General features: G+C 71.7%; 49 protein-coding genes (1 of these 49 running past the window's edge). 18 read left to right on the plus strand and 31 right to left on the minus strand.

The window, feature by feature from the left end; genetic code table 11:
* On the plus strand, positions 1-93 hold a 93-nt coding region (locus FFS25_RS02285; RefSeq protein WP_137801783.1), incomplete at its 5' end, for a nucleotide-binding YajQ family protein.
* 87 nt (positions 94-180) lie between these two features.
* Here FFS25_RS02285 and htpX read toward each other — a convergent pair.
* Both htpX and FFS25_RS13915 read right to left on the minus strand, forming a co-directional pair.
* A complete protein-coding gene (gene htpX, locus FFS25_RS02290; RefSeq protein WP_137801784.1) occupies positions 181-1,059 on the minus strand; it encodes a zinc metalloprotease HtpX in 879 nt (292 codons plus the stop codon).
* Positions 1,060-1,200: 141 nt separating this feature from the next.
* On the minus strand, positions 1,201-3,594 hold the full coding sequence (locus FFS25_RS13915) for a sigma-70 family RNA polymerase sigma factor (protein WP_137801785.1): 2,394 nt from the start codon (positions 3,592-3,594) through the stop codon (positions 1,201-1,203).
* A 325-nt stretch (positions 3,595-3,919) separates the two neighbouring features.
* Between FFS25_RS13915 and FFS25_RS02300 the strand changes: the two genes are divergently transcribed.
* Both FFS25_RS02300 and FFS25_RS02305 read left to right on the plus strand, forming a co-directional pair.
* Positions 3,920-4,459: a Fur family transcriptional regulator gene (locus tag FFS25_RS02300; protein ID WP_081609574.1), complete on the plus strand. Its 540-nt coding sequence runs from the start codon at positions 3,920-3,922 to the stop codon at positions 4,457-4,459.
* A gap of 82 nt (positions 4,460-4,541) precedes the next feature.
* Positions 4,542-6,062 (plus strand): catalase, encoded by a 1,521-nt coding sequence (locus tag FFS25_RS02305; RefSeq protein ID WP_024289891.1) that lies wholly within the window; start codon positions 4,542-4,544, stop codon positions 6,060-6,062.
* 155 nt (positions 6,063-6,217) lie between these two features.
* Here FFS25_RS02305 and FFS25_RS02310 read toward each other — a convergent pair whose 3' ends face one another.
* Positions 6,218-7,723, minus strand: coding sequence for an SseB family protein (locus FFS25_RS02310; protein WP_006213728.1), 1,506 nt, complete (start codon positions 7,721-7,723; stop codon positions 6,218-6,220).
* A gap of 63 nt (positions 7,724-7,786) precedes the next feature.
* Here FFS25_RS02310 and FFS25_RS02315 point away from each other — a divergent pair, with 63 nt between their 5' ends.
* Both FFS25_RS02315 and rarD read left to right on the plus strand, forming a co-directional pair.
* On the plus strand, positions 7,787-9,211 hold the full coding sequence (locus FFS25_RS02315; protein ID WP_137801786.1) for a DUF6882 domain-containing protein: 1,425 nt from the start codon (positions 7,787-7,789) through the stop codon (positions 9,209-9,211).
* Positions 9,208-10,203 (plus strand): EamA family transporter RarD, encoded by a 996-nt coding sequence (rarD, locus tag FFS25_RS02320; RefSeq protein ID WP_137801787.1) that lies wholly within the window; start codon positions 9,208-9,210, stop codon positions 10,201-10,203. Before FFS25_RS02315 ends, rarD begins: the two co-directional genes overlap by 4 nt.
* Before the next feature lie 143 nt (positions 10,204-10,346).
* Here the strand turns inward: rarD and FFS25_RS02325 are convergent, their stop codons facing one another.
* The 5 genes from FFS25_RS02325 to FFS25_RS02345 all read right to left on the minus strand — a co-directional run bounded on the left by FFS25_RS02325 (position 10,347) and on the right by FFS25_RS02345 (position 15,388).
* Positions 10,347-10,457: a methionine/alanine import family NSS transporter small subunit gene (locus FFS25_RS02325; protein ID WP_081609431.1), complete on the minus strand. Its 111-nt coding sequence runs from the start codon at positions 10,455-10,457 to the stop codon at positions 10,347-10,349.
* Positions 10,454-12,148 carry a sodium-dependent transporter gene (locus FFS25_RS02330; RefSeq protein ID WP_137801788.1) on the minus strand — a complete coding sequence of 565 codons (1,695 nt, stop codon included), beginning with the start codon at positions 12,146-12,148 and terminating at the stop codon, positions 10,454-10,456. Before FFS25_RS02330 ends, FFS25_RS02325 begins: the two co-directional genes overlap by 4 nt.
* 113 nt (positions 12,149-12,261) lie before the next feature.
* Positions 12,262-13,317: a polyprenyl synthetase family protein gene (locus FFS25_RS02335; RefSeq protein WP_137801789.1), complete on the minus strand. Its 1,056-nt coding sequence runs from the start codon at positions 13,315-13,317 to the stop codon at positions 12,262-12,264.
* Positions 13,318-13,328: 11 nt separating this feature from the next.
* The gene (locus FFS25_RS02340; RefSeq protein ID WP_137801790.1) at positions 13,329-14,660 is read right to left on the minus strand and encodes a geranylgeranyl reductase family protein; all 1,332 of its coding nucleotides are present in this window, start codon (positions 14,658-14,660) and stop codon (positions 13,329-13,331) included.
* Complete coding sequence (locus FFS25_RS02345) at positions 14,657-15,388, minus strand: demethylmenaquinone methyltransferase (RefSeq protein WP_137801791.1); 732 nt, start codon at positions 15,386-15,388, stop codon at positions 14,657-14,659. The genes FFS25_RS02340 and FFS25_RS02345 overlap by 4 nt, the downstream gene beginning before the upstream one ends.
* 74 nt (positions 15,389-15,462) lie before the next feature.
* Between FFS25_RS02345 and FFS25_RS02350 the strand changes: the two genes are divergently transcribed.
* Positions 15,463-16,851, plus strand: a complete 1,389-nt coding sequence (locus FFS25_RS02350; protein WP_137801792.1) for an isochorismate synthase — start codon at positions 15,463-15,465, stop codon at positions 16,849-16,851.
* Positions 16,852-17,067: 216 nt separating this feature from the next.
* Positions 17,068-18,516 carry an MFS transporter gene (locus FFS25_RS02355; protein ID WP_249933733.1) on the plus strand — a complete coding sequence of 483 codons (1,449 nt, stop codon included), beginning with the start codon at positions 17,068-17,070 and terminating at the stop codon, positions 18,514-18,516.
* Positions 18,517-18,560: 44 nt separating this feature from the next.
* On the opposite strand, the gene menD is transcribed toward FFS25_RS02355, so the two are convergent.
* The 3 genes from menD to FFS25_RS02370 all read right to left on the minus strand — a co-directional run bounded on the left by menD (position 18,561) and on the right by FFS25_RS02370 (position 23,844).
* On the minus strand, positions 18,561-20,378 hold the full coding sequence (gene menD, locus FFS25_RS02360; RefSeq protein WP_137801794.1) for a 2-succinyl-5-enolpyruvyl-6-hydroxy-3-cyclohexene-1-carboxylic-acid synthase: 1,818 nt from the start codon (positions 20,376-20,378) through the stop codon (positions 18,561-18,563).
* A 40-nt stretch (positions 20,379-20,418) separates the two neighbouring features.
* Positions 20,419-22,593, minus strand: a complete 2,175-nt coding sequence (locus FFS25_RS02365; protein WP_137801795.1) for a PhoX family protein — start codon at positions 22,591-22,593, stop codon at positions 20,419-20,421.
* 201 nt (positions 22,594-22,794) lie between these two features.
* Positions 22,795-23,844 carry an o-succinylbenzoate synthase gene (locus FFS25_RS02370; protein WP_171004070.1) on the minus strand — a complete coding sequence of 350 codons (1,050 nt, stop codon included), beginning with the start codon at positions 23,842-23,844 and terminating at the stop codon, positions 22,795-22,797.
* Positions 23,845-23,995: 151 nt separating this feature from the next.
* Here FFS25_RS02370 and FFS25_RS02375 point away from each other — a divergent pair, with 151 nt between their 5' ends.
* Complete coding sequence (locus tag FFS25_RS02375) at positions 23,996-25,087, plus strand: phosphatase PAP2 family protein (protein WP_137801796.1); 1,092 nt, start codon at positions 23,996-23,998, stop codon at positions 25,085-25,087.
* On the opposite strand, the gene FFS25_RS02380 is transcribed toward FFS25_RS02375, so the two are convergent.
* On the minus strand, positions 25,065-25,904 hold the full coding sequence (locus FFS25_RS02380) for an MBL fold metallo-hydrolase (protein ID WP_006213741.1): 840 nt from the start codon (positions 25,902-25,904) through the stop codon (positions 25,065-25,067). The genes FFS25_RS02375 and FFS25_RS02380 overlap by 23 nt on opposite strands.
* 47 nt (positions 25,905-25,951) lie before the next feature.
* On the opposite strand from FFS25_RS02380, the gene gluQRS reads away from it, so the two are divergent.
* Together gluQRS and putP are read left to right on the plus strand one after the other, a co-directional pair.
* Positions 25,952-26,878 carry a tRNA glutamyl-Q(34) synthetase GluQRS gene (gene gluQRS, locus FFS25_RS02385; RefSeq protein ID WP_058871847.1) on the plus strand — a complete coding sequence of 309 codons (927 nt, stop codon included), beginning with the start codon at positions 25,952-25,954 and terminating at the stop codon, positions 26,876-26,878.
* Positions 26,879-27,211: 333 nt separating this feature from the next.
* Entirely contained in the window at positions 27,212-28,912 is a 1,701-nt protein-coding gene (putP, locus tag FFS25_RS02390; protein WP_006213745.1) for a sodium/proline symporter PutP, read from the plus strand.
* A 112-nt stretch (positions 28,913-29,024) separates the two neighbouring features.
* Here putP and hrpB read toward each other — a convergent pair whose 3' ends face one another.
* Positions 29,025-31,718 (minus strand): ATP-dependent helicase HrpB, encoded by a 2,694-nt coding sequence (gene hrpB / locus FFS25_RS02395; protein ID WP_137801797.1) that lies wholly within the window; start codon positions 31,716-31,718, stop codon positions 29,025-29,027.
* Positions 31,719-31,818: 100 nt separating this feature from the next.
* On the opposite strand from hrpB, the gene FFS25_RS02400 reads away from it, so the two are divergent.
* The 3 genes from FFS25_RS02400 (at position 31,819) to FFS25_RS02410 (ending at position 35,005) form a co-directional block, all read left to right on the plus strand.
* On the plus strand, positions 31,819-32,784 hold the full coding sequence (locus FFS25_RS02400; protein ID WP_006213747.1) for a 1,4-dihydroxy-2-naphthoyl-CoA synthase: 966 nt from the start codon (positions 31,819-31,821) through the stop codon (positions 32,782-32,784).
* 5 nt (positions 32,785-32,789) lie between these two features.
* Positions 32,790-34,049 carry an AMP-binding protein gene (locus FFS25_RS02405; RefSeq protein ID WP_058871849.1) on the plus strand — a complete coding sequence of 420 codons (1,260 nt, stop codon included), beginning with the start codon at positions 32,790-32,792 and terminating at the stop codon, positions 34,047-34,049.
* Positions 34,050-34,123: 74 nt separating this feature from the next.
* Positions 34,124-35,005, plus strand: coding sequence for a 1,4-dihydroxy-2-naphthoate polyprenyltransferase (locus FFS25_RS02410; protein ID WP_006213750.1), 882 nt, complete (start codon positions 34,124-34,126; stop codon positions 35,003-35,005).
* Between the two features lie 25 nt (positions 35,006-35,030).
* Here the strand turns inward: FFS25_RS02410 and FFS25_RS02415 are convergent, their stop codons facing one another.
* Both FFS25_RS02415 and FFS25_RS02420 read right to left on the minus strand, forming a co-directional pair.
* Positions 35,031-35,324, minus strand: coding sequence for a DUF4229 domain-containing protein (locus FFS25_RS02415; protein WP_024289871.1), 294 nt, complete (start codon positions 35,322-35,324; stop codon positions 35,031-35,033).
* 52 nt (positions 35,325-35,376) lie between these two features.
* Positions 35,377-35,871 (minus strand): RrF2 family transcriptional regulator, encoded by a 495-nt coding sequence (locus FFS25_RS02420; protein ID WP_006213752.1) that lies wholly within the window; start codon positions 35,869-35,871, stop codon positions 35,377-35,379.
* Between the two features lie 175 nt (positions 35,872-36,046).
* On the opposite strand from FFS25_RS02420, the gene FFS25_RS02425 reads away from it, so the two are divergent.
* A complete protein-coding gene (locus FFS25_RS02425; protein WP_058871851.1) occupies positions 36,047-37,027 on the plus strand; it encodes a sulfite exporter TauE/SafE family protein in 981 nt (326 codons plus the stop codon).
* A 70-nt stretch (positions 37,028-37,097) separates the two neighbouring features.
* The gene (locus FFS25_RS02430) at positions 37,098-37,535 is read left to right on the plus strand and encodes a PLD nuclease N-terminal domain-containing protein (RefSeq protein ID WP_024289869.1); all 438 of its coding nucleotides are present in this window, start codon (positions 37,098-37,100) and stop codon (positions 37,533-37,535) included.
* Between the two features lie 25 nt (positions 37,536-37,560).
* Here the strand turns inward: FFS25_RS02430 and FFS25_RS02435 are convergent, their stop codons facing one another.
* From FFS25_RS02435 to FFS25_RS02490, 12 genes are all read right to left on the minus strand, one after another.
* A complete protein-coding gene (locus FFS25_RS02435; protein WP_058871852.1) occupies positions 37,561-38,214 on the minus strand; it encodes a maleylpyruvate isomerase N-terminal domain-containing protein in 654 nt (217 codons plus the stop codon).
* A 141-nt stretch (positions 38,215-38,355) separates the two neighbouring features.
* Positions 38,356-39,468, minus strand: a complete 1,113-nt coding sequence (ccsB, locus tag FFS25_RS02440) for a c-type cytochrome biogenesis protein CcsB (protein WP_058871853.1) — start codon at positions 39,466-39,468, stop codon at positions 38,356-38,358.
* A complete protein-coding gene (resB, locus tag FFS25_RS02445) occupies positions 39,465-41,171 on the minus strand; it encodes a cytochrome c biogenesis protein ResB (RefSeq protein WP_249933734.1) in 1,707 nt (568 codons plus the stop codon). The genes ccsB and resB overlap by 4 nt, the downstream gene beginning before the upstream one ends.
* 112 nt (positions 41,172-41,283) lie before the next feature.
* Positions 41,284-42,042: a cytochrome c biogenesis CcdA family protein gene (locus FFS25_RS02450; RefSeq protein WP_058871900.1), complete on the minus strand. Its 759-nt coding sequence runs from the start codon at positions 42,040-42,042 to the stop codon at positions 41,284-41,286.
* A 10-nt stretch (positions 42,043-42,052) separates the two neighbouring features.
* On the minus strand, positions 42,053-42,715 hold the full coding sequence (locus FFS25_RS02455; protein ID WP_137801799.1) for a TlpA family protein disulfide reductase: 663 nt from the start codon (positions 42,713-42,715) through the stop codon (positions 42,053-42,055).
* Between the two features lie 79 nt (positions 42,716-42,794).
* Positions 42,795-43,469 (minus strand): histidine phosphatase family protein, encoded by a 675-nt coding sequence (locus FFS25_RS02460; protein ID WP_171004071.1) that lies wholly within the window; start codon positions 43,467-43,469, stop codon positions 42,795-42,797.
* 47 nt (positions 43,470-43,516) lie between these two features.
* Positions 43,517-43,804, minus strand: coding sequence for a glutaredoxin family protein (locus FFS25_RS02465; RefSeq protein WP_024289862.1), 288 nt, complete (start codon positions 43,802-43,804; stop codon positions 43,517-43,519).
* 144 nt (positions 43,805-43,948) lie between these two features.
* Positions 43,949-44,047, minus strand: coding sequence for a 30S ribosomal protein bS22 (locus FFS25_RS02470; RefSeq protein WP_009882927.1), 99 nt, complete (start codon positions 44,045-44,047; stop codon positions 43,949-43,951).
* Positions 44,048-44,250: 203 nt separating this feature from the next.
* Entirely contained in the window at positions 44,251-45,261 is a 1,011-nt protein-coding gene (locus tag FFS25_RS02475) for a FadR/GntR family transcriptional regulator (RefSeq protein ID WP_249933735.1), read from the minus strand.
* Positions 45,262-45,289: 28 nt separating this feature from the next.
* Positions 45,290-46,636, minus strand: a complete 1,347-nt coding sequence (gene gdhA / locus FFS25_RS02480; RefSeq protein WP_058871856.1) for an NADP-specific glutamate dehydrogenase — start codon at positions 46,634-46,636, stop codon at positions 45,290-45,292.
* Between the two features lie 136 nt (positions 46,637-46,772).
* Complete coding sequence (locus FFS25_RS13510; protein ID WP_212742703.1) at positions 46,773-47,423, minus strand: ArsR/SmtB family transcription factor; 651 nt, start codon at positions 47,421-47,423, stop codon at positions 46,773-46,775.
* A gap of 51 nt (positions 47,424-47,474) precedes the next feature.
* Positions 47,475-48,665, minus strand: coding sequence for an acetoin utilization protein AcuC (locus tag FFS25_RS02490; protein WP_171004072.1), 1,191 nt, complete (start codon positions 48,663-48,665; stop codon positions 47,475-47,477).
* Positions 48,666-48,803: 138 nt separating this feature from the next.
* Between FFS25_RS02490 and FFS25_RS02495 the strand changes: the two genes are divergently transcribed.
* From FFS25_RS02495 to FFS25_RS02505, 3 genes are read left to right on the plus strand one after another with little or no spacing between them, the layout of a single operon-like run.
* Positions 48,804-50,231, plus strand: coding sequence for a TrkH family potassium uptake protein (locus FFS25_RS02495; RefSeq protein WP_137801800.1), 1,428 nt, complete (start codon positions 48,804-48,806; stop codon positions 50,229-50,231).
* A gap of 28 nt (positions 50,232-50,259) precedes the next feature.
* Positions 50,260-50,904 carry a potassium channel family protein gene (locus FFS25_RS02500; RefSeq protein ID WP_006213769.1) on the plus strand — a complete coding sequence of 215 codons (645 nt, stop codon included), beginning with the start codon at positions 50,260-50,262 and terminating at the stop codon, positions 50,902-50,904.
* 39 nt (positions 50,905-50,943) lie between these two features.
* The gene (locus FFS25_RS02505) at positions 50,944-52,032 is read left to right on the plus strand and encodes an alpha/beta hydrolase (RefSeq protein WP_137801801.1); all 1,089 of its coding nucleotides are present in this window, start codon (positions 50,944-50,946) and stop codon (positions 52,030-52,032) included.
* 72 nt (positions 52,033-52,104) lie between these two features.
* On the opposite strand, the gene proC is transcribed toward FFS25_RS02505, so the two are convergent.
* From proC to topA, 4 genes are all read right to left on the minus strand, one after another.
* The gene (proC, locus tag FFS25_RS02510; protein ID WP_137801802.1) at positions 52,105-52,977 is read right to left on the minus strand and encodes a pyrroline-5-carboxylate reductase; all 873 of its coding nucleotides are present in this window, start codon (positions 52,975-52,977) and stop codon (positions 52,105-52,107) included.
* A 52-nt stretch (positions 52,978-53,029) separates the two neighbouring features.
* Positions 53,030-53,893, minus strand: coding sequence for a sugar phosphate isomerase/epimerase family protein (locus tag FFS25_RS02515; RefSeq protein ID WP_137801803.1), 864 nt, complete (start codon positions 53,891-53,893; stop codon positions 53,030-53,032).
* Positions 53,890-54,876, minus strand: a complete 987-nt coding sequence (locus FFS25_RS02520; RefSeq protein ID WP_137801804.1) for a Ppx/GppA family phosphatase — start codon at positions 54,874-54,876, stop codon at positions 53,890-53,892. The genes FFS25_RS02515 and FFS25_RS02520 overlap by 4 nt, the downstream gene beginning before the upstream one ends.
* 64 nt (positions 54,877-54,940) lie before the next feature.
* Positions 54,941-57,671, minus strand: the 3' portion of a protein-coding gene (topA, locus tag FFS25_RS02525) for a type I DNA topoisomerase (protein ID WP_137801805.1). It continues 77 nt past the right edge of the window; the window shows 2,731 of its 2,808 coding nt (coding positions 78-2,808); its start codon lies off the right edge, out of view; the stop codon is at positions 54,941-54,943.

The raw sequence follows: 57,671 nt of genomic DNA on the forward strand, positions 1-57,671 counted from the left end.
TCGTCCAAGTCCCGCGACGACCTCCAGGAGACCATCGCGCTGCTCAAGGGCAAGGACCTGGACGTCGACCTGCAGTTCATCAACTTCCGCTGACAGTCCCCCGCCGCCGCCCCCTGTCGGACGACGAAGGGGCGCCGTCGCAGCATCTCGGCTGCGACGGCGCCCCTTCGTCGTGTCGTTTCAGCCCTCGTGGAGCATGGCCTGCAGGCGCTCGATGCGCTGGGCCGTGGGCGGGTGCGTGCTGAACATCCGGGAGAGTCCGCCGCCGCGGAACGGGTTCGCGATCATCATGGACGACGTGTTGACGACCCTCTGGTCATCGGCCGACAGCGGCCTGGCGTTGACGCCGTTCTCGATCTTGTTCAGCGCATTGGCCAGGGCCAGCGGATCCCCCGTCAGCCGGGCGCCGTCCTCGTCGGCGTCGAACTCGCGGGTGCGCGAGATCGCCATCTGGATGACCGAGGCGGCCACCGGTGCCAGGAAGGCGACGGCCAGGGCCGCCAGCGGGTTGCCCCTCTCGTCGCCCCCGCGCCCGCCGAAGATCGCGGTGAACTGCAGGAACTGCGCGATCGAGGTGATGATGCCCGCGATCGCCGCAGCCACGGACGAGGTGAGGATGTCCCGGTTGTAGACGTGCTGAAGCTCGTGGCCCAGCACGCCCCGCAGCTCGCGCTCGCTGAGCAGCTGCAGGATCCCCTCCGTGACGCACACCGCGGAGTTCTTGGGGTCGCGGCCGGTGGCGAAGGCATTGGGACTCGAGGTGGGTGAGACGTAGAGCCGGGGCATGGGCTGTCCGGCGCGGTCGGAGAGCTCGCGCACCGTGGCGTACAGCCAGGGCGCTTGCTGCTCGCTGACCTCGACGGCGTGCATGGAGCGCAGCGCGAGCTTGTCGCTGTTCCAGTAGCTGTAGGCCGTGGAAGCCAGCCCGATCAGCGCGAAGAGGAGGATGAAGATCGAGCTGCCCGTGCTCAGCGAGATGCCGTACCCGATCAGCACGAGCAGGCCCCACATCCCCCCGAGCAGCGCTGCGGTCTTCAGCCCGTTGAAGTGTCGGTGCATGCCGGATCCGTTCCTCTCGTTCAATGGGGCCGTCTGGTCGCGCCGGAGACCCAGAAGCGGCGCTCCGCCGTCTTCCCAGGCAGCCCCGGGTGCGCGCGAGCCCTCATCAGAGAGGAACCGGCAGCCTCAGACGGGTGTTCCCTATTCGGCCGTGTCTGCAGACAGTTCCCAGTATCCGCTCGTCCAGGGCCACAGGGTCTGCCACAGCTGCGGCCACTGCTCACGAGGCACCCACACCCAGGTGACGCCCTCCACCTCGGCCGGAGGCTGGTTCGGATCGGTGCTGCCGCTGCCCGGAGTCGTGCCGCCCGTGTCCGTGGCCGGATCGGTCGAGTCGTCGGTGGTCTGAGGGCTCTCCCCGTCCCCCGGCTCGGGGGGCTCCGTGGTCTGCTCGGTGGTGGGCTCCGGTGCGGGCTCGTCGGTGGTAGCGGGCTGCGAAGCCGGATCGGTCGTGCCGCTCGAACCGGGATCGCCGCTGGAGCTGCCGCTGCCCGGAGTCGTGCCGCCCGCGTCCGTGGCCTGATCGGTCGAGTCGTCGGTGGTCGGAGGGCTCTCCTCGTCCCCCGACTCGGTGGGATCCGGGGTCTGCTCGGTGGTGGGCTCCGGCTCAGGGGTCGGCTCGGGGGTGGGCTCGGGCTGCGGAGCCGGATCGGTCGTGCCGCTCGAACCGGGATCGCCGCTGGAGCTGCCGCTGCCGGAGGCCTCGCCGCTGCTCGAGGCGCCGGGGGCGCCTTCGCCCCCCGTGCCGCCCGACGCCCCGCCATCGCTGCCGGAGGCACCGCTGCCGGAGCCGCCGCCGCTCGCGGGCCGATCGGCTCCGTCGTCAGCGCCGCCGACAGCGGCGTCGCCGGCGGCGCCGGAGTCCGCCCCGTTTCCTGCCCGACTGTCCTCGGCCGAGGCCTCGCTGCCGGAGTCCGCGCCGTTGCCAGCCCTCTGGTCATCGGCCTGGTCGGCCGGGCCGAAGGCCGCGAGCCGGTCGGCGCTGTCCGACGCATCGGCCGGATCCGCCGAGGAGGTTCCGCCGCCGGGCGCCGAGTCAGCGCCGGCAGCGTCCCCGAACAGGGAGCCGCCCGAGTCCGCGCCGTCATCACCGCCACGGCCGTCGCCGTCACCCTCGCCGTCGCCGCTCTGCTCGTCGCTGCTGTCGACCTCGCCCTCGCCCGCGGGGAAGGGCAGTCCCCCGATGGCGCTGGCGCCGCCGTCGTCATGGCGGACGAGCGTGGACACGCCCAGGCCGACGAGCGAAACCGCAGCCGCCGCAGCGACCACGCCGACCGCGACCTTCAACCCGGTGCCGCCGGCCACGGCCGCACCCATGCCGAGCTTGCCGCCCGCGCTCGCCGAGCCGGCCCCACCGGCGAAGCCGCCGCCCGCTGAGCCTGCGGCTGTCGCGGAGCCTGCGGCGACTGCGCCGTCGGCGGGTGCCGGAGTCAGCGCTGAAGGGTCTGCGGGGGCCTGGCCGGAACCGCCCGATACCTCCGCAGATCCCCCGGCGGAGCTCGCGCCAGCCCCTGCGGCGGGCGCACTGCCCGTGCCGGAGGCGAGGATCGCGGTGAGCACCTTGGACTCGGTGCCCCACAGCGGCAGCGCCGCCAGCACCGGGAGGATCCAGACGCGCATGCCCACGCCGACGTCCTCGAGCTGGAGGTACTCGGCGGTGCAGCGCGGGCAGGCGTCGAGGTGCTGCTGCAGCTTGGCGCGGCGCCGGGAGGCCAGGGTCCCTGCGGCGAACGCGCCCAGCTCGCCGGCGTACTCCGGGCAGGCCTCGGTGGCCTCGGCCGAGACCTGCGCCTGCAGGTAGGCGCTCTGCAGCCCCTCCCGGGCCCGCTTGGCCAGGGCGGAGACGGCGTTGGGGCTGATCTGCAGCTCCTCGGCCACCGCCGCGGGCTTCATGCCCTCGACCTCGGTGTGCCACAGCACGGCCTGCCAGCGCTCGGGCAGCGAGCCGTAGGCCGTGGCCACCCCGGCGGCCTCGCACTGTCGCACGACGACGTCGTCGAACTCCTCGGGTCGATCCAGCTCGGCCTCGTCCTCCGAGGGGCGCACGCGGCCGGCCGCCATGCCGTGGTCGACCGCCAGACGGCCGATGGTGGTGACCAGGTAGCTGCGCATGTACTTGCGGGGGCCGCCGCCGCGGCGCAGGACGCTGAGGATGCGGGCGAAGGCCTCGGAGACCAGGTCCTCGGCGTCATGCACATTGCGGGTGTGCATGCGCGCGACGTTCAGCGCGGTCGAGCGGTGCCGCTCGTAGAGCGCGGCGTACGAGCTCTCGTCGCCGGCGCGAGCCGAATCCAGCAGCGCCTCATCGGCGATCGCCTCGTCCTCGGGGGCCGCGGACTCCTCCTGCGGGGACTCGAGGTCTGCGGGGGCGATCGGTGCGGCGGCCGCACCGGCATCATCGGCAGCAGACCACGGCGTCTGCGGGCCCGGGCCGGCCTCCGCCCCGTCCTGAGGGCGCGGCTCGTGCCCGGAGGCGGGCTCGTGGCTCGTCGCCTCCGGCTCGCTGTCCGCAGGATTCTCGTGATGGGGGTTCATGGGGCGCATTCGGTGCTCGGGCGTGGGAGGCGGCTTCTTCAGCCCTGTTCGTCAAACGGATGCATCCGCCAGGAGGCGCAGTCCGCCCCCGTGTGCGGGCGCTCGCGTCAAGGCCGCCGAACCGCAGCAGACCCTCCCTGAGGGGACGCGGCGATCTGCACCTGAGGATAGGCAAGGCCGACGCGCGGGGCCAGTCGGATGACGGCGCCGCAAGAGACATATGCGTTCGCATCCCCGCAGATCAGCGTCGTCGCCTCCCCGAGACGAGTGATGCAGGACATGCCGTTCTTGTGAGTTTCTCAGAATTATCGCTACACTCGGGACCATGAGGACATCAGCACTCGAGACGGAGACCCACGGGTACCCGCCGCACGAGGGCCGCGTCGTGACCAGCGAGGACTGGAGCGCACAGCTGCGAGCCCAGGGGCGCCGGGTCACCCGTCAGCGCCTGGCCGTCCTGGCCGCAGTCCAGGACCACCCCCACAGCTCGGCCGAGCAGATCGCCGAGCTCGTGCGGGAGCAGCTGCCCAGCATCAGCACTCAGTCGGTGTACGTCGTGCTGACGGACCTGACGAGCCTGGAGATGCTGCGCAAGTTCGAGCCCCCGGGCAGACCCGCCCTCTACGAGACCCGCACCGGCGACAACCACCATCACGCCTACTGCGTGCGCTGCGGGCAGGTGGAGGACGTCGACTGCGCGGTCGGCGCCGCGCCGTGCCTGAGCCCCTCGGATGACCTCGGCATGCAGCTGCTCTCCGCCGACGTCCTCTACCGCGGCATCTGCCGCAGCTGTCGTGCGGCCGAGGCCGCCGCAGCAGCGGAAGCCGCCCCACAGACCCCCGGAGCGGTCGCTGCTGCTGGCTGACCCGGGCCGTCGCAGGGGCGGCGCGTCAAGCGCGGCGCCCGGATCGACGACCATCGCAAGATCACCTCACAGGAGGAACACCGTGGCCGAGAAGAACATCTACGAAGACGGACTGCGCCCCACCGGCGAGTTCACGACCGATCAGCTGGGCAAGCCCGTCCAGTCGGACGCCCACTCGCTGACGAGCGGCGGCCCCGACGGCGTCATCGCCCTGCACGACACCTACGTCGTGGAGAAGCTGGCGGCCTTCGACCGCGAGCGCGTCCCCGAGCGCGTGGTGCACGCCAAGGGCGGCGGCGCCTTCGGCGAGCTCGAGATCACCGAGGACGTCTCGGAGTACACCCGTGCGGCGGTCTTCCAGAAGGGCACCAAGACGCCCATGCTGGCCCGCTTCTCCACGGTCGCCGGCGAGCAGGGCTCGCCCGATACCTGGCGCGATCCCCGCGGCTTCGCGCTGAAGTTCTACACCACCGAGGGCAACCTCGACATCGTGGGCAACAACACCCCGATCTTCTTCATCCGCGACGGCATCAAGTTCCCGGACTTCATCCACTCGCAGAAGCGCCTCCCCGGCTCGGGCCTGCGCGACAACACCATGCAGTGGGACTTCTGGACCCAGTCCCCGGAGTCGGCCCACCAGGTCACCTACCTCATGGGCTCGCGCGGCATCCCCAAGAACTGGCGCCACATGAACGGCTACGGCTCGCACACCTACCAGTGGGTCAATGAGGCCGGCGAGCGCTTCTGGGTGAAGTACCACTTCATCTCCGAGCAGGGCGTCGAGGGGCTCACCGGCGAGGAGGCCGCGCACATCGCCGGCCAGGACGCCGACGCCCACCGCCGCGACCTCTACGACTCCATCGAGAAGGGCGACTTCCCGGCCTGGTCGGTCGAGGTGCAGATCATGCCCTACGAGGACGGCAAGACCTACAAGGTCAACCCGTTCGACGTCACCAAGACGATCTCGCACAAGGACTACCCGCGGAAGAAGATCGGCCGGTTCGTGCTGAACCAGAACCCGCTGAACTACTTCGCCCAGATCGAGCAGGCGGCCTTCTCCCCGGGCAACACCGTGCCCGGCCACGAGATCTCCCCGGACAAGATGCTCATGACCCGCGTGTTCTCCTACCCGGACACGCACCGTCACCGCATCGGGGCGAACTTCGCGGAGCTGCCGGTGAACTACCCGCACTACGCCGAGAACAACTCGTACTCGCACGACGGCCCCATGCGCTACACCTTCAAGGCCCCGACCCAGCCGGTCTACGCGCCCAACACCGTCGGCGGCCCCGTCGCCGGCCAGGGCGTCAAGCCGGCCGACGAGATGCGCTGGGAGACGGACGGCGAGATGGTGCGCGCCGCCGCGACCCTGCGCGCCGAGGACGACGACTTCTCGCAGCCCGGCAAGCTGTACTCGGAGGTCATGGACGCCGAGGAGCAGCAGATCCTGGTGGACAACATCGCCGGGCACGTGGGCGACGTCCAGGACGAGACGATCAAGGAGCGCGCCTTCCAGTACTGGGAGAACGTGCACCCCGAGCTGGGCAAGCGCGTGCGCGAGGCGGAGGCCGCCAACCGCGGCGCCGACGCCAAGTACGTGTGATCCGCTGATCCGCCCCCGGCCGCTGCGCGGCCGACGAGCGACAGGCCCCCTCGACCATCCGGTCGAGGGGGCCTGCTTCCATCCCGCTGCCCTGCGGCCACGAGCTCCAGCGCAGCAGGACGGATTCCGCGCGGAAGCGCCGCCCGGGCGCGCCCTCAGCGGATGTCAGGCGAGAACGGCTGGCTGCCCGGTATGGCGCCCGGGTCCTCCGACTCGGCTTCGAAGTCCTCGTCGTCCGCCTCCGCCGCGCGGCGCTGCTGGTCCTCGGACTCCTCGAGCGAGGCCAGCAGGCGGAAGATCTCGTCCATCTCGAACACGGCCATGGGCGCCCTGGCGTTGAGCCGGATGCGCCGCGCCCCCGAGTCCAGAGCCATGCGCAGGACATCGCGTCCGGAGGCCGCACGGGACTCGAGGCTGCGGTCCAGGGCCGCGACCTCGGCCACGGAGGTGAAGACGTAGAGCGTGTCCGCGGTGCCGTCGTCGTTCGAGGCGAAGACCGGCGGCGGGACGGAGCCGTCCTGCGGGGGCTCGGTGGCCACGAGCAGCCTGGACTCCCGCCCGACCATGCCGCCGAGGATCTGCGGGATGCTGCCGGAGACCAGACCGCCCTTGACGACGTCGTTGTGCGGCGAGGACAGGGCCCACTGGATCTGCCGACGCGGGATGCGGCAGGAGGCCTTCCCCGGATCGACCACCAGGTGGTCGTACTGCTCGTCCTGCATCAGGATCTGCAGCGGCACGAGCGTCGGCTGGCGCAGCAGCGTGGGCTCGCCGGCCTCCTGGCCCGAGAACCGCCGGAAGGCCTCCCGGGCCTCCTCCTCCGAGGTGAACACTGCCAGGCCCACCGCGCCGTCCTGATCGCGCAGGCTCTGGAGCCGGATCGTCGACTCGGGACCGGGCTGGGCTCCCTCCGCATCGGGCACCAGGTCGGAGCCGCTGGCATCGAGCACCACGGTCCCCTGCATGGCCTGGCGGAGGACCTCGATCATCGCCTCCTCCGAAGGGGCGGCGGCGAAGCCGAGCACGGCTTCGCGCAGCAGCGGATTGACGGTGGACCCGTCCACCGCGGAGGCGACGTCCTCCGGGGCCAGCACGGGGATGCTCACGTCCGCCTGCGCGGCCATCTCGGCCAGCCACGACGGGACCCGGTCCTCCGTGCGCGGGAAGCGCTCGAGGTGCGCGAGGGCGTCCTCGAGCCCGTACGGGCCCTCCTCCCCGAGGACCTCCGGGCGCTCGTCGTAGACGTGGTGGGCCGTGAAGCGGTGCTCGGGCTCCGGCCAGCCCTCGGCGATCACGATCACGCTGGTCGCGAACCAGGTGCCGCGTCCGGGACGGTAGCTCAGCGACTGCAGCCGCTCGATGCTGCGCAGCACGGGGCTCGCCGCATTGAGGGGGCCCACGGTGCCGGGCAGGACCCGGCCATCGCGCTCCTCCGAGATCCGCAGCCACACGCGGCCGTCCTGCGGCTTCAGATCGAGGATCATCCGCTGCCAGCCGGGCCGGGCGTTCACGACGCTGAGCACCCACTGCCCGATCGTGCGCAGCTGCTGCTGCAGCAGCTCGGCGGTCTGGGCGTCGGTGCGCTGCTCGGCGCCGTGGCTGCCCGGACGGCGACGGCCGGAGGGCTCGGGAACGGGGGCGGGGGCGGGATCCTGCGTCATGGCTCAACCCTATCCAGGTCCTGCCACCGCCCGGGCGCGCTCTGCCTTGCTAGCCTGGGGCCCATGACGACAACACTGCAGCAGCTGATCGACGATTCGGTCTTCATCTCGACCGAGCACCAGGCCCGCCTGGCCGAACTGAGCCAGGGCGTCGAGTGGGACGTCGACTTCTCGGCAGCCTCGTTCACCCTGCAGTCCGACCCGCCGGTCACGCTGCGCCCCCACCTGCTGGGCACAGACTCCACCAGCCGCGGCTCGTGGATCTGGGCCTGGCAGGAGCTCGGGCACTTCCCTCCGGAGGTCGTCGCCGCCTCGGTGCAGGCCCGCCAGACCGGCTCGCGCAGCGATGTCGAGGAGCTGATCGCCGATGAGATCCCCCGCGAGGACGGGCTGGCTCGTCGCCTCGCCCTGGCTGCGAAGTCCGTCACGGGGATCTGGGCCCACTACCCCGCCGGCGTGGGCGGCCAGGTCACCGCGTGGCTGCTGCTCGAGGGCCCCGAGCTCGAGCTGCCCGCGCTGGACGTCGAGACGATGATGCGCGTGATCGCCGAGGCGCTGCAGACCGGCACCGCCGAGGACCACTGCCGCGCAGTGGACTCCTACATCCGCCTGCGCGGCGCCCACATCGACTGGGACGGCGAGACCACCTGCGTCATCACGACCCGCTCCGGCGCCCAGCGGCTGTGGTTCGAGGACCGGAAGATCGACGCCGCCGAGTCCGCCGATCCCCTGGTCGGGGAGCAGGAGCTCAGCGTCCTCGAGGAGGAGGCCGTCTCCCGCCGCGAGGCCCTGCGCGCCGATCGCGACGATGCGCTGCGTCTGGCCGCTGCGGAGGCCGAGCGCGATCGCGCCGCCCGCCAGGCCGACGAGCAGGCTCGCCGGGAGGCCACCGCAGCCCAGGAGCGCGCCGAGCAGGAGCCGGCGGCTCCCGCCGCCGATGCCGAGCAGACCCCGCTTCCCGACCAGCTCTCCCGCGAGGAGCTCGAGGCCCCCGTGCCGGCCTCCGAGCAGCCCGAGATCCAGGACGACGAGCCCGCCTACGAGATCTCCCACGATGAGCCGGAGCAGCCGCGCGACGACGAGCCGACCGTCACCTACGGCGGTGCTGCCGCCGACGACGACCTCCCCTACGACCAGGATCCGCGCCGCGACGTGGCTCCCGGCGAGGTCACGACCTCCACGGTGCCCGTGGCCGAGACCCCGGACGTGGCGGAGACCTCGGACGAGGACTCCCACGACGACGAGCGCTCTTCCGAGGAGGCTGCGGCGGCCCCTGCCGAGCAGGACCGCACGGAGGCTCGGGAGGCCGAGACCGTCGAGCGCATCGATGCCGAGGACCTGCGCCGCCAGGACTCCGAGCGCACCGTCGCCCCGGTCGAGGACCCGCAGGACGCAGCCGTCGACGACGAGGCCGCCGAGCAGACCCGCCCGGCCGAGGACGACCAGCCGCGCAAGAGGGGCTTCCTGAGCCGCTTCTTCGGACGGTGAGTCTGACGCCGGACCCGGCCCCGACCTCCGGTCCGGCCCCGGAGGTCGTCGACGTCCGCCATGTGCGCAGCCCCCGCGCGGGGCTGGCACAGGGCATCGCCGCCTACACCTTCTGGGGCGTGCTCCCGCTGTACTTCGTGGCGCTGGCGCCTGCCGGCCCCTGGGAGATCGTCTCCATGCGCATCGGGTTCGCGCTGGTGCTGTGCATGATCATGCTCGGGGTCTTCCGGCAGTTCGGCCGCTTCGCGGCGGCGCTGTCCCAGCCGCGAGTGCTCGGCCTCCTCGCGCTGGCCGCCGTGCTCGTGGGGATGAACTGGACGCTCTACACGATCGCCACGACCTCCGGGCACACGCTCGAGGCTTCGCTGGGGTACTTCATCAATCCTCTGGTCTCGATCCTGCTGGGCGTCCTGGTGCTGCGTGAGCGGCTGCGGCCCCTCCAGTGGGGCGCCCTGATCCTGGGGGCGACCGCTGTGCTGGTCATGTCGGTCTTCTACGGCCAGGTCCCCTGGATGTCGCTCGGGCTGGCCTTCACCTTCGGCTTCTACGGGCTCGTGAAGTCCATGGTCGGCAGCAGCTGGCCCGCCCTGGTGACCCTGTCGGTCGAGACGCTCGTCCTGCTGATCCCGTCCTCGATCATCGTGGGGCTGCTGATCAGCCGTGATGCGCTGGTCTTCGGCACCGCGGGCCCGGCCAACACGGCCCTCATGATCGGCACGGGCGTGATCACCGTGGGCCCGCTGCTGCTGTTCGGGCTCGCGGCCTCCAACCTCCCGCTGTCCACAGTGGGCATGCTGCAGTACATCGCCCCGATCCTGCAGTTCATCGTGGCGGTGGCCATCCTGCACGAGGCCATGCCGCCGGAGCGCTGGGCCGGGTTCTTCGTCGTCTGGGCCGCCGTCGTGCTGATGATCGCCGACGCGGTCCTCGCCGGGCGTCGCCGCCGCCGCGACCGCGCAGCCGAGCCCGTCGAGGCTCGCCCCCTCGGCTGAGCCGGCCACCGCGCGGAGCACGGCCCCGGGACAGAGACGACGAGTCGCCCCGAGCAAGAGGCCCCTGCCTCCGGCTGCCCGTCAGGCAGCGGAGGCAGGGGCCTCTGCGGTTCACCGGAGCCCGCACGGGGCGGTTGCCGGTCTCAGTCGTCCTGCTCCTCCGGGGAGTTGCGCAGGTGCAGCAGCGAGGCGAGCAGGCCGCCCCAGACCGTCACCATGGCGACGATCATCATGACCACGGCGGTGGTGCTCATCGGACGTTCTCCTCGTTCTCAGCGGGAATCTCGGTGCGGGCGCCGGGCTCGGAGCCCTGTGCCCAGGGGCTGCGGGGGCCGTCCTGCAGCGGTGAGTGCCCGGAGGTCCCGAGCAGACGCCGATCCAGCACGGAGTCCAGGATGGCCGGGGCCGGGGACTGCTGGGAGGCGCGCGAGCGCTCGGACCAGGGGATGCGGGTCATCAGCCAGGACAGCACCGGCAGCGCCAGCGCCATGCCCCAGCCGAACACGCCCACATACCAGCTCGGGTATCCCCCGTAGCCCTCGGACAGGGTCACGGACAGCTGGCCGATCAGGGAGTAGCCCAGCACGACGACGCCCAGGCCGCCGACCAGCAGCATCCAGGTGCGCCCGAGCTTGAAGGTGGACACCGAGTTGAGGTGATCGCGCAGCACCGGCAATGCCGTCAGCCCGGAAGTGAGCAGCACGACCGCCACCAGGGCCACGAGCATGATGCCGTAGTTGTTCACGAAGGCGTCGGCGACGTCCAGCAGGCTCAGGCCCGTGGTCGTGGGGAGCAGCGCAAGGGAGACGATCGCCAGCGGGACGGTGACCACCAGGACCGCCGGCACGCGGGTCAGGCCCAGCTTGTCCCGGAAGCCCGCGATGATGACCTCCACGATCGAGATCAGCGAGGTGAACCCGGCGAAGGTCAGGGCCCCGAAGAACAGGACGCCGATCAGGGTGCCGGCGGGCGCCTCCGAGATGATCGTGGGGAAGGCGATGAAGGCCAGGCCGATGCCGTTGGTCGCGACATCGCCGACGGCGACTCCGGACGCGCTGGCCATGAAGCCCAGGGCGGCGAAGACGCCGATGCCCGCGAGGATCTCGAAGCTCGAGTTCGCGAAGCCGACCACCAGCGCGGAGCTGGTGAGATCGGTCTTGGGCTTGAGGTAGGAGGCGTAGGTGACCATGATCCCGAAGCCCACGGACAGCGAGAAGAAGATCTGGCCGTAGGCGGCCATCCACACCGACGGATTGGACAGCGCCGACCAGTCCGGGGTGAACAGGGCGTCCAGGCCCGTGCCCGCCCCGTCCAGGGTCAGCGAGATGACCACCATGACGACGAACATGACGATCAGCAGCGGCAGGAAGATCACGTTGAAGCGGCCGATGCCCTTCTGCACGCCCAGCGACATCACGACGATCAGCACGCCCCACACGAGGATCATGCCGATGAGCACCTGGGGCACGAAGTCGAAGCTCGGGGCGACGGTCTCGGCGACCTGGAGGTACTGGCCCATCAGGAAGCCCTCGGGGTCATCGCCCCAGGCCTTGGTGAAGGAGAAGATCGTGTAGGACCCGGCCCAGGCCAGGATCGCGGCGTAGTACACGGCGATGACGCAGCAGATGGCCAGCTGCCACCAGCCCAGGACCTCCGCCTTGGGGTGCAGGCGGCGGAAGGCCAGCGGGGCGGAGGCGCGGAAGCGGTGTCCCACGGCGTAGTCCAGCATGAGCAGCGGCAGGCCGGCCGAGAGCAGCGCGACCAGGTACGGGATCATGAAGGCGCCGCCGCCGTTGTCGTAGGCGATGTACGGGAAGCGCCAGATGTTGCCCAGGCCGATGGCGGAGCCCATGGCGGCCAGGATGAAGACGGTGCGGCTGGAGAAGGCTTCGCGCTCGTGCGAGGAGCGGACCTCCGTGGTCGCGGAAGCGTTGGGTGAGGACACGTTCCACCTCGAGAAATCAGGGCTCGACGGCGCGTGTGCGTCCCGCCGCCTCGGTCATCGAGGTCATGCCCCGGGAATCGGGATCATTTCAGCGGTGCATTTATACCGCATTCTCAGGAACGGCGGTGAACCATGTCACGCCCGAAGGCCTCCAGCGCCGAGCGAGCGGCCGAGGCGGGCAGCGGCTCCAGGGCCCGCAGGGCGTCGTCGACCCACTCCTGCGCGACGGCCCACGACCGCTCGACGGCCTCGTGCGCGCAGATCGCCTCGACGGCGGCGGCCAGGGCGTCGTCGCTGGTCAGATCGGCGTCCACGAGCTCGAGGACGCGCGCCGCGGAGGCATCGCCGTCCTCTGCCATGCGCCGCAGCATGAGCACCGGCAGGGTGAGCACGCCCTCGCGCAGGTCCGTGCCGGTGGTCTTGCCGGTGACCTCCGAGGGCGAGGTGATGTCGATGATGTCATCGGCCAGCTGGAAGGCCACGCCGATGCGCTCGCCATAAGTCTCCATGGCGGCGCGCACGTGCTCGTCCGCACCGGAGAGGCCTGCGCCGTAGATCCCGCACGCGGCGATCAGCGAGCCGGTCTTGCCCGCCAGCACCTCGAGGTAGTGCTCGAGGGCATCCGTGCCCTCCGGGACGCCGGAGGTCTCCTTGAGCTGGCCCTCGACCAGTCGGGCAAAGGCGTTGGCCTGAACCTTGAAGGAGTCCCCGGGCAGCTCGGCCACCAGGGACGAGGCGCGGGCGAAGATGAGATCGCCGGTCAGGATCGCGACCGAGTTGCCCCACACCGTGTGCGCGGCCTCGACTCCGCGGCGGACGGGGGCGGAGTCCATGACGTCGTCGTGGTACAGCGAGGCCAGGTGGGTCAGCTCGACGACCACGGCGGCGTCGACGACGTCGTCGTTGATGCCCCCGCCCACCTGGGCGCTGAGCAGCGTCAGCAGCGGGCGCACCCGCTTGCCGCCTGCCTGCAGCAGGTGCGAGGACGTCACCTGGATCAGCGGATCCGTGCTGCGCACGCACTCGGCCAGTCGGTCCTCGATCGCCGAGAGGCCTTCGATCAGCTGCGGTCCCAGCACCTCGTCCTGAGCGACGGCGGCGAAGCTCGGGGGCAGGATGCCCGACAGCGAGTCGTCGGGGCGCGCGGGGGCCTGGGAGGAGTCAGTCACGATCGGACACTCTACTTCGTCGGGGACGGCTTCTGGAGGCGCTCGTCCGGGATCCCGGACGAGCGCCTCCGGTTGGAGGTGGCCGGGGTGAGGGCGTCCAGCAGCGCGATGGCCCGGTCCTCCCAGGTGTGCGCCGGGCGGTCGCTGAGCTCGGTCATGACCTGCACCACGAAGCGCATCAGCGCGGGCAAGGACATGCCGGTGGCGACGGCGGCCTTCATGATCCGCGGCCGCCCGATCAGCTGCGCCAGCGCGCGCCCCTGGGTGAAGTGGGCTCCCCATTCGTCCTGCAGCAGCTGCGGATAGCGCGCCAGGACCACGTCGCGCTGAGCCGGGCCGTTGGCCCCGGCGGCCTCGTGGATCTGCTCGGCGGCCAGGCGCGCCGACTGCATGGCATTCGAGATGCCCTCGCCGTTGAACGCCGAGACCAGCCCCGCGGAGTCGCCGAGCAGCATCATCCCGGGCACCCAGTGCGGCGTGCGGGAGAAGGCCATGGGCAGCGCAGCCGAGAGGATGCGGCCGCGCTGATGCTCGGGATCGAACGTCCACTGGCTGGGCATGGAGGCCGCCCAGTCCTGCAGCACGCGTCGGTAGTCCGTGCCGCGGAAGGCCTTGGAGGTGCTGAGCATGCCCAGGCCCACGTTGGCGGTGCCGTCGCCGGCGCCGAAGACCCAGCCGTAGCCGGGCAGCAGGGAGCCCGAGGGGTCCGTGCCGTCGCGCAGCTCGAGCCAGCCCTCCATCCACTCGATGTCCGTGCGCGGGGACTCGTAGTAGCCGCGCACGGCCACGCCCATCAGCCGGTCCGGATCGCGGTGCAGGCCCGAGCTGACGGCCGTGCGCGAGGAGACGCCGTCGGCGGCCAGGACCAGATCGCCGAGATGGCGCTCGGTCTCGCCGGTGCGCCGACCGTCCGCACCGAGCACCGAGGCGTCGGCGCCGATCACGCGGCCGTCGTCGTCGCGGACCACGGAGGCCACGGAGCGGTGCTCGATCAGCCGGGCACCGGCCGCCTCGGCGTGGCGGGCCAGGTGCTGGTCGAAGCCCGAGCGGGGCCGCACCAGCCCGTAGGACGGGAAGTCGGTCAGCTCGGGCCAGGGGACCTCGATCGCGCGGTCGCGGGCGCACAGCCTCAGCCCGCGATTGGCGCGATAGCCGTCCTGCGCGCCGTGCGGCAGGTCCATGAGCTGCATCTCGTGCACGGCGCGCGGAGTGAGGCCATCGCCGCAGACCTTCTCACGCGGATGCGCCGTCTTCTCCAGGACCACGACCTCATGGCCGTGGGCGGCGAGCCAGTAGGCGGCGGTGGATCCCGCAGGACCGCCGCCGGCGATCACGACCTTCACGCCAGATCGATGGTGGGCGCGCCGTAGGTGTGCTCGAGCGACTTCACCGCGTGATGCAGGGCCACGATGCCGCCGGTGAGATTGCGGTAGCGCACCTCCTGCCACCCGACCTCGCTCAGGTGCTCGGAAAGCGTCTCCTGGTCCGGCCAGTCGCGGATGGACTCGGCCAGGTACTCGTAGGCCTCCGGGTTGGAGCTCACCTTCTGCGCGATGCCCGGGATCGCGCGGACCAGGTACTCGCTGTAGAGCGTGCGGAAGGGCTTGAAGACCGGCGTGGAGAACTCGCAGATCACCAGGCGCCCGCCCGGCTTGGTCACGCGCAGCATCTCGAACAGAGCCTGGCGGTGCTCGGCGATGTTGCGCAGGCCGAACGAGATCGTCACGGCATCGAAGGCCTCGTCGGCGAACGGCAGGTGCGTGGCGTCCGCCTGGATGAAGTCGATGTCCGGGCGACGATCGCGCCCGACGCGCAGCATGCCCTCGGAGAGGTCCACGGCGACGACCTCCGCGCCGGCATCCACGAACGGCTCCGAGGAGGTCCCCGTGCCGGCGGCGACGTCGAGCACGCGCTCGCCGGGGACCGCGCCCACAGCGCTGGTGACAGCACGGCGCCAGCCCCTGGTCTGGCCCAGGGCGAGGATGTCGTTGGCGAGGTCGTACCGCGGGGCCACCTGATCGAACATGGAGGCGACGGCGTCGGTGCGCTTGGACAGGTCTGCACGATTCACAGGCTCCATTGTGGCACCGCCGCCCGACAGCCCGAACCGACATGCCCCGCGGCCGCGGCCTACACTGAGCGGCTATGCCCGTCAGCCACTGCTCACCCGCCCCGTCGGCCCCGCGCCGCAGCCTCACCATGCCCCTCGAGCAGCTGCGCGACGCACTGCCCACGGTCCTGCACGAAGACGCGGATCTGCGCGCCATGCTGCCCGCAGGACCCGAGGCCTGCTGGACGATCGGCGGCCTGGGGCTGATCGGCTTCGGCCGGGCGGCCTCGTTCGCGATCACCGGCGAGGACCGGTTCACGGGCGCCCGGGCATGGTGGGACGACGTCGTGGACGGGCTGCGGATCGAGGATCCGCTGCAGCGCTCGGCCACCGGGCCCGTGGCCTTCGGCGCATTCGCCTTCGCGCGCTCCTCCCAGCGCCGCTCCGGGCTGGTGGTCCCCGAGCTGGTGCTGGGCCGCGACGGCGACGGCGCCTGGGCGACCCTGGTCTCGTCCTCCCCCGATCCCCTGGGGCCCGACGACATCGCGGAGGCCGTCCGCCGCCTGATCCAGCTCCCGGACGGGCCCGCCCCCGAGACCGCGGCGCCGCGCGCCCTCGAGGATCCTTCCGCCCAGGCAGCGTGGCTGGACGGGGTGGCCTCCGGGATCGAGGAGATCCGCTCCGGGAGCCTCGAGAAGATCGTGCTGGCACGGCGCGTCCCGGTGCGCGCGGCCGAGGGCTCGCAGCTGGACATGCCGAGGGCGCTGAGCCGCCTGGCCGCCGACTACGACCGCTGCTGGACCTACACCGTGGACGTCCTTGGCCGGCCGAGCCCGGACGGCGGTCGGACCTTCGGAGCCACGCCCGAGCGGCTGGTGCGCGTGCTCGACGGCGCCGTGCACGCCCGGGTGCTGGCCGGCACCGTCGCGCGGACCTCGTCAGGTCCCGCGAGCGCCGCCGAGCGGGCCTGGGCTCACGAGCGGCTCATGGAGGACGCCAAGCAGCGCTCGGAGCACGAGTTCGCGATCGCCTCGTTCCTGGAGGGGATCGCCGCCTACACGGACGCGGTGCGCTCCTCGACCGAGCCGTACCTGCTCGAGCTGCCCAACGTGTGGCACCTGGCCTCGGACGTGACCTGCGATCTGCGCCGCGGCCCCGACGGCACCGTGGCCTCCGCCCTCGAGCTGGTGGAGGCCGTGCACCCCACTGCCGCCGTGTGCGGCACGCCGACCGCCGCCGCGGCCGCTTCCATCGCCCGGCTCGAGGGGATGGATCGAGGCCTCTACGCGGGCCCCGTCGGCTGGGTCGATGCCCGGCACAACGGCGACTTCGGCATCGCCCTGCGCGGCGGGATCCTGGAGGACGCAGCGACCGCCGGCGTCTATGCCGGCTGCGGCATCGTGGGCGCCTCCGACCCCGCGGAGGAGCTCGCCGAGACGCGCGCCAAGCTGCGTCCCGTGCTGGGGGCCCTGGGGGCCGAGTGAGGCCCATGTGCCGGATCATTCCAGCGATTCGACATGATCAGGGCTTATTAATATCCCAGACATCCTTAAGAGTACCTGGTGATATCCCAGGGATTCCCCTCATATGAACTGGATCACACCCCTGCGAGCATCGTGGCACTCGAAGAGGTCCGCCTCCTCGAGCGCGCTCGGCGAATCTGCCGCCGCGCCCAGACACGACGGAGAGATCAGGGACCCATGTCCACGACCCAGACCCTCGCGACGGAGAACCGCTCGCTCGAGATGAAGACGGCCATCTGGGTGGCCGCCATCACCTCGACCGCGCTGATCTTCGACGGCTATGACCTCGTGGTGTACGGCACCGTGATGCCGACCCTCATGAACGACCCCTCGCAGATCGGCCCGCTGGATCCGTCCCTCGCCGGAACCGTCGGATCGCTCGCTCTGATCGGCGTGCTGCTCGGATCGTTCGCCTCCGGACTCATCGGAGACATCCTCGGCCGCAAGCGCATGCTCATGATCGGCATCGCCTGGTTCTCCAGCGGCATGGCCATCACCGCCCTGACCGGGACCGTCTTCACCTTCGGCCTGCTGCGCTTCCTCACCGGCCTGGGGCTGGGCCTGGTCATCGCCACGGCCGGTCCGATCATGGCCGAGTTCGCCCCCAAGGACCGCCGGGGCGTCTTCAACGCCATCGTCTACTCGGGCGTCCCGGCCGGCGGCATGTTCGCCTCGCTGTGCGGCATCTTCCTGGGCGAGGCCATCGGCTGGCGCGGTCTGTTCCTCATCGGCGCCACGCCGATCCTCTTCCTCTTCCCCCTGGCTGCCCTGAAGCTGCCGGAGTCCCCGCGCTGGCTGCTGGCCCGCGGGCACGAGCAGCGCGCGATCGAGGTCGCCAACCGCACCGGCGTGCCGCTGCAGGATGAGCTGATGGTCTCCCGCGCCGCCTCCGCCCCGGCCCGCACCGGCTACTCGACGCTGCTGACCAAGGAGTTCGGCATCGCGACCCTGCTGATGGCCCTTATGTCCTTCGCCGGCCTGTTCCTGACCTACGGCATGAACACCTGGCTGCCCCGCATCATGGAGTCCTACGGCTACGGCGAGCTCAAGCTCTGGTTCCCGTTCGTGCTCAACGGCGCCGCGGTGATCGGCGGCATGATCGCCGCGACCGCCTCCGACCGCCTGGGCAAGCCGCAGAACGTCATCGCCACGACCTTCGCCCTGGCCGCGATCACGCTGGTGCTCGTGACCTTCCACTTCCCGCTGCCGTTGCTGCTCCTCTTCATCGCGGTGGCCGGCGTGGGCATCCTGGGCACCCAGGTGCTGGTCTACGGCTTCCAGGCCAACTACTACACCTCGAACGCCCGTGCCGCAGGCGTGGCCATGTGTGCCACGATCGGACGCGCCGGCGGCGTGTTCGGCCCCATGGTCATCGGCTGGCTCGTGGCTGCCGGCCTGGGCGCCTCGCAGCAGTTCTACGTATTCGCGGCGGTCGCGCTGCTCGGCGCCATCGTCACGGTGCTGGTGCCGCGCAAGCACAACACCTACCTGATCGAGCGCCGCCTGCTGATCGACGGCGACGCGAAGCCGGAGGAGGTCCAGGCCGCTCGCGAGGCGGCCGCCGAGTCCCCGCTCGTCGTGGACGGCGCCTCCGTCCCGGCCCAGGGACCCCGCACCGGAGCCTGAGCAACCGCGCGGCCGGCAGGCGCTTCAGCAGTCCTCCCAGGAGCTCATCCGCGCACGGCGCGGGTGAGCTCCTGGCTCATCTGCCGAAGACCGACGCGCTGGGCACGCACCACGACCGCGCTCACCCCCGGAGCCGGGTCGCGCAGCTGCTCCTCCAGTTCCTGGACGGTGCCCGCCTGATGCACCGGAATCCCGTAGCCGGCGCAGACCTCGGCCACCCGTGCGCTGGGCGGCGTGCCGAAGAAGCGCTCGACGATCTGCCCGTAGGCCCGGTGCTCCCCCAGCGCGCCGTGCTCGAGCGTGGCGAAGATGCCCCCGCCGCCGTCGTCGAGCACGACGATCTGCAGCTGCGGGGCCCGTTCGCCGCGCAGGCTCAGCAGCGAACCGGCATCGTGCAGCAGGGTGAGATCGCCGAGCAGGACCCGGACCGGACGCCCGGAGGACAGCGCAGCCCCGGCAGCCGTGGCGACCAGTCCGTCGATCCCGGCCAGTCCCCGGTTCGCCAGGACCTCCACGCCCTCGTCGGCGCGGGGATCAGGCTGGCCCAGCAGGTCCAGATCCCGGATCGGATTCGACGAGCCCATCACCAGCAGTCGGCCGTCGGCGCGGCAGGCCTCCCAGACGGCCCGTGCGGTCAGCGGACCGGGGACCCCGTCGCTCACGGAAGCCGCCCGCTGCAGGACCTCGAGCGCACGACGCTGGCCCTCGGCCCCGGCTCTGCTCCAGGCCTCGGTCCACTCCCGCGGAGCCCGCCCGAGGAATGCGGCCGCCTCAGCCGCCGTCGTGAGCTCGCGCTCAGACCTGCGGCCGTCGTCGAACCACGGGACCGGCCGGGGCCGCCATGCCGCGACCTCCACCCCGCGACGCTGCAGCAGCGCGGCCACCGGGCGCGAGAGCGTGGGGCGCCCGACCAGCAGGACGCGCTCGATGCCCTCCCCGAGCGCGGTGTCCAGCAGGGCACGGTAGGGGCCGATCGCCGTGGAGCCGCGACGGGCCTGAGAGGACGGCTCGGCCAGCAGCGGAGTCCCGAGCGCCTCGGCCAGCTGAGCGGCGCCCGCTCCTGCACCATCGCCGGCGACCAGCACGCTGTGCCGCAGGCCGTCCGGCTCCTCCGGGAGCCTGATCTCGGCAGGATCCAGCGGCGGGATCTCCACGGACAGGCGCAGTCGATCGGCGAGCTCTTCTGCCTGATCCGCAGCGCCGGCGGGGTCATCGGCGGCGTCGTCCGCACGCGGCTGCCCCGGGGCCGCCGCGGTCGTGCCGGGACCTTCATCGTCCGCAGCATCCTCGGTCGGCGGCTGCGGCTGCAGCGGATCGCGCAGCGCGACGTTCAGGTGCACGGGCCCCGCCGGAGCCTCGTGCCCTTCCGATCGGAGCGCGGCGAGCACGGGGGCAAGGGCCTCCAGCACCAGCCCGCGCAGCGCCTGCGGATCGTGCGCCGAGTCCTCGAGCACCACATCGAGCTCGACGCGCACGAAGCCCGCGAAGATCCCGGGCTGCACTGTGGTCTGGTTCGCCCCGGTGCCGCGCAGCTCCGGCGGTCGGTCGGCGGTGATCGCCACGAGCGGGACCCCTGCATGATGGGCCTCCATGACCGCCGGCAGCAGGTTCCCGGCGGCGGTGCCCGATGTCGTCACGACGGCCGCGGGACGCCCCGTGGCCCGAGCCGCGCCCAGGGCGTGGAAGGCCGCCGAGCGCTCGTCGAGGCGCACGTGCACCGACAGGTCGCGTCCGTCGCGACGGGCGGCCTCGTAGGCGAACGGGGCCGAGCGGGAGCCGGGGCACACGAACAGCTCGCGCAGCCCGGCGTCGGTGAGCCCGTCCAGGACGGCGGCGGCGGTCAGCAGGGCGTCGGAGGTCATCCGCTCACCCTACTGACCGCCGGCTGCCGTCGGAGGGGCCTCAGTCCGTGTAGGACCGTCGAGCGCGACGCGCCTTGTCGCGGATGGCCTTGGTCGAACGGCCCTTGTAGCCCTCCATCTCCAGACCGCGCGCCGACTTGCGCTCACGGGCGAGCTCCTTGCCGCGGCCGAACTGCCCGCGGCCCTTGCCGGTCGAGTAGACCTGCACGACCGAGGGGCGGGGCAGAGAGAACTTGCCGTCGCCCTGGCGGGTCTTGAGCACGTAGTCCGGGAAGTACGAGCGCGGATCCTCGAAGGTGCCGTCCTCGCCCGGGTGCTGGACGGCCACGTAGGCCATCTGCTCCTTGTCGTGGATGACCGGGCCGCAGGTCTCGGCGTCCTGCGGGACGGAGAGGAACTGCTCGACCAGACCGCGCTCGCGCCCCTCGAGGCCCACCCGGAACAGCCCGTCGTTGTAGCCGATCGTGCCGGGAGCCCCGTCGGTCGAGATCCAGAGGTGGCCCTCGGCGTCGAAGGCGACGTTGTCCGGGCAGGAGATCGGCGAGACCCGATCCGCCGGGAAGCCCGCGAAGTAGGTCGACGAGTTGGCGGCCGGGTCGCCGCAGACCAGCAGGATCGACCAGTGGAAGGTCGTGCCGCCGGAGTTCGCCGCGTCCTCGGTGAGCTCGATGATGTGCCCGTCGCGGTTGCTGCTGCGCGGGTTGGCCTCGTCCGCCGCCGCCTTGCCCGGGGTGCCCCGCTCGGTGTTGTTCGTGCAGGCCACATAGACCTTGCCGGTGTGCGGGTTGGGCTCGACGTCCTCGGGGCGGTCCATCTTGGTGGCGCCGACCTTGTCGCCCGCCAGGCGGGTGTGCACGAGCACGTCCTCGACGGACATGCCCTGAACCTTCGACTCGCCGCCGACGACCAGGGGCAGCCACTGTCCCTTGCCGTCGAACGCGCCGTCGGAGGGCAGGCGCCCGGAGCCGTCGATCTCCTTCTCGGAGTCGCCGGTGAACTTGGCGACGTAGAGATCGCCCTCGGACAGCAGCGTCATGTTGTGGCGGCGGTCGCCCTGCTTGTGCTTCTTGGCCGAGACGAACTTGTACAGGTAGTCGAAGCGCTGGTCATCGCCCGAGTAGGCGACCACGGTGCCGTCCGCGGCCACGTAGACGTTGGCGCCCTCGTGCTTGAAGCGGCCCATGGAGGTGTGCTTGACCGGGGTCGACGACGGATCCTGCGGGTCGATCTCCACGACCCAGCCGAAGCGATTGATCTCGTTCTCGTAGCCCTCGTTGTTGCCGTCCCAGCGGGGGTCCACGAGATCCCAGCGGCGCGAGGTTGGCTTGGTGCCGATGCCGTAGCGGGTGGCCTCCGGGGAGGCCTTGGCGGTGAGGACGTTGTTGATGTTCTCCTCGCCGGACAGGACCGTGCCCCACGGGGTCACGCCGCCCGAGCAGTTGTTCTGGGTGCCCAGCACGAGCCTGCCGGTGGGATCGGCCACGGTCTTGAGCATGTCCGAGCCGGCGGCGGGGCCGTCGACGGAGAAGGGGGTGTCGGCGGTGATGCGCCGGTTGCGCCGACCGCCCACCACATAGGTCCAGGGCTGGCCGGGGGCCGAGCGCTCGATCTCCACGACCGCCATGCCGTGGGCTGCGATCCCGACGGCGGCCGTGCGCTCGAGATCGTTCTCGAGCTGATCGGCCGGGAACATGGTGTTCTCGTTCGTGTACTCGTGGTTGCACACGAGCACGCCGGTGCGGCCGCCGCGGTCCGGGATGATGTCGAGGTAGTCGTTGTTGAAGCCGAACTGCGCCTTCTGCGACTCGTAGGTCTGGTTCTGCGGGTCGAAGGCCGGGGAGTCGGCGAACAGCGGGTCGCCCCAGCGGATGATCGGCGACCAGTCGAAGCCCTCCGGGACGTTGAGGTCGTCGACCGCGGCATCCACGGGATCGATCGGCGTGAAGTCCATCCTGCCGCCGCGCTCGCCCCAGTAGGCGAAGGTCGCCTCGGCGCGGGTCCCGGTGGCCACGACGCCCACGGAGACCGCGGCGGCCGCACCCAGGCCCAGGGCCGAGCGGCGCGAGAGCGCCGTGGAGGCGACCTCGTGGAAGGTGGCGTTGTCGGACTGGTTGCAGTCCGGCTTGGCGCAGGCGGAGTCGCACTTCAGGGCGCACGTCAGCGGCGAGCGCTTGCCGTTCGTGTGGCCGAGCATGGGCAGGAGCTGGTGGCGCATGGGTTCCCTCTCATCGGCCCGTCGGACGAGCGGCGGGCGTCGGTTCCTTCGTCGCAGACCACCTAACCCGTCGTGCGTGAGGGCCTGTTGGTCGCCGGGAGAACGCGCAGTGAACAGGACGACGACGGCAGAAAAAGGACAGGAAGCCATGCCGTATCCCCGATGAATCCGCATGTCGAGGGAACCTCGAGGGGGCTCCGATCAGACGCGATGCTGCGCTTCGGTCCGCTCGAGCAGGCCGTGCACCCGGCGAGCGCGGTCTCGCCACCACTGCTCGCGCTGCGGCGAGGCCCGGTGCCGGGCCAGCAGCTCCGGATCGGCGGCGACGGGGCCCACCGGCAGGACGCCGCCGCTCGGCAGCAGCGGGCTGCCCGTCACGTCCTCGGCCAGCAGCGCTGCCGTGCCGAGCCCGCACGCGTACGGCAGCTCGGGCAGCGCTGCGGCCAGGGCGAGACCCGCGCTGAGGCCCACGCTCGTCTCGAGGGCGGAGCTCACCACGGCCGGCAGCCCGGCCTGCTCGACGACCGCGAGCGCCCGTCGCGCCCCGCCCAGCGGGGCGGCCTTGATGACGATCAGATCGGCGGCCTCGGCTCGGGCCACCGCGAGCGGATCCTCGGCCTTGCGCACGGACTCGTCCGCGGCGATCGGCAGGGGCTCCCCGCGGCCGCGCAGCTCGCTGCGCACGCGGGCCAGGCCCTCGATCCCGGGGCTGGGCTGCTCGGCGTACTCGAGCCCGTGGCGGGCCAGCCGGATCAGCGCCTCGACCGCCTCCTCGGGGCCCCACCCGGCGTTGGCATCCACGCGCAGCGCGGCCTCCGGCAGGACCGCGCGCACGGCGGCCACGCGGGCGTCGTCGTCGGCCAGCGACTGGCCGTGCTCGGCCACCTTGACCTTCACCGCGGCGATGCCTTCCCCGTAGCGGGCCAGCACGCGGGGGACCTCCGCGGCGGGCACCGCGGGGACGGTGGCATTGACCGAGACGGTCGTGCGCCGCGGCCGCGGCAGCCCGAGCCAGCCGACCTCGAGGGCGCAGCGCCACCAGGCCAGAGCCTCGGCATCGTCGTACTCGGGGAAGGCGGCGAACTCGGCCCAGCCCTGCGGGCCGCGCACCAGCATGGATTCGCGGCGCTGCAGACCGCGGAAGCGCGAGGTCATCGGCAGGTCCACGACCGCGGCGTCCTCGAGCACCTCCTCGAGGGAAGGCAGCGGCTGCGGCAGGGGGCTGAAGGCCAGGGGCTCGGTCCGGGACATGGATCCAGCCTAGGGCCGGGCAGCGCCGGGGCTGCGCCCGAGTCCTCGGGAACCCGAGGCTCGGTCCCAGGATCCGCGAAGGCTCCGATGCCACACTGGGGCCCTTCCGAAGCCTGGACGATCAGGCAGTGTCGATCAGGGGACCACGAGCGTGACCTACATTCCGGCTGAGACCGATCCGCAGCGAGGACAGCGGGGCGACCGCCACTCCGCGGCGCAGGATCGGCACCCGCAGGGCGAGCATCTCGGGGTCGAGCACCACCAGATGAGGCCCGACACGGCGCAGGAGACCCGGCTCGTCGCCGGGGTCCCTGCGCCGACGGCTCCACTGCAGCGGCAGCAGGTCTGGGCCCCGCAGCGCATCGACGATCGCCCCGACTACCCGGGCCAGGCCGCCTACCAGTACGGCGGCGAGCACCGCCCGCAGCCGCGGCGCGATCTCACGGTCGGCTCCGCAGTGGGCCAGCTGGTGCGCGCAGGCGTGCTCTTCGCCCTGGCCGGGCTGATCGCCTGGACCGCGCTGCGCACGGTGAACGGGCAGTGGGTGGATGAGGTCGCCCTGCGCCAGGCCTCTGCGGTCAACGAACGCCTCCCCTCCTCGGTGACCGGCCTGCTCGCCTCGGCCACCCTCATCACCTGCGCGGCCTCCGCTGCGATCTCACTGATCCTGGCCGCCTCGAACCGCCGCTGGATCCCGCTGGTGATCGCCGTGCTCACCGCGGTGCCGGCCCTGGCCTCCGTCCAGCTGCTCAAGCACAGCCTGCTGGACAAGACCGCCTACGGGATCCAGGAGTCGGCCCAGAACTCCCTGCCCTCCGGGCACACCGCCGCAGCAGCGGCAGCCGTGGCGGTCGTCGTCATGGTCGCTCCCGCGCGCCAGCGCAAGGCGTGGGCGCTGCTGGGCGCTGCGGCAGTCACGGCGGCCGGGGTGGGGACGGTGATCAACGGCTGGCACCGGCCCGCCGATGCCGCCGTGTCCGTGCTGCTGGTCGCCGGCTGGTTCGTGCTCGGATCCCTGGTGCTGCGCGCGCTGATCCCGGCCGAGCCCTGGGTCCCGCAGCGCGGCCTCACGCTGCTGGTCCTGTTCGTGCTGGGGGCCGGGCTCACGATCCTGGCCTTGACGGCTCAGCAGACGATCCCGGCACCGGGCCTGGCACTGGCCTTCGGCGCCCTGGGCGTGCTGAGCGCCTCCCTGCTCTCGGCCCAGCAGATGGTGCGGGCTATGCGCCCGCGCCGGCGATGACGGCCAGCCGGTCCAGCAGGATCCTGGAGGCCGCCGCCCCGTAGGGCAGCTGGTACAGCGCGGCGGTCACCGGACCGGCGGCGTCCTGCACCGGGGCCGCAGGCGCATCCAGGCGCTCGATCGCCGCGGCCATGTTCTCGGCCATGTCCCGCACCGCGCCGCGCGATACCGGGGAGCCGTGGCCCGGCACGACCACCGAGTAGCGCTCCAGATCCGCGATCTGCTCCAGGGCCCGCACCCATTCGTGCGGATAGGCGTCCTCGAAGGCCGGATCCGCGCCCTGCTCCACCACGTCGCCGGCGAACAGGACCTCGTCCACGCCCGCGAAGATGTCGTTGTCCGTGTGCGCCCGTCCCACCGAGAACACGACCACGTGCCGACCGCCCAGGTCGATCCGGCTCAGCGCGGGGCGCAGACCGGTGCCGGGCAGGTGCCGCTGCGGCACCACGATCCGCGTCCCCAGACCCTTGCCCTCCCCCATCTCCGGCTCCAGGACTCCCACGAAGGAGCGCTGGAAGTCGCCGTGGGTGCCGATGGCCGCGGCGGCGTCTCGGTGCGACCAGAACTCGGTGACTCCGGCCCGCTCGAAGACCGCGTTGCCCATGTAGTGGTCGTAGTGGGCGTGGGTGTTCAGCACCACGAGCGGCAGCTGGGTCACCGTGCGCACGGCCTCGAGGATCTCGCGTCCCTGCCGCGGCCCGGCGCCGGTGTCGATCACGAGCGCGCGCGAGGACCCCACGACCAGGCCCGAGTTCAGGCGCCAGTTCTCCGTGGTGATGACATGGATGTCGTCGCCGACTTCGCTGAGGGAGCTCACCCGTCCAGCGTACGGTGCCGCACCGCGCGTGGCCTACGGTGGTGGCCATGCTGAGCCGCGGATCCGGGCGCTACGCGCCCTCCCCCTCCGGGGACCTCCACCTGGGCAACCTGCGCACCGCCGTGCTGGCCTGGGCGATCGCCCGCGCCGACGGCCGCGGGTTCGCGCTGCGCCTCGAGGACCTCGACCGCGTCAAGGAGGGCGCGGCCGAGCGCCAGCTCGAGGACCTGGCCGCGATCGGGCTGGACTGGCAGGAGCCCGTGCTCGTGCAGTCGCAGCGGATCCCGGCCCACCTCCAGGCCGTCGACAGGCTGCGCGAGCGCGATCTGGTCTACGAGTGCTTCTGCACGCGCCGCGAGATCCGCGAGGAGATCGAGGCCTCAGGCGGCGCGCCGCACGGGGCGCCGGGGGCCTATCCGGGCACCTGCCGCGATCTGACGCCCGCCCAGCGCGATGCCCGCCGCGCCGAGCGCCCGGCCGCGCTGCGACTGCGCGCCCAGACGGATTCCGCGACCGTCCGCGACCGCCTGCTGGGCGAGCACACCGCTGCCGTCGACGACTTCGTTCTCGTGCGCAACGACGGCCGCCCCGCCTACAACCTCGCGGTCGTCGTCGACGACGCCCATCAGGGCGTCGATCAGGTGGTGCGCGGCGACGACCTGCTGTCCTCCGCGCCCAGGCAGGCCCATCTGGCGCAGCTGCTCGGGCTGCCCGAGCCGCAGTGGATCCACGTCCCCCTCGTGCTCAATCCCGACGGCGACCGCCTGGCCAAGCGCGACGGCGCCGTGAGCCTGGCGGACCTGCGCGGCCTGGGGGTGGGGCCGGGTGAGGCGATGGGCTGGATCGGAGCCTCCCTGGGGCTCGGCGACGGCATCCGCACGGCTTCCGATGTGCTCGAGCGCTTCGACGAGGTGCGCCTGGACCAGGGCCCCTGGATCCTGGACCCCCCGCGCCGGGCCGCCGAGACCGGCTGAGCGACGCCCAGACACCACCTGGACACAACCTGTCAAGCTTTTCATCGCCCCAGGTCAGAGCGGCATATCTGCGTCATATCGGGGGGGCGATGAGCGACCTTCCCGTATCCTTTCAGTCGTTTTGTCCGCGCTTGGGCGCTGCCTCGCACTCGCCCACCGCGGTCCGGGCTGCTGCCCTTCCGCAGCCCGACCCGCAGGACCGCACGATCTCGCGCGACCCGCTTGAGCGGCCCCGCTGCCCGCAACCCCCGCACTTCCCGATTCGGAGAACACGCCCGGACGATCGATGGACGCCGCTGCGCGCCCCATCCGCACCGAGGCGGAGAGGAACCCATGATCGAAGCAGGATCCGGCTTCTGGTGGATGATGGCCGCCATCGCCCTGTACTTCCTGGCGATGGTCGGCATCGGCCTCTGGGCGTCCACGCGCACTAATGACAAGGACGACTACATGATCGGCGGGCGTGATCTGCCCGCCCCGGTCGCCGCGCTGTCCGCCGGCGCCTCCGACATGTCCGGCTGGCTGCTCATGGGCCTGCCCGGAGCGCTCTACCTCGGCGGCATGGCACAGTCCTGGATCGCCATCGGCCTGACGTTGGGAGCCTGGGTCAACTGGAAGGTCGTGGCCCCGCGACTGCGCCTGTTCACCGAGCAGTACGGCAATGCCATCACCCTCCCCTCCTACTTCGGCAACCGCCTGGTGCGCGGCGGCCGGATGCTGCGGGTGGTCTCGGGACTGGTCATCCTCATCTTCTTCACGTTCTACATCTCCTCCGGCATGGTCGCCGGCGGCAACTTCGCGGCGGCCTCGTTCGGCGGTGCCCTCGAGCAGAGCTTCGGCTGGTCCAACAGCGAGACCTACCTGATCGGCATGCTGGTCATCGCCGCGGTCACGATCCTCTACACGCTGATCGGCGGATTCCTGGGCGCCAGCTTCACCGACTTCGTGCAGGGCACCCTGATGTTCCTGGCCCTGCTGGCGGTGCCCGTCGTGACCATGATCATCGCCGGCGGCCCGGCGACCATCGTCCAGCGCGTGGACGAGGTCCACCCCGGCGCCTGGAACCTCTTCGACTGGAGCGCGGCCGGCGGCGCCATCGGCGCGATCTCGCTGTTCGCCTGGTTCCTCGGCTACTTCGGCCAGCCGCACATCCTGGTGCGCTTCATGGCCCTGCGCAGCCACCACGAGGCCGTCTCCGGGCGCCGCTGGAACATCGTGTGGATGGCCCTGTGCGCGATCGGCGCGATCCTCACCGCCCTGTTCGCGATCCCGCTGGTGGAGCGCGGACGCGTGAGCCTCACCAACTCCGAGACTGCCGAGACCGTGTTCCTGGACTCCGCGATCGGCCTGTTCCCGGCGTTCGTGGCCGGGCTCGTGCTGGCCGCCGTGCTCGCCGCGATCATGTCCACGCTGTCCTCGCAGCTCGTGGTCACCGCCTCCGCGTTCGTGGAGGACCTCATGCTGCTGCTGCGCCGCCGCCCTCTGACCGGTCGCTCGTCGCTGTGGGTCTCCCGCGCCGCCGTGTTCGTCGTGGCGGTCGTCGCCGCGCTCATGGCCCTGAACCCGTCCGAATCGATCCTGGCCCTGGTCGGCTTCGCCTGGGCCGGCTTCGGCGCGGCCTTCGGCCCGATCGTGCTGCTGTCGCTGTACTGGAAGAAGCTCACCGGCTACGGCGCCACCGCCTCCATGGTGGTCGGCGCGGCCGTCGTGCTGATCTGGCCCTCGACCCCGTGGGCGGATCTGTACGAGATCATCCCTGGCTTCGCCGCCGCGCTCATCGTGGCCGTGCTGGTCTCCCTGGCCACCTACAGCAACGAGCCGGGCATCGACGACCACTTCGACGCCGCCGTCGCCCGCTCCCGCGAGGGCCTGCCGGAGGACGACTCCGAGCTCGAAGCTCCCCGTGCCGCAGGTGCGGCCTCGGCGCCGGCCCAGGCCGGTGCGAGCTCTGCTCAGGACGCGGACGGCTCCGCTCGGGCCACCGGCGCCGCCGAGGGCGGCACCCCGCCCGCGCCGTGGGCGCACAACGGCTGAGCGATCCAGCTGCGCTGAAGCCTCAGGGGGCCCGGGACGATGAGCATCGTCCCGGGCCCCCTGTCCGACTCCGGGCCAGGTCCCGGCAGAGCCTCCCGCGCCGCTGCCGGCTTCAGCCGCGCCGACGGGTCCTGGCGGTGGCCTGGGCGGCCCACGGGTCCTCCGGCCACGGGTGCTTGGGATAGCGCCCGCGCATCTCGGCGCGGACCTGGCGGTACGGCCCGTCCCAGAACGAGGCCAGATCGGCCGTGATCGCCAGTTCCCGCCCGGCCGGGGAGAGCAGGTGGAAGAGCACCGGCAGACGACCGTCGAGCAGCCGGGGCGACTCCGCCAGGCCGAAGCACTCCTGGAGCTTGACCCGCACGATCGGCTGCGGGACCTGCCCGCGCCCGCTGCCGGCCTGCTCCTCCTGGTCGGTGAGCGCGACCTCCTCGGACTCCCACTGCTGCGGCCACAGGATCCGGTGCGAGGCGCCCGACGGCACGGCCAGCCGCTGCGGGGCCAGCTCCTCGAAGCGCGAGGCCTCCGGCCAGGGCAGCAGCCGTCGCAGAGCCGAGACGGTGTCGATCGAGCGCACCGAGGCCCCTCGTGCCAGCGCCGCGAGCTCCGGGCCGAGCCAGACCTGCGCCTGGGCTCCCAGGGAGTCGTCGTCCATGGCCGGCCAGGGCTCGCCCAGGTGCCGGTGGCAGGCCGCCATCCGAGCGCGCAGCTGCAGCGCCTGCTCGGACATCTCCAGCAACGCCGGGCCCTGCTCCTCGAGCGCACGGCCGATCGCCTCGGCGGCCTGCTCGGGGTCCGGGCGCGCCGGGGTGGCCGCGAGCTCGATGGCCCCCAGCGACTCGACGTCGCGAGCCCTGGCCCGCCCGTCGACGAAGCGCACGGACAGCTCGCGCCGGTGCAGCCGACCCGCGGCGCGCTCGGCCGTGGCCCGCTCCAGCCCGGTGGCAGCGCGGATCAGGGCCCCGGTGCCCGCGGCCGCCGAGGCCTGCGAGCGCGTGACATCGGCTACGGCCAGCCACTGCTCGTGGACCAGCGGGGACTCGCGAGGCAGGCCGGCGCGGGTCCCCGAGGCCAGCAGCCACTGCTCGCCGCGCTCATCCATCCGCCGGGCGATCCGCTCGGGGAAGGCCAGGCCCACCACCAGACCGAGGACCTCCTGGGCATCGGCAGGGGCGTGAGCGGCGGGCTCCCGGCTCGCCTCGGGATCGGCTCGTCGCCGCTGCGGCTCGGGGCCGGGCGACTCGCCCGACGGCTCCACAGCCGTTCCCGCGATCAGCGAGCGCAGCCGTCGAGCCTCGGCCTGCCAGCGCCGGGAGCCCGGATGCTGCCCGCGGCGCAGCTCGCGCAGCAGACCGGCGAGGTCGCCGTCGGGGGCCCGGTGGTCGTCCGCGACGGCCGCCACGATCTCGGCGGCCGTGGACTCCTCCACCGACTGTGCGCCGACGAGCAGAGCGCGGCCCCAGCGCGGATCCAGCGGCAGCCCCGCCAGGCGGCGGCCGACGGCAGTGGGACGCAGGTCCTCGTCGAGGGCCTCCAGCGAGCGCAGCGTGCGGTGAGCATCGGCCAGGGCCCGGGGCGCAGGCGGATCCAGCAGGGCCATGCCCTCGCCTCCCGGGGCTCCCCAGCAGGACAGCACGAGTGCTGCGGAGGTCAGATCGGCCGTGCGGATCTCCGGGACGGCGCGCTCGGGCATGGCCGCCCACGCCGACTCGTCGTAGCAGCGCACGACCGCTCCGGGACCGGTGCGCGCGGCACGGCCCGCCCGCTGCCGTCCCGAGGCCCGAGAGGCCGAGACCGTGACGAGCCCGGACATGCGGCGCACCGCGTCCCTGCGCGACTCGCGCGAGAGACCGGCATCGATCACCAGGCTCACTCCGGGCACCGTCAGCGAGGACTCGGCCAGGGCCGTGGAGACAACGATCCGGGGGCGGCCGTCCGGCTCGCGCCCGGCCACGGCGAGGTTCTGCTCGTGCGCGGGGATGCGCCCATGCAGCTCGAGCACCTCGGCCTCCGAGAGCTCCCGGAGCCGAGCAGCCACGTGGGAGACCTCCCCGGCTCCGGGCAGGAAGACGAGGGCGTCGAGGCCAGGGTCCTGGGCAAGGCCGCGCTCGTGCTCCCGATGCGCCGTGCGGGCCACGTGGTCCAGGAACTCCCGCCGCACGCCGCGCTCGTCGAGCCGCGGCCCCGTCCCCGGAGCCCAGCGGACCTCGAGGGGGTGCTCGACCGCCCGGCTGTCCACGAGCGGGACCTCGTCCAGCCCGAGCGCCTGCCCGATCAGGTCGCGGAAGGATCCGGCGTCAAGGGTGGCGGACATGACGATCAGGGCCAGGTCCTCGCGCAGCTGGCGCAGCTCCAGGACCATGCCCAGCAGCAGGTCGATCTCCAGGCCGCGCTCGTGGACCTCATCGAGCACGATCGCTCGGGTCCCGCTCAGCTCCGGGTCCGCCAGCAGGCGCCCGATCAGCACGCCCGGGGTCACGAACTCGATGGCAGTCCCCGGGCCGACCTCGCGCTGCCCGCGCACGGTGAGCCCGGACAGCTCGCCGAGCCTCGTTCCGCTCAGCTGGGCCAGCCGCTGGGCCGCGGCCCGCGCGGCCACCCGCCGCGGCTGCACGACGACGACCCTGCTGCGCGCATCCGCCCCGAGCTCGAGGGCCGCCGCCGGCGGGGCGAGCGTGGTCTTGCCGGTGCCCGGAGGCGCCTCCACGATGGCGACTCCGTGGCCGGCCAGCGCCGCCCGCAGCCGCGGGAGGGCCTGTGCGAAGGGCAGGTCCGCACCGAGGCGCTCGAGGTCCAGATCCATCATCCGGCCAGTCTCCCATCTGCCGTGCGGCAGCAGCTCCGCGGGCGTCGACGGCCCCAGCGGGCCCGTTCCGGCGTCGGCGAGCGCTCGTAGACTGGCCGCTGTGAACGACTCCAGCGCATCCCAGCTCTCCCGCCAGGTCTCCGAGATCTTCGATCCCGTGCAGTGGCGCACGGTCGAGGGGTTCGAGGACCTGACGGACATCACCTACCACCGAGGCGTCCAGCGCGGACCCGACGGCGCCCTCGAGCGCGACCTGCCCTGGGTCCGGGTGGCCTTCGACCGCCCCGAGGTCCGCAATGCCTTCCGCCCGGGGACGGTGGACGAGCTCTACCGCGTGCTCGATCACGCCCGCATGAGCTCGGACGTGGGCGCCGTGATCCTCACCGGCAACGGCCCGTCGGCCAAGGACGGCGGCTGGGCCTTCTGCTCGGGCGGCGATCAGCGCATCCGCGGCCGCGACGGCTACCGCTACGCCGAGGGCGAGACCGCCGAGTCGGTGGATCCGGCCCGCGCCGGGCGCCTGCACATCCTGGAGGTCCAGCGTCTGATCCGCACCATGCCCAAGCCCGTGATCGCCGCGGTCTCCGGCTGGGCAGCAGGCGGCGGGCACTCCCTGCACGTGGTCTGCGACCTCACGCTGGCCTCGGCAGAGCACGGGAGGTTCAAGCAGACCGACGCCACCGTCGGCTCCTTCGACGCCGGCTACGGCTCCGCCCTGCTGGCCCGCCAGGTGGGTCAGAAGAACGCCCGCGAGATCTTCTTCCTGGCCCGCGAGTACTCCGCCCAGGACATGCACCGCATGGGCGCGGTCAACGAGGTCGTGGAGCACTCCGAGCTCGAGGCCACGGCCATCGAGTGGTGCCGGATGATCTGCGCGCAGTCCCCGCAGGCGATCCGCATGCTCAAGTACGCCTTCAACCTCCCGGACGACGGCATGGTCGGGCAGCAGGTCTTCGCCGGTGAGGCCACGCGCCTGGCCTACATGACCGACGAGGCCGTCGAGGGCCGCGATGCCTTCCTGGGCAAGCGCGATCCCGATTGGTCGTCCTACCCGTACTACTTCTGATCCCCGTGGCGGACACCTCCTCTGCGGAGCAGGAGCTGCCCGGTCGGGCGATGCCGGCGCCGCGCACCGCGGACCTGCCTTCGGACGCCGTTGTCCTCGACGGCCCTCAGGCCCTGCCCGGGCTCGGCGGTGCGGCCGGTCTGCTCGAGCGGCTCCGGGATGCGCTGTCGCGGCCCGGCCCGGCCGTCGTCGTCTCCACCTCGGGCTCGACCGGGCGCCCCAAGGCCACGGTGCTCGAGGCGCAGTCGCTGCGCGCCTCCGGTGAGGCCACAGCCGTGCGCACCGGCGGGCACGGCCAGTGGCTGCTGTGCCTGCCCGCGCACTACGTGGCCGGTGTCCAGGTCCTGGCCCGCTCGGCACTTGCAGGGACCGAGCCGGTGATCATGGACAACGGACCCTTCCGCGCCGAGGCCTTCGCGGGCGCCGCCGAGAGGATGACGGGCGAGGTCCGGCACGTCTCGCTCGTGCCGACCCAGCTCTCCCGACTGGTCGAGGTCGCAGATGACCCGGCAGGCGGGCGCGCGGTGCGCCGGGCGCTGGCATCCTTCGACTCGGTGCTGCTCGGAGGCTCGGCGGCCTCGCCCGTGCTGCTCGAGCGCGCCCGCGCCCTCGGGGCCCGCGTGGCCACCACCTACGGGATGTCGGAGACCTGCGGCGGCTGCGTGTACGACGGCCGACCGCTCGACGGCATCGAGGTCCGGATCGAGGCTTCGGAGGGGTCCTCGTCACCGGCTCCTGCGCAGGGCTGCGCCCCGCTGGCGCCCGAGGGATCCGGGCGGATCTGGCTCGGCGGGGACGCAGTCACGACCGGCTACCTCGACGACGATGCCCAGACCGCCCGCCATGTCCGCCTGATCGACGGCCGGCGCTGGTACCGCACCGATGACCTCGGCACCTGGGACGGGCGGCTGCTGGAGATCACCGGTCGCGCCGACGACGTCGTGGTCACCGGCGGGCTCAAGGTCTCGGCCGGCGTGGTGGCCCAGCAGCTGCTGCGCGATCCCGAGATCGAGCAGGCCGTCGTGCTCGGGGTGCCGGATCCGCAGTGGGGACAGGCCGTGGCCGCGCTCGTCGTCCCGCGCTCGAGCGCCCATCAGCGGGAGGAGACCGCGCTGCGGGAGCGGCTGTCCGCCGAGATCCGCTCAGCACTGGGCGCTGCGGCCGTTCCCAAGCGCTGGCTCATCGCGGCGCAGATGCCCATGCTCGTCACCGGCAAGCCAGATCGGGCCGAGGTGCGCCGCCTGCTGGAGGGCGTCAGCGGCTGAGCAGCGGTCGGGTCCGTCGGGTTCTCATGAAATGATGGGCCAGTTCACAGCCGTCGGCCGAGGAGGTCCTGTTCGTGGCTACACCTGCGCAGTGGGTCGAGGGCGCGCGCCTGCGCACCCTGCCCATGGCCCTGGCCCCGGTCATCGCCGGCACCGCCGCCGCCCAGTCCATGTGGGGCTCGGACGTGGTGCGCGCGCTGCTGGCCTTCGCCGTGGCGCTGCTGCTGCAGATCGGCGTGAACTACGCCAACGACTACTCGGACGGCATCAAGGGCACCGACGACGACCGCGTGGGCCCCATGCGCCTGGTCGGCTCCGGGGCCGCCGCACCGCGGCAGGTGCTGGCTGCCGCGCTGGGCTGCTTCGTGCTGGCCATGGTGGCCGGCGTCGCCCTGGTGGCGCTGTCAGGCCAGTGGTGGTTCCTGGTGATCGGCGCCTCCGCGGTGCTGGCCGCCTGGGGCTACACCGGAGGCCCCTGGCCCTACGGCTACCGCGGGCTGGGCGATGCGGCGGTGTTCGTCTACTTCGGGCTCGTGGCCGTGCTGTGCACCGCCATGACCCAGGCCGGCGAGCTGAACCTGCAGGCCTGGATCGCCGCCGTGGCCACGGGACTGTTCGCCTGCGCGCTGCTGATGGCCAACAACATCCGCGACATCCCCGGCGACCAGGAGGTCGGCAAGCGCACCCTGGCCGTGCGGCTGGGCGATCGCTGGGCCCGCGTGGTCTTCACCGCCGAGCTCGGGCTGGCCTTCGCGCTGCATGTGTTCCTGCTCCCGCGGAACCCGTGGTTCCTGCTGGTGCTGCTGGCGGCCCCGCTGGCGATCATGGCCGCGCGCACCGTGCTGGGTGCCACCGAGCGCACCGCGCTGATCCCGGTGCTCAAGCAGTGCGGGATCCTCAACCTCGTGTGGTCCGTGCTGTTCCTCATCGCCGTGGTGGCGCACCAGAGCCTGTGACCCGGCCGCTGCCTGCCTCAGGAGCTCAGGGAAGGTCGTCCTCGCCGCGGCTGCGGCGGTAGGCGTCGGCCTCGGCGTCCTCGTCCCGGGTGTCGCGCAGGCGCTCTCGGCTGCGGGGCTTGGGCGAGCGCGAGATCGCGCGGTTGAGGTCCTCGCTCGCGGCGATGTGCAGCTTGGGGAAGAAGAGATAGCACACCGCGAACGCCACAATCACGGCGGCGATGCCGGAGAAGATCAGACCGAGGTCCAGTGCCATGAACAGCACGAACGCGACGGCGAGGATGGCCAGGCGCAGGGCGGAGTACTTCAGGAAGTTCACCGGAGCATCCTAAGGCCCGCCCCTGGATGCGGCCTCCGCGCGCGCACGGGCATCAGCCCTGCGAGCGCCCGCCCTCGATCGGCCAGCGGTCCGTCCAGGCTCCGGGCTCCTCAGCGAAGGCCCGCACGTGCTCCGGGAAGCCGCCGGTCAGGACATCTGCCAGCGTGACCTCGTCGAGCACCCGGCGCATGGCCGAGCGCAGCGCGACCCACACGACTGGCAGGTGCTCAGCAGCACCCGTGTAGGCGGTGTCCGACGGGCGCTGCCCCCGGATGCCGGCCAGCGGCCCCTCTACCGTGCGGATCACCGCGCCGATCGTGATCTCCTGCGCCTGGGAGGCCAGCCGGTAGCCGCCTGCGGCTCCGCGGCGGCTGACGACGAGCCCCCCGCGGCGCAGCTGCCCGAGGACCACCTCGAGGAACTTGGCCGGCAGCTGCTGACGCTGGGCCAGCTCCTGGGCCGGCATGGCGGCGGTGCCCGCCGCGTGCGCCTCGGCGAGCATGAGCATGGCCCTGATCGCGTATTCGGCGCGTGCGGAGATCTCCATGTGTCGATTGTTTCACGGACTTTGACGCCCTTCCCAGGGCCCTGGAATGCTCGCGCACAGTAAATCCCATCATTCCGATGGGAATAGTGGATCGGCTGCGGAAGCGGCGCTCGCCCCGCCCGCGCGGCGCTGCCGAGTCCACGATCCGCCCCACCCCACTGCCCGGGAGTCCCGCATGCGCATGCTCGTCCTCATCGCCCTCGTCGGCCTGGCCGCCCAGCTCGTGGACGGCGGCCTGGGCATGGCCTACGGCGTCACGACCTCCACGCTGCTGCTCACGATCGGGGCCAACCCGGCTGCCGCCTCGGCTACCGTGCACCTGGCCGAGGTCGGGACCACGCTCGTGTCCGGGCTCTCCCACTGGCGCTTCGGCAACGTCGACTGGGGCGTCGTGGCCAAGATCGGGATCCCCGGTGCGATCGGCGCCTTCCTGGGGGCCACGGCCCTGTCGAACCTCGACGCCGCGGCCGCCAGGCCCTTCATGTCCGCAGTGCTGCTCGCCCTGGGCCTGTTCATCCTGGTGCGCTTCACCGTTGGCGGCCTGCGTAGCGATCGACTGGGACGAGCCATCCCCGCACGGCTGCTCGCCCCGCTCGGGCTCTTCGCCGGCTTCATGGACGCCGCCGGAGGCGGCGGCTGGGGCCCCGTCGGCACGCCCGCCCTGCTCGCCGACGGCCGCCTGGAGCCCCGGAAGGTCGTGGGCTCGATCAACTCCGCGGAGTTCCTGGTCACCGTGGCCGCCTCGCTCGGCTTCCTCTTCTCCCTGGGCAGCCAGGGGATCACCTGGTCCTGGGTGCTGGCCCTGCTGATCGGGGGCGTGATCGCAGCACCCATCGCCGCCGCGCTGGTCCGCTGCGTCCCCTCGCGCGTGCTCGGCCCGGCCGTGGGCGGGCTGATCGTGCTCACCAACGCCCGGACCCTGCTCGGGGCGGATGCGCTGGACGCCCCTGCGACGGTCTCCCACGCCGTGCTGCTGGGGATCGCCGTCCTGTGGCTGGCCGCCGTCGGCTGGTCGGTCCTGCAGCATCGCAGCGGCTCGCTTGCGGGGAGCGTCTCGGAGGCGACGACCGCCGATGAGGTCGCGAAGCCGACGGCCGCGGCCGCGAGCGGGTCGTCCGCTGCTCAGTGCTCGGAGTCGGTGCACTCGGCGCGCTGAGGACGGGATCCGGACGTCGCGGCCCCGTCGCGATTGATCGCGGGGTCGGGCCTCCCCGTACGATGGAGACATGATCCGAGCCATCCTCATCATCGGCGTGATCGCTCTGGCTGTGGGCGTGATCATCTACTCGCTGATCGACTGCGCGCGCTCGGACGCCCGCGACATCCGCGGCCTGCGCCGCGGTCCGTGGCTGGCGATCATCCTGCTCCTGCCGGTCATCGGCGGCATCCTGTGGCTGACGCTGGGCCGCCCGCGCTACGCCTCCCCCGGCTCCGTCCCCACCCGCGGCAAGGGCCCGGACGACGACCCCGAGTTCCTGCGCCAGCTGGACCGCCAGCGACGCCAGGCCGAGCGCGAGCGGCAGCGCCGCGAGCAGCCCGGCGAGGAACAGGCCGGCGACGATCCGGCCGATGAGCCGCAGTCCGACCAGGACCGGGCCCCGGGCTCGGAGGACCCGGACGACGACGCGCCGAGCGCCCCCGGGGCGGATCCCTCCGCGCGCTGAATCCCTCGGGATCCCCGCGCGCAGCTCAGCTCCAGGGTTCGAGCTGCGGCGCATCCTGCGGGTCTGCTCGACCGGCCAGCCAGGCGAGCAGCCGGTGCTGGCTCGACAGCGATCCCCAGCGCTGCGGGACGGTTGCGAGCAGCTGCGGAAGGTCCCAGGCCACGTACTCCTGAGGCCAGTCGGCGGACGTGTACTCGAGGCCGAGGTCCACATGATGCATCACGACCTCGCGCAGCCGGTGCGCCGGCTCCTCGCTCGTGCCGTAGGAGTCGCGGCCCAGGAGCTCAGGGTGGGGCCAGCCCGCCGCATCCATGGCGGCGAGCACCCCGTCCAGACGGCCGCAGGACTCCTGCAGGTCGCGCAGGATCTGCGCCGCGGGCCGACCCTCGCCCTCGTCGATCTCGTCCCGGCGCTGCTGCGCACCACCGGGATACCTCGGCTCATCCGCTCCCCGAAGGGCTGCTGCGAGTCGGCGGCTGTGCCCGTCGGCGTTGCGCGCCAGGTGGGTCAGCACGTGCCCGATTGACCACTCCGGCAGCAGCGAGGCACGTCGGATCTGGGCGTCATCGAGGCCTGAGGCGGTGCCGAGCAGGCGCTGGTGCGCCAGGCGCACAAGCTCTGCGGCGCGACGGGGCTCCGTAGAGAGGTCGCCGGAAGGATCGTCCATGGCAGCGAGCATGGCACCCCCTCCTCCGAGCTCACAAGACCCGAGACCCGCCCGAGAACTGCCATGAGGGGCGGCCCGGGAAGCGGAGGGACCCCGCGTCGTGCGACGCGGGGTCCCTCCGGTCTCAGGAAGCGGCCGGAGCCGGAAGCCGGCTCACAGCCCCGAGTAGGAGTGCAGGCCCTCGAAGAGGGTGTTCACGATGAAGTAGTTGAACAGCACGCACAGGAAGCCGGCGATCGACAACCAGGCCGAGCGGGTTCCGGTCCAGCCGCGGGTAGCGCGGGCGTGGAGGTAGGCGGCGTAGACCACCCAGATCACGAAGGTCCACACCTCCTTGGGATCCCAGCCCCAGTAGCGGCCCCAGGAGTCCCGGGCCCAGATCGCACCGGCGGCGAGAGTGAAGGTCCAGAACACGAAGCCCACGCTGTTGAGGCGGTAGGCGAAGTTCTCCAGCGTCTTGGCCGAGGGCACCGAGCGCATGAAGGCCCAGCCCGGATCGCCGCCGGCGAGGATGCGCCGCTCGCGGCGATCCTGGATGAGCTGCAGGACCGACATGGCGAAGGTGACCGCGAAGATCGCCGAGGAGGCCACCGCGATCGAGACGTGGATGATCAGCCAGTAGGACTGCAGCACCGGCTGCAGGGGCGAGACGGGCGTGGGATGGGCGATCGTGGCCATGGTCAGCAGCAGAGTGACCAGACCGGAGATCATCACGCCCACGAAGCGCAGGTCGCGGCGGATCAGCATGATCAGGTAGATCCCCGCGATGATCAGGGCTGACGTGGTCGAGAACTCGTACATGTTGCCCCACGGCACGCGCTGGGCGGCGATCGAGCGGGTCACCACGGCCACCACGTGGATGGCAAAGGCCATCACCATGAGCACGATCGCGGCACGCGCGGCCGGACGGCGCTCGGAGGTCCCGTAGCCCATGCGGGGGTCGGCGACCTGCCCCTCGAGCTTCTCGGAGGCGCCCCGACGGCTGCCGGCGCGGCTGCCCGCCCCGGAGTCGTTGCGCTCATCGCGCTCGTCGGCCTCCGAGTGCTCCGTCGCGGAGGCGGGCGACGACCCGCCGGCGGCGCCCACGAGCTCGCGGCTGCGGGAGGTGCTGCGGGTGGCCGTGCGCTTCTCGGCCTCGCCCAGGGTCTTCGAATGCGAGGCCATGTCCCAGGCGAAGCAGATGAAGACGCAGAGGTAGACCAGGGCGGCCAGGAGCATGAACAGCTCCGACCAGGTCCCCAGCGCCGTGTTCACTTCAGTGCTCATGCTCGTGATCCTCCCACCTTCGAGGCGCCGGGCGCCTCCGCATCCTCATCGACATCGTCTGCGACGCCGATGTGCTCCCATTCACCGCTGAACAGCTCGTGCAGCGCCTCGTCCTCGGACTCCAGCCGCGGGTCCTCCCCGCGGGCCAGCAGAGCGTACTCCAGGACCGCGCGCGGCCCCTCCGGGGTCTGCTCGGTGCGCACGCGCACCCAGGCTCGGCGCCGCACGATGAACAGCGACATGATCAGCCCGGCGAAGGCCAGGAGGAACGAGACGAAGACTCCCGCCGTGCCCGGATCATAGTTCACATCCAGTCCGACGTAGCGCTCGGTGCCCAGGTACTCGATCTCTCCCAGCCCGTTCGGCAGCTCGGCCTTGGGGCTGGCCTCCGAGAGCACCAGAGGGCCCTCCGGGGTGGCCGCGGATGCCTCCTCCTTGAGGCCCTCGACGTCCAAGACGTACACGTTCTGCGGCGTGCCGCTGTCGAGTCCGAGGTCCCCGGAGTAGAGCGAGAGCACGAGCGCGGGGTTGCCGAGGTCCGGATCGATCGAGGTCAGCTGGCCCGAGTCCTCGTCGAGATAGGCGGTCGGCAGGAACGTGCCCGTGAAGCCGAGCTGCTCCGGCTGGGCGTCCGGGACCTTGAGCGTGAAGGCCGAGATGTTCGTCAGATCCTCGGGGACGGTGATGACGGGGCCCTCGTAGGCGACATCGCCGTCGCCGTCGGTGACGCGCACCGACGGGGCGTAGCCGTTGCCGATCAGGTACGAGCGCACGCCGTTCGAGGAGACCGGCTGATTGGTCGACAGCTTCTCCTGGCGCGGCTCGGCGTCGGGTCCGTCCTGGACGGTGACGTCGGCGTCGAAGCCCAGCGGCTGACCGTAGCTGCCGGGGTCCTCGGTGTCGCGGTTGTAGTCGATGTCGAAGTCGTCCACCGTCAGCGTGAACGGGGCCAGCCAGTCGGCGTCGAAGTTCGAGCCCGGGCTGAACGAGTCGTAGCTGATCAGCGAGTTCGCGAAGGTCTCCCCCACCGTGAGGATCTTCTGGCCCTTGAAGCCGAACATCGCGCCGAAGGCCATGAAGATCAGGATCCCGAGCAGGGCCACGTGGAAGAGGATGTTGCCGACCTCCTTCCACATGCCGCGCTCAGCACCCACCGATGGCGCCTCGGTGTCCATGTCGCGCAGGTGCACGCGGTAGCCGCGCTTGCTCAGCAGGGCAGCGCTGCGCTCGACCAGCTCCGCAGCCGTGGGCACCTCGCTGCCCTCGGCCCCGCCGATGCGCAGGCTGCGGTGCACGGGCAGCCGGGTGAACCGGCGCGGCGTGCGCGGGGGCTGGGCGCGCCAGGCCTGCCAGTGCTTGCGGGCGCGCGGCAGCACGCAGCCCACGAGCGAGATGAACAGCAGGAGGTAGATGGCCGCGAACCAGACCGAGGAGAAGACGTCGAACATCTGCAGCGCATCCAGGACCGGGCCCAGGCGCGGGTTGGAGGCGATGTAGTCGTTGACCGCACCGACATCCTGCACGCGCTGCGGGAAGATCGAGCCCGGCACAGCGGCCACCGCCAGCATCAGCAGCAGGAACAGCGCCGTGTTCATCTTGGTCAGCTGCGCCCAGGCCCAGCGCAGCATCCCGAGGGGCCCCAGCGCAGGGACGGCCACGTCCTGGCTCGAGCCTCCCCCGGGGTCCTTCTGCGCTGTGCTCACTGTGCTCCCTCGATCGCTGCGGGCGCCGCGCGCCCCCTTGTGCTCTTGCATGCCTGCGCCGTGCTCCTGTGCGGGAGCCGAGGCACCGTCCTGTGCGCTGTTCATGTCCGCCTCAGATCACCGGCACGAAGTCCTGGACCAGCTCCGACTGGATCCACGAGACGAAGGCCGTCCACACGCCGCTGACCATCAGCACTCCGATCACCACGAGCATCAGGCCGCCGAAGCGCTGCAGGGCCACCCGGTGCCGCTTGAAGAAGTCCAGGGCGCCCATGCCGCGGCGCAGCGCCAGGGCCGCGATCAGGAACGGGATGCCCATGCCCAGGGAGTACACGACGGTCAGCAGAGCAGCCTTGCCCACCGAGGAGCCGCCGCTGTAGGCCAGGGCCTGCACCGCCGCGAACGTGGGGCCGATGCACGGGGCCCAGCCCAGTCCGAACGTGATGCCCAGCAGCGGAGCGCCCCACAGCCCGGGCGGCGGGCGCCGCTCGATCTTCCGCTCGCGCTGCAGCGCACCGATCCCGCCCATGAACACGAGCCCCATGACGATCACGAGCGCCCCGAGCACGATCATGACCCAGCTCTGCCCGCGCAGCCACGGCAGCGCCCCCAGCTGCGCGAGCACGACCGACATCAGCAGGAAGACCAGGGTGAATCCGAGCACGAACAGCCCGATCCCCGCGAGCATCCGCCCGCGCTTCTGCTTCTGCAGGTCGATCCCGGTCAGCCCGGTGACGTAGCCCAGGTAGCCCGGCACGAGCGGCAGGACGCAGGGCGAGGCGAAGGAGACCAGCCCCGCCAGCGCCGCCACCGGCAGCGCGGCCAGCAGCGATCCGTCCAGGACGGTCTCGGCGAAGGGATTGCCGTCGATCACGAGCACCTCAGGCCGACGTGACGTCGTCGAGGACGGTGCGCAGGATCGAGGGGTCGGCGATGCCCAGGATCCGGGCGGCCACACGCCCCTGGGAGTCGAGCACCAGGGTGGTCGGCACGGCCTGCGGCGGGACGTGCTTGGACAGATCCAGCAGCACGCCTCCGTCGCGGTCCTCGAACGACGGGTACGGGATCTCGAAGGTGCGCTCGAAGGCCTCCGCGGTGGCCTGCTCGTCGCGCACGTTCACGCCGTAGAACGCGACACGGTCCTCGAAGTCGTGGGCGAGCTCGACCAGGTCCGGGGCCTCCTTGCGACAGGGAGCGCAGCCGGCGTACCAGAAGTTCAGCAGCACGGGGTTCCCGCGCAGCTGCTCGCCGGTGACCTCGGTGCCGTCGAACAGCGCGCCCTCGAAGTCCACCGGATCGGAGCGGTCCTCCTCGGGGTACTCGCTCACGGAGCCGTCCCCGGCGATGTATCCGGTGTCCCCGCCGGCGTTGGCCTGCTGCGCGAGGTCGTCCTCCTTGGCCGAGCAGGCGGAGAGCACCAGGGCCCCCAAGCCGGCTCCGCCCAGGCCCAGCAGCGCGCGGCGCGTGGGGCGGACCCGGGCGTCCTCGGCCGCGCCAGCGGCGCTGTCGACGTGCGGGCGGGCAGTGCGGGGAGGACGGATCACGATGCGCTCACCTGAGGATGGGGTTCGGAACGGACGAGGGGCGCGGGCTGTGCGGAGGGGCCCGCGTAGGCGCGGGCCATCATGACCCGGGAAGCTGGTTGACCCCTGAGTAGAGGTGCGCCGACGGCTCCGCATAGGTCACTGCGGGTCGGCGCCCGGAGTCGAGGTCAGTGAAGTGCAGGGAGGTCAGCGACCCCAGGTTGCACTGCCGCTTGCGGGGGTCATGCGGCAGGCGGCGGCCCTCGGCCGAGAGGCGGGTCAGCCAGATCGGCAGCTGGTGGGAGGCGATCACGGCCTCCGCGCCGTCGCCGCCGATCTCCACGGCCCGGCGCCCCGCCGCCAGCGCCGCCTCGGCCATGCGCGCCACGATGCTGCGGTACGGCTCGCCCCACGACGGGCGCAGCGGGTCGATCAGGTGCGGCCAGTGCACCGGCTTGGCCAGCTCGGCGGCATCCACGTGGAGGCCCTCGAAGTGGTTCCAGGGCTCGATCACGCGCTCATCCGGGTGGATCTGCAGATCGAGGGCCTCGGCCACCGGCTGCGCCGTCTGGCGGGTGCGCAGCAGCGGCGAGGCCACCAGGTGCACGATCCGCGCGCCCTGCTCGTCGCGTCGCTGGGCCAGCGACTGGGCGGCGACCCGGGCCATCTCCTGGCCGCGCTCGGCCAGGCGGAACTCGCGCAGGCGGCCGTACACGATCCGGTCCGGATTGTGGACCTGGCCGTGACGCAGCAGATGGACGATCGCTGAGGACATGGGGGCCATCATCCCAGACCCGGGCACAGGGGTCGAATCGAGCCCGCTCAGGCCCCGCGCCGGACGAGCAGGCGCTCGAGCCTGCGCGGGTCGATCTGCCAGAAGTCGCGCTGCCGGCCGTCGATCAGCAGCACGGGGACCTCGATCTGCCAGCGCTGCGTCTGCTCGGACTCCGGCAGCTGCATGATGTCGGTCTCGGCCCACTCCAGGCCGTGGCGCTGGGCTGCGGCGGCGACGGTGTCGCGGGCCGCCTGGCACAGGTGGCACCCCTGACGGGTGATCAGCCGCAGCGGCGGCACGGAGAGGTCGATCTGCCCCGGGGTCTGCTCGGTCATCGTCCGATCCTATGACGAGGGCGCCGCGCCCCCTCCACGAGGCCGCGCGGCCGGCAACGCGGCGTCATGCGAGGCTGCTGCCGCGCACATGCCGAGGGGCCCCGCTCGCGAGAGCGGGGCCCCTGTCGGCTCACTGCCAGCAGGTCACTTCTTGTTGCGACGCTGGTGGCGGGTCTTGCGCAGCTGCTTGCGGTGCTTCTTCTTGGACATGCGCTTGCGGCGCTTCTTGATCACAGAGCCCATGGGCTTCCCTCACTTCACGTTTCGTTGGTCCGAACCGGCGCGGCGCGTCGGCGCGCTGCTGCCCGGCACGTCTGGCGCGACGGCCGTTCCGGTGCGCGACCGGGTGACGACGAGGCGGGCATGACCCGCCCAGTCGAGAATTCGTTCCCCGGAAGTCTACCTGCTATGCCCCGCAGGGTGGTATTCCGCCGGGGCCGACGCCCTCAGCCGCCGGTGGACTCCGAGTCCTCGGCGGACCGGGAATCCTGCGCTGCCGGAGCGGCGCTCGGCGAGCCGCCCGCCTGGTTCTGCTCGGCGCTGCCGCCCTCGGCATGCGGCGCAGCCGGCATGGCGCCGGTGGCGGCCTCCTTGACGGGGCCGTCGTGCGAGGCCCCGCGACCGGCGGCCGCCGCCTGGACCAGTCCCCCGGCCCGCGACGACGCGCGGCCCGGCTCCTGGCCCTCGTCCTCCGAGGCCCAGACCCGGCCCGAGGCCGTGGGCCCGGGGATCAGCCCCGTGGACACGGACTCGGGACCGCGCGTGCCGCGATCGGGATCCACTCCGGCCTCGACGTACTGGTACTCGATGTGCTCTTCGACCAGCCGGGCGGCCAGGTTGCGGTCCCCGGCGAGCACCGCCGAGAAGATCGCCTGGTGCTCGGCCCGGATGCGGTCCACGGTCTTGGACCACAGGGGCACATGGCCCACCAGCGCCATCGTGTACTCGTAGATGGAATCCCGCAGCGCCGACATCAGCGAGGCGACGAGGGTGTTGCCCGCCGTCTTCACCAGGGCGATGTGGAAGCTCACGTAGTGGTGGTGGAACTCCTTGAGGGAGATGTCATCGCGTGCCATCCCCCGCAGGATCGCTCGCAGCTCCGGCATGGCCGGGCTGCGGTAGTCCGAGCTGCGCAGCGCCCAGGTCTCGAGCAGGACCCGCGTCTGCACGATGTCCCTCAGCGGATATGCCGCTGTGGCCATGTGCAGCTGCAGCGCGGGTCCTACCGAGGAGGCCGGTTCGCGCACGAGCATGGGCAGGATCGACTTGCGGCTCCCCTCGTAGAGCCGCAGGACGCCCTGCGCCTCGAGGATCTTGAGGGCCTCGCGCATGGTCCCGCGGCTCACGCCGAGGATCGCCGCGAGGTCCTTGTCCGACGGGAGCTGCTGTCCGAGGACCAGGTTCCCGTCGAAGAGCTCGTTCTCCAGCCATTGGAGGACTCGTCGATGTGTTGCCATGTGCTCAGCCTACGTTCATCCTGCCTGCTCAGATGACGCCCTGGGCCAGCATGGCGTCGGCGACCTTGATGAAACCGGCGATGTTGGCGCCCGCGACGTAGTTGCCCGGCTGGCCGTACTCGTCGGCGTGGGCCGCGCAGGTGTCGTGGATGCCCTTCATGATCTCGGTCAGGCGGGTCGAGGTGTAGTCGAAGGTCCACGAGTCGCGCGAGGCGTTCTGCTGCATCTCCAGGGCGGAGGTTGCCACGCCGCCGGCGTTGGCCGCCTTGCCCGGGGCGAAGAGCACGTCCGCCTCCTGGAAGATGTGCACGCCGTCGGTCGTGGTGGGCATGTTGGCGCCCTCGGCCACGGCCAGCACGCCGTTCTCCACGAGCTTGCGGGCATCCGCGCCGTTGAGCTCGTTCTGCGTGGCGCAGGGCAGGGCGACCTGCGTCGGCACCTGCCACAGCGAGGCCTTGCCGACCTCGGTGAACCGGGCCTGGCCGCCGCGGCGCTGGACGTAGTCGTTGATGCGCCCGCGCTCGACCTCCTTGACCTCGCGCAGGATGTCCAGATCGATGCCGTCCGGGTCGTGGACGAAGCCGCTGGAATCCGAGGCGGTGACGACCTTGGCGCCCAGGCTCTGGGCGAGCTGGATCGCGTAGATCGCCACGTTGCCCGAACCGGAGACAGAGACGGTCTTGCCGTCGAAGTCGTCGCCCTTCGTCTTGAGCATCTGGCGGGCGAACTCGACGGTGCCGTAGCCGGTGGCCTCGGTGCGCACCAGGGAGCCGCCCCAGGACAGGCCCTTGCCGGTCAGGACGCCGGACTCGTAGCGGTTGGTGATCCGCTTGTACTGCCCGAACAGGTAGCCGATCTCGCGGCCGCCCACGCCGATGTCACCGGCAGGGACGTCGGTGTACTCGCCGATGTGGCGGTAGAGCTCGGTCATGAACGACTGGCAGAAGCGCATGACCTCGCCGTCGGAGCGGCCCGACGGGTTGAAGTCAGCGCCGCCCTTGCCGCCGCCGATGGGCATGCCGGTCAGCGAGTTCTTGAAGATCTGCTCGAAGCCCAGGAACTTGACGATGCCGAGGTAGACCGACGGGTGGAAGCGCAGGCCGCCCTTGTACGGGCCCAGGGCGGAGTTGAACTCGACGCGGAAGCCGCGGTTGATCTGGGTGCGCCCCTGGTCGTCGACCCACGGCACGCGGAAGATGATCTGGCGCTCGGGCTCGCAGATGCGCTCGAGGATGGCGGCGTCGAGCAGCTCCGGGCGACGTGCGACCACAGGCCCCAGCGATTCGAAGACCTCGTCGACCGCCTGGATGAACTCCTTCTCGCCCGGGTTGCGGGCGATGACGGTCTCGCGGACCGGCTGCAGCTTCTCGTGCACGATGTGCTCCTCTCCGGAAACGGGACCCTCGTCCCGACCAGAGGCGAGTCTGGCAGACGCAGCGCGCCCGTGGCGACCAGTGCGCTCGGTTGCCGCGGAAAACATGCGGCGGCCGGCATCCCCGGGACCGCTGCGATCAGCGGCGACGCCTGCGTAGCACCGAGGAGACCAGCCCGCTCACGCCGCGCCCGCGAGCCGGGGACTGCCCGTCCTGCACCGCGCTGAGCGGGTCCAGGCGCTGCGGCGCCGCCTCCTGGGCAGCTGATGCGGCCGGCGCAGCGGCCAGGGCGGCCTCCCCGACGACGGCCTCGTCGGCGGAGGCGGCCGGCTGCTGCGGGAAGCGAGCCTGCTGCGCGGCGGGACTGCGCTGCTCGACGGGCGTCTGCTCAGCGGGTGCCGCCGGCTGCGCGCCCTCCTGGGGCTCGGGCGCCTCCTGGCTCACGATCCGCACGGGCTCGGTGCTCTGCGCCGGCTCGAGCGGCTCGGCCGTCTCGACCGGTGACGCGCTCGATGCCGTCTCCCGGTGCTGCCTGCCGACCAGCTCGCGCAGGGCCTCGGCGGTCTCCAGCAGGGGCTCGGCCTCGATGCGGTAGAAGCGCTTCTGGCCCACGGCGCGCTGATGCACCAATCCGGACTCCCGCAGCACGCGCAGGTGCTTGGAGACGGTCGGCTGGGAGGCCTCCACCGCGGCGACGAGCTCCCCGACTGCCCGCTCGCCGATGCTGAGCTCCTCCAGCAGAGCGCGTCGCGTGGGGTCGGCCAGAGCGGTGAAGACGTCCTGAGTCATTCCAGGGATCCTACCGGGCGAGGACCCGAGAGCAGGCCAGCGCGCGGCCGGTCAGTCGTACCAGGGGTCCAGGCCCCACAGCGGGAACACAGCCCGCCGCGTGGCCATGACAACCCGGTCCGTGGGGTCGTCGGGGTCGAAGCCGACCTCCCACGAGCGCCACCACAGATCGACGTCATCGCCCATCGAGGGGTGGGGGTCGGTGCCGTAGGCCTCGCGGATGTGCTCGCGCCACGCCTCGGGAACGGGGCGGGCCAGTCCGATCGGATCTCCGGTGGCCACCGCGACCAGGTGCGTCCAGGACCGGGGCACGGCGTCGTAGCAGTCGTAGCCGCCTCCCCCGGTGGCGATCCAGCGGCCCTCGCACCAGCGATCCGCCTGCCGGGCCACATCCATCATGATCTCGCGCTGGGCGTCGACGCTCACGCGCAGGTGGGTGAGCTGGTCCCTGAAGTGGGAGTCGCAGCCGTGCTGGGAGACGATCGCCTCGGGGCGGAACTGCTCGATCAGCTGCGGCACGACCGCGAAGTAGGCGCGCAGCCACTGGGCGTCGTCGCTCATGGGCGGCAGGGCGATGTTCACCGCGGTGCCCTCGGCCTGCTCCCCTCCCAGCTCCGTGGCGAAGCCCGTGCCGGGGAACAGCGCCGCGCCGGTCTCGTGCAGGGAGATCGTCATGACGCGGGGATCGTCCCAGAAGATCGACTGGGTGCCGTCGCCGTGGTGGCCGTCCACGTCCAGGTAGAGCACGCGGGAGACCCCGCCCTCCAGGAGGCGATGGATGCCCACGGCGCAGTCGTTGTAGACGCAGAAGCCGCTGGCCCTGTCCGCGAAGGCGTGGTGCATGCCGCCGCTGAAGTTCACGGCGCGCACGGCAGAGCCGTCGAGCAGGGCCTGGGCCGCCTGCAGCGTGCCGCCGGCCAGCCGGGCGGAGGCCTCGTGGATGCCCGCGTATCCGGGGGTGTCCTCGGTGCCGAGGCCGCATTCGGCGATCTCCTTGCCGGGGTCATCGCTCACGGCGCGCACCGCCCGGATGTACTCGGCCGTGTGCGCCAGTCCCAGCTCGGAGTCCTGTGCGGCCTCCGGCACCTGGACGGCGACACCGGGACGGGAATCCAGCCCGAACTCCCGGACCATCCGCCAGGTGGCGTCCAGTCGCGACGGGTGCATGGGGTGGTAGTCGCCGAAGTCGTACTGGAGCAGCTGCGGGCTCCAGAACAGAGCGGTGGGTGTCGTCTGCGTCACAGACTCATTAGAACACTCCGGGCGACTCGGTCGGGAGCCGACGGCGGCACACGACGCCAACCGGGCACCAAGAGGTCCATACTGTGCGTGGATCCGAGCCGGATCCCGCCCCGCCGAGATGATCCTGGAGGCTCCACGGTGCGTGCCACCCTCGGGGCTTCTCCGCCCCAGACCGAGACCCGTCGGCTGCGCGATCAGCTGGGCGGGCTGCGCGATCTGCTCGACCGCGTGGCCCAGTCCTCCCCGGCCCGCCTGGCCGTGCTGGTCTTCGTCGGCGTGGCCGGGCTGTTCACCCTGCTGCTGTGGCTGCCGTGGTCCTCCCACGCAGGGCGCTCCACCACCTTCGTCGACGCCGCCTTCACCGCCGCCTCCGCCGTGACCGTGACGGGGCTGACCGTCGTGCCCACCGCCGATCACTGGTCCTTCACGGGCCAGCTGATCATCCTGGTCGCCGTGCAGATCGGCGGTCTGGGCACCCTGACCATGACATCGCTGCTGGCACTGGCGATCGGGCGCAAGCTCGGCCTGCGCTCCAAGCTGGTCACGCAGAACGCCATGAACGTCGGGCGCCTGGGCGAGGTCGGCTCGCTGCTGCGCACCGTGGCCGCGACCTCGATCGTCATCGAGGGGTCGCTGGCGCTGATCCTCACGATCGGGTTCCTGGTGGCCGGCGAGCCCATGCACACGGCTCTGTGGCACGGCATCTTCTACTCCGTGTCCGCCTTCAACAACGGAGGCTTCACTCCGCACTCCGACGGCCTGGTGCCCTACTTCACCGACTCCGTGCACGTGTGGCTGATCCTGTTCCCGATCAGCATGGGCGTGCTGATCGGCTCGCTGGGCTTCCCCGTCATCCTGGTGCTGCGCCAGGTCGGCTGGCTGCGGTTCTCGCGGTGGAACCTCAACACCAAGGTCACCGTGGTCACGACGCTCGGCCTGATGCTGCTGGGCTGGGTCCTGTGGGCCGGGCTGGAATGGACGAATCCGGCCTCGATCGGCGACGAGTCCCCGGGGCAGAAGATCTTCAACGGCTTCTTCGCCTCCGTCATGATGCGCTCCGGCGGCTTCAACATCGTGGAGATGGCGGATCTGCAGCCCGTCACGCTGCTGCTCACCGACGCCCTGATGTTCGCCGGAGGTGCGCCGGCCTCGACCGGCGGCGGCATCAAGGTCACGACCTTCGCCGTCGTCGTACTCGCGATCCTGGCGGAGGCCCGCGGCGATCAGGCCGTCCTCGCCTTCCATCGCACCATCCCCGACGGCGTGCTGCGCATCGCCATCTCCGTGATCGCCATGAGCGCCACGATCGTGCTGACAGCTGTCGGGATCCTGCTCGTGCTGACCGGCGAGCCGCTGGAGCGGGTGCTCTTCGAGGTCGTCTCCGCCTACGCCACCTGCGGGCTGTCGGTAGGGCTCTCCGGGGAGATGGGCGCGGCCGGCAAGGCGGTGCTGATCGTGGTGATGTTCATCGGGCGCATCGGCACGACTACCGTGGCCACTGCCCTGGCGCTGCGATCGAGCCAGCGCCTGTACCAGTACCCCGAGGAGAGGCTGATCATTGGGTGAGCATCGCCACCGCGGCAGAAGCCATGCCGTGCCCGTGCTGGTCATCGGCATGGGCCGCTTCGGCACCGCCACCGCCCTGCAGCTGGCCTCCCAGGGCCGAGAGGTCATGGGCGTGGAGCGCGACCACACCCTCGTGCAGAAGCTCGCCGGCCAGCTCACGCACGTGGTGCAGGCCGAGGCCACGGACATCGACGCCCTGCGCCAGCTGGGCGCCGCCGAGTTCACGCAGGCGGTCGTGGGCGTGGGCACGTCGATCGAGTCCTCCGTGCTGATCACGGCGAACCTGGTGGACCTGGGCGTGGGCAGGATCTGGGCCAAGGCGATCTCCAAGGCCCACGGCAAGATCCTCTCCCGCATCGGCGCCCACCACGTGATCTTCCCGGAGGCCGATGCCGGACGGCGCACCGCCCACCTGGTCTCGGGGCGCCTGCTGGACTACATGGAGTTCGACGACGACTTCGCGATCGTCAAGATGCACCCGCCGCGCGAGACCCAGGGATTCACGCTGGCCCAGGCGGATGTGCGCGCCAAGTACGGCGTGACGGTCGTGGGCGTGAAGGCGCCGGGAGACGACTTCAGCTACGCCACCCCCGACACCACCGTGACCGCGCGCGACACCCTGATCGTGGCCGGGCACGTGGAGCTCATCGAGCGCTTCGCCGCCCGGCCCTGAGCCAGGTGGCGCGACACCGCGAACCGAGAGGAGCCCGGCATGGGCGAACGACGGCGCATCGGAAGACGACGCCTCCTGACGGCTGCGGCGATCGTCCTCGTGCTGGCCGTGGCGGTCACCGCGGGCATGCTCATCCGGCAGGACCGTCTGCGCAACTGCTGTCAGGCGCGCTTCCCGTCTCCGGGAGAGACCGCCCAGCCCGCAGCGGCGCTTCCCGAGCCCGGGATGCCCGAGATCCTGGAGGAGCAGCGGCTCTCCGACCGGACGACCCGCTACCGGCTCTCCTCCGAGCTGGTGCCGGCCGAGCAGACCCAGGACGGCCCCTCGGCGGTCGTGACCCTTCCCCGGGACTACGACGAGACGCGCGACTACCCCGTGGTCTACCTGCTGACGGGCACCGACGCCGGGGCCTCCTCTCGGGACTGGTACGACCGCGCCGCCCTGGAGGACTCCCTGGGGGATCTGCAGGCGATCACCGTGGCCCTCGATGACGGCGCGTACGGCTGGTACACCGACTGGACCGGACCCACCTCGCAGCCGCAGGGCTGGCGCACGCACCATCTCGAGGAGGTGCTCCCGTGGGTGGATCAGCGCTATCCCACGATCGCGTCCCCGGAAGGGCGAGCGGTCGTGGGCGCCTCCGCCGGCGGCTACGGCGCCATGGCCTACGCCGAGGACCGCCCCGATCTCTTCGGCGCCGCGGTGTCGATGTCCGGGCTGCTCAGCTTCGACGCGACCGCCGATCGGAAGCTGCTGCTGGGCGAGGCCGAGGCGGCCACAGGCGAGGGCTCGGACCTCTTCGGCGACGGACAGCGCACCACCCGCGCCGACTGGGAGTCCCACGACCCGTCCCGGCACACGCAGCCGCTGTCCGGCATGCCGATCTGGCTGTACTCCGGCTCCGGCGAGGAGTTCGAGGCCCAGCTGCAGAAGACCACCGCGGCCTTCGAGACCAGCGCGGAGTCGTCCGGGGCGCGGGTGAGCACGAGCACCTACGAGCAGATGATCGAAGACGGCGCGCCCATGCCCGCAGGCACCTGCTCGGCCGGGCACGAATGGACGTGCTGGTCGATGGCGCTGCGCTCGGTGTCCCCGCAGCTGCAGGAGCACTTCGACCGCGCCGGCTGAGTCGTCGGGCCCGCAGACGCCTGTGCCCGGAATCTGCCGGGCACAGGCCGATCCACCGGCTCCGGGCAGGACTCAGTCCGCGTACTCCTGCTCCATCTCGTCGCCGCGTGCGGCCGAGGCCTGGACCGCGCGGGCCACGAGGTCCTCGATGCCGCTGTCCAGGAACGTCTCGATCGCCCGCTCGGTCGTGCCGTTCGGGCTGGTCACGGCCTTGCGCAGGGCCTCGGGATCGGCGTCCGGCGCCTCGAGCAGGCGTCCTGCGCCCGAGACGGTCTGCTTGGCCAGGGTCCGGGCGGTCTGCGCCTCGAGGCCCAGGCGCTCGCCGGCCTTCTGCATCATCTCGGCCAGCAGGAAGACGTAGGCCGGGCCGGAGCCGGACACACCGGTGACGGCGCTGATCTGCTCCTCCGGGACCTGCACGACCACGCCCACGGCGGAGAGCACCTCCTCCACCGCAGCTGCCTGATCCTCGGTGACGTGATCGCCCGCCGTCAGGGACAGCGCGCCGTGCCCCACCGAGGACGGGGTGTTGGGCATGCTGCGCACGATCGGCTGCCCCTCGGGCAGATGCCCGGCCATGGCAGCCATGTTCACCCCGGCAGCCACGGACACGACGACGGTGGACGGGTCCAGGGCCGGGCGGATGTCATCGCACAGCTCGAGGATCGCGTAGGGCTTCACTCCCAGCATCACGATGTCCGCACCCTCGACGGCCCGGCGGTTGGCCTCGGCGTCCGCCTCCGAGGACAGGACCTGCACGCCGGTCTCCTGGGAGAGCCGATCGCGGGACTCCTGCGAGCGCGTGGTGGCGCGAACGCGCCGGGCAGGCACTCCCGAGGCCAGGACGCCGCGCAGGATGGCGCCGTTCATGGAGCCGCTGCCCAGGAAGGCGATCACGGGCTCGGCGCTCGAGCGCTCGGTCGATGCGGATGCGGTCTCGGTCATGAGAGGTCCTCTCGTGTCTCGGATGCTTCTGGCATCCACCCTAGGAGGCGCCTCAGACGCTGTGCGAGCCCCGCCCCTCAGGGCCCTCGGTCGGCTCTGCGGGCCCTGCCCCGGCACCCTCCGCCGACTGCGCGGCCCCGAGGGCCATGTGGGTGCGAGCGAAGTCGAGGGACTCGGCGAGCATGGCATCGCGGGCCTCGTCGTCGTCGGCGCCGCGGGTGTTGATCTCCACGCCGATGACGCCCTCCCAGGAGCTGGCGCCCAGCAGCTGCAGGGTCTCGGCCACCGGCTGCTCGCCGTGCCCGGGCACCAGGTGCTCGTCCGAGGTGCCGCCGTCGTTGCCGTCGGTGAGGTGCACGTGGCCCAGCCGCGGCAGCAGCTCGCGGACGGCAACGAGCGAGTCGACCTTGGCGATCGAGGCGTGGGAGAAGTCCCAGGTCACCCACTCGTAGTCGAAGCGGCGCGGGTCCCAGTGCGGGCGGTACATCTGCAGCTCCCGGCCGCCCACGCGCCAGGGATACATGTTCTCCACGGCGATCTTCACTCCGGTCATGTCGCCGACGGCGCGGATGCCCTCCACGAAGCTCTCGGCGTACTTGTGCTGCCAGGCGAACGGCGGGTGCGCCACGACCACCTCGGCACCGACCTCCTCGACCATCTTGGCGGCGAGCTGGATCTTGGTCCACGGCCTGCCCCAGACCTGCTGGGTGAAGAACAGGGTGGGCGCGTGGATGGCCGAGATGGGGATCTGGTAGGTCTGCACCGCATCGAGCAGCTCGTGGGTCAGCTGCGTGGTGCGCTGATGCGTGACCAGCACCTCCACCGAGTCGTAGCCCAGCTCGCTGGCGGTGCGGAAGACCTCGGGCATGGAGCCCAGGAACAGGCAGCTCGAGGACATGGCGACATGGGTGCTCATGCGTGGGCCTCTCGTCCGATCAGGCTGTGGGGCGGGTTCAGGACGGTCTCGGGATCGGCGCCGAGCCGGTCCATGCGCCGCAGGATGAGGCCCTCGCGCAGGGCCCACGGGCAGATGTCCAGGCTCGGGACCCCGAGCATGTCCATGGCCGTCTCTGCCGCGATGCCTCCGGCCAGCATCTGCTCGGCGCGGTTCACGGAGACCCCGGGCAGGTCCGAGCGCTCCTGGACGGTCATGGCCTCCATGCGCCGGGTCCACAGCCGCAGGTCCTGCAGGTGCATGGTCCGCCGCACGAACTGGCCCGCCCCGGAGGGGGCGGCGCCGCAGATGCGGGCCAGGGAGCGGAAGGTCTTGGACGTGCCGACCACGAGATCCGGGGCGCCCTGCGCCAGGATCGTCTCCACGGCCGGCTCCAGGGTGCGCCGCACGTGCTTGCGCAGGGCCTTGACCTCGCTGGGCCGCACCGGGTGCTGCGTGAGGAAGCTGCGCGTGAGGCGCCCGGCGCCCAGGGGCGTGGACACCGCCGCCGCCGGAAGCCCGTCGTGGCCGATGGCCATCTCGAAGGACCCGCCGCCGATGTCCAGATCCAGGATCGTGCCCGAGCCCCACCCGGACCAGCGGCGCACCGCGGAGAACGTGACCGCGGCCTCCTGATCCCCGGAGATCTCGGTCAGGGTGACCCCGGAGCGCGACTGCACGTGATCGAGCACATCGGCGCCGTTGCCGGCCTCCCGGATCGCCGAGGTCGCGAACGCCAGCAGATCCTCCGCCTCGTGCTCGGCGGCGATGTCCCGGGCCTCGATCACGAACGCGGTCAGCGCATCGCGGCCCTCGTCCGAGATGCATCCGGCCTCGTCCAGGTACTGGACCAGGCGCAGGCTGACCTTGTGATCGGCGAAGGCCTCGGGCCGGGAGCCCGGGTAGACGTCAAGCAGCAGCAGATGGACGGTGTTGGACCCGACGTCCAGGACTCCCAGGCGCATGCTGGCTCCTTCAGGTGATCGATCGGTCGACCGAGCGGGAGCCGCCGCGGGCCCCGCCGCGGGCTCACGAAGACGCGGAGGTCTTCTTCCGGGTGCCCGCGCGCTTGGTCGTGGAGGCCCCGGACGGCTTCTTGGCCCGGGAGCCCGACGACGATCGGGTGGTCTTCTTGGCGGCCGGGCCCTTGGCGCGCTTCTCCGAGAGCAGCTGGGAGGCTCGCTCGGCCGTCATCTGCTCCACGGACTCCGAGCGCGGGATGGTCACGTTGGTCTCGCCGTCGGTGATGTACTCGCCGAAGCGCCCGTCCTTGATGATCATGGGCTTGTCCGTGATCGGATCCGTGCCCAGGTCCTTCAGCGGCGGCTTGGCGGCACCGCGCCCCCGCTGCTTCGGCAGGGCGTAGATCCGCTGTGCCTCCTCGAGGGTGATCTCGAAGATCTGCTCCTCGCTGGACAGCGACCGGGAGTCCGAGCCCTTCTTGAGGTACGGACCGTAGCGCCCGTTCTGGGCGGTGATCATCTCGCCGTCCTTGTCGGCGCCGACCTCCCGCGGCAGCGAGAGCACCTTCAGGGCGTCGTCGAGGTCCACCTCCTGGATGTCCATGGAGGACAGCAGCGAGGCCGTGCGCGGCTTGGGCTTGTCGATCTTCTTGGGCTTGGGCTTGCCGTTCTTGTAGTACTCCGTGGGGATCGCGTCGAGCTCCTCCTGCGTGGGCTCGGGGATCACCTCCGAGACGTACGGGCCGTAGCGGCCGTCCTTGACCACGATCGTGCGCCCGGTCTGCGGGTCCTGCCCGAGCTCGCGGCCATCGGCTCGCCCGATCTCCATGAGCTCCTCGGCCTTCTCGGCGGTGAGCTCATCGGGGGCCAGGGTGTCCGGGACGTTGGCGCGCACGGGGTCCGTGACCTCGCCGGTCTCCGGATCGACCCCGCCGCCGGACTCCAGGTACGGGCCGTACTTGCCCACGCGCAGGTCGATCGTGTCCGTGACCTTCAGCGTGTTCAGCGCCCGGGCATCGATCTCGCCGAGGTCGTCGACGATGGCCTTGAGGCCGTCGTCGGGCTCGTCCTCGCGGCCGAAGTAGAACCGCTGCAGCCACTGCGTGCGGTCCTCCTCCCCGCGGGCGATGCGGTCCAGGCCCTCCTCCATCTCGGCCGTGAAGTCGTAGTCGACGTAGTCGCTGAAGTGCTCCTCGAGCAGCCGCACCACGGAGAACGCGGTCCACGACGGGATCAGGGAGGTGCCGCGGACCTTGACGTAGCCGCGGTCGGTGATCGTGGAGATGACGGCGGCGTAGGTCGACGGACGCCCGATGCCGAGCTCGTCCATGGCCGCCACGAGCGAGGCCTCCGTGTAGCGGGCCGGGGGCTTGGTGCTGTGGCCCTCGGCGGCGATCTCCTGGGAGGTGAGGGCGTCGCCCTCCTCCATCTGCGGCAGGCGGCGGTCCTTGCGACCCTTCGCCTCGCCGTCCTTGCCCTCGGCGGTGTCCGGGGCCTCGCGGTAGGCCGAGAGGTAGCCGTTGAACGTGATCACGGTGCCGGAGGCGCTGAACTCCGCCTTGCGGCCGTCGGTGCTGGTCGCGGCCAGGCGCAGGGTCGCGGTGAAGCCCTTGGCATCGGCCATCTGCGAGGCGACGGTGCGCTGCCAGATCAGCTCGTAGAGCTTGAACTCGTCCGCCGACAGCGAGCCGCGGACCTGATCCGGGGTGCGGAAGGAGTCGCCGGCGGGGCGGATGGCCTCGTGGGCCTCCTGCGCGTTCTTGGACTTGTTCGCGTAGCTGCGCGGGGCATCCGGCACGAAGTCCCCGCCCCACAGCTCCCGAGCCTGCTTGCGAGCCGCGCTCACGGCCTGCTGCGACAGCGCGACCGAGTCGGTTCGCATGTAGGTGATGTAGCCGTTCTCGTACAGGCGCTGGGCCACCTGCATGGTCGAGCGCGACGAGAAGTGCAGCTTGCGCGCGGCGTCCTGCTGCAGCGTGGAGGTCGTGAACGGGGCCTTGGGGCGCGAGAGGTAGGGCTTGGTCTCCTGCTGCGCGACCGTGAAGTCGGCCTCGGACAGGCCCTCGGCCAGCGAGCGGGCCTGCTGCTCGTCCAGGTGCGCGACGGCCTCCGGCTTGCGCAGCTGCCCGCGGTCGTCGAAGTCGCGGCCGGTGGCGACCTTGCGCCCGTCCACGCTGGACAGCCGCGCCTGGAACGCGCTGCCGGCGTCGGGCCCGGAGACCGGGGCGAACTCGCCGGTCAGGTCCCAGTGATCGGCTGTCACGAACGCCATGCGCTCGCGCTCGCGCTGCACCACCATGCGGGTGGCCACGGACTGCACGCGCCCGGCCGAGAGCCCGGAGGAGACCTTGCGCCACAGCACTGGGGAGATCTCGTAGCCGTAGAGGCGGTCCAGGACGCGGCGGGTCTCCTGGGCGTCGACCAGGTCCTTGTCCAGCTCCCGCAGCTCGCCGAAGCCGCGCTCGATCGCCTCGCGGGTGATCTCGGGGAAAGTCACGCGGTAGACCGGGACCTTGGGCTTGAGCACCTCGAGCAGGTGCCACGCGATGGCCTCGCCCTCGCGATCGCCATCCGTGGCGAGGTAGAGGGCGTCGCTGTCCTTGAGCTTGCGCTTGAGCTCGGCGACCTTCTTCTTCTTGTCCGTGCTGACCAGGTAGTACGGGTCGAATCCGGACTCGACGTCCACGGCGAACTTGCCGTAGGGACCCTTCTTCATCTCGGCGGGCAGGTCCGAGGGCTGGGCCAGATCCCGGATGTGGCCCATGGAGGAATCGACCTCATAGGCGTCGCCCAGGTAC

Origin of the sequence: Kocuria sp. 2SI (genome assembly GCF_005502825.1) — a bacterium.
In the GTDB taxonomy this organism is placed as follows: domain Bacteria; phylum Actinomycetota; class Actinomycetes; order Actinomycetales; family Micrococcaceae; genus Kocuria; species Kocuria palustris.

What these genes read in the sequence shown, in the direction of transcription:
- htpX (WP_137801784.1), bottom strand. Translation starts at nt 1,059, where the DNA reads ATGCACCGACACTTCAACGGGCTGAAGACCGCAGCGCTGCTCGGGGGG.
- FFS25_RS13915 (WP_137801785.1), bottom strand. Translation starts at nt 3,594, where the DNA reads ATGAACCCCCATCACGAGAATCCTGCGGACAGCGAGCCGGAGGCGACG.
- FFS25_RS02300 (WP_081609574.1), top strand. Translation starts at nt 3,920, where the DNA reads ATGAGGACATCAGCACTCGAGACGGAGACCCACGGGTACCCGCCGCAC.
- FFS25_RS02310 (WP_006213728.1), bottom strand. Translation starts at nt 7,723, where the DNA reads ATGACGCAGGATCCCGCCCCCGCCCCCGTTCCCGAGCCCTCCGGCCGT.
- FFS25_RS02315 (WP_137801786.1), top strand. Translation starts at nt 7,787, where the DNA reads ATGACGACAACACTGCAGCAGCTGATCGACGATTCGGTCTTCATCTCG.
- FFS25_RS02325 (WP_081609431.1), bottom strand. Translation starts at nt 10,457, where the DNA reads ATGAGCACCACCGCCGTGGTCATGATGATCGTCGCCATGGTGACGGTC.
- FFS25_RS02350 (WP_137801792.1), top strand. Translation starts at nt 15,463, where the DNA reads ATGCCCGTCAGCCACTGCTCACCCGCCCCGTCGGCCCCGCGCCGCAGC.
- FFS25_RS02355 (WP_249933733.1), top strand. Translation starts at nt 17,068, where the DNA reads ATGTCCACGACCCAGACCCTCGCGACGGAGAACCGCTCGCTCGAGATG.
- menD (WP_137801794.1), bottom strand. Translation starts at nt 20,378, where the DNA reads ATGACCTCCGACGCCCTGCTGACCGCCGCCGCCGTCCTGGACGGGCTC.
- FFS25_RS02365 (WP_137801795.1), bottom strand. Translation starts at nt 22,593, where the DNA reads ATGCGCCACCAGCTCCTGCCCATGCTCGGCCACACGAACGGCAAGCGC.
- FFS25_RS02370 (WP_171004070.1), bottom strand. Translation starts at nt 23,844, where the DNA reads ATGTCCCGGACCGAGCCCCTGGCCTTCAGCCCCCTGCCGCAGCCGCTG.
- gluQRS (WP_058871847.1), top strand. Translation starts at nt 25,952, where the DNA reads ATGCTGAGCCGCGGATCCGGGCGCTACGCGCCCTCCCCCTCCGGGGAC.
- putP (WP_006213745.1), top strand. Translation starts at nt 27,212, where the DNA reads ATGATCGAAGCAGGATCCGGCTTCTGGTGGATGATGGCCGCCATCGCC.
- hrpB (WP_137801797.1), bottom strand. Translation starts at nt 31,718, where the DNA reads ATGATGGATCTGGACCTCGAGCGCCTCGGTGCGGACCTGCCCTTCGCA.
- FFS25_RS02420 (WP_006213752.1), bottom strand. Translation starts at nt 35,871, where the DNA reads ATGGAGATCTCCGCACGCGCCGAATACGCGATCAGGGCCATGCTCATG.
- FFS25_RS02425 (WP_058871851.1), top strand. Translation starts at nt 36,047, where the DNA reads ATGCGCATGCTCGTCCTCATCGCCCTCGTCGGCCTGGCCGCCCAGCTC.
- FFS25_RS02430 (WP_024289869.1), top strand. Translation starts at nt 37,098, where the DNA reads ATGATCCGAGCCATCCTCATCATCGGCGTGATCGCTCTGGCTGTGGGC.
- FFS25_RS02435 (WP_058871852.1), bottom strand. Translation starts at nt 38,214, where the DNA reads ATGCTCGCTGCCATGGACGATCCTTCCGGCGACCTCTCTACGGAGCCC.
- ccsB (WP_058871853.1), bottom strand. Translation starts at nt 39,468, where the DNA reads ATGAGCACTGAAGTGAACACGGCGCTGGGGACCTGGTCGGAGCTGTTC.
- FFS25_RS02460 (WP_171004071.1), bottom strand. Translation starts at nt 43,469, where the DNA reads ATGTCCTCAGCGATCGTCCATCTGCTGCGTCACGGCCAGGTCCACAAT.
- FFS25_RS02465 (WP_024289862.1), bottom strand. Translation starts at nt 43,804, where the DNA reads ATGACCGAGCAGACCCCGGGGCAGATCGACCTCTCCGTGCCGCCGCTG.
- FFS25_RS02470 (WP_009882927.1), bottom strand. Translation starts at nt 44,047, where the DNA reads ATGGGCTCTGTGATCAAGAAGCGCCGCAAGCGCATGTCCAAGAAGAAG.
- FFS25_RS02475 (WP_249933735.1), bottom strand. Translation starts at nt 45,261, where the DNA reads ATGGCAACACATCGACGAGTCCTCCAATGGCTGGAGAACGAGCTCTTC.
- FFS25_RS13510 (WP_212742703.1), bottom strand. Translation starts at nt 47,423, where the DNA reads ATGACTCAGGACGTCTTCACCGCTCTGGCCGACCCCACGCGACGCGCT.
- FFS25_RS02505 (WP_137801801.1), top strand. Translation starts at nt 50,944, where the DNA reads ATGGGCGAACGACGGCGCATCGGAAGACGACGCCTCCTGACGGCTGCG.
- proC (WP_137801802.1), bottom strand. Translation starts at nt 52,977, where the DNA reads ATGACCGAGACCGCATCCGCATCGACCGAGCGCTCGAGCGCCGAGCCC.
- FFS25_RS02515 (WP_137801803.1), bottom strand. Translation starts at nt 53,893, where the DNA reads ATGAGCACCCATGTCGCCATGTCCTCGAGCTGCCTGTTCCTGGGCTCC.
- FFS25_RS02520 (WP_137801804.1), bottom strand. Translation starts at nt 54,876, where the DNA reads ATGCGCCTGGGAGTCCTGGACGTCGGGTCCAACACCGTCCATCTGCTG.